The organism is Pontibacter vulgaris (assembly GCF_022758145.1).
In the GTDB taxonomy this organism is placed as follows: Bacteria; Bacteroidota; Bacteroidia; order Cytophagales; family Hymenobacteraceae; genus Pontibacter; species Pontibacter vulgaris.
In genome coordinates, this window is the sequence record NZ_JAJVDH010000007.1 from 1 (window position 1) to 57,671 (window position 57,671).

Here is a 57,671-nt window from a genome sequence, read left to right on the forward strand (position 1 = left end):
TTGCAACAAGCAAAAGCAGCTTTTTTGTGGCCCCGGGCCCTTACAAGCCCTTTTCCCAAATCCCGCTCCGGCTGAACGGGCTGCAAAAGTAGCCTTTTGTTTTCAGAAAGCAAGCCCCCGGCCCCAACTTTTCTACTCACATCAGCTAAGGCGCTGTAGGTGAAGGGAATTAATTTTTGAAAGGGCTCTACTTGTCGCCGGGAGTTGTACGGGTAAGCCCAACCCTTTCCCTCTATTATATTAAGTGTATAGGGATACATCTCTATTATATATAGTCTATTGGAAAACATACTTTATATATAATAGCGTAAGGTTCGCTTATCTATAACACCTTGACCGCCTCCACGTAATCCTGCAGGTATTTATACTTTGTAGTTAGTTCTAAACATATCTATTTGGAATAGTCTCCTCTCCTACTCTATATATAGCATATAAACACCTTAGCTTAAACTTGACATTTCTTGTTTAACACGTTTTAGAATTTCCTTCTGCTACTATTCATTGTTTCCTATTAATAACACCATTTTTATACTATTAAGTATACTATAAATATGGATCACGAACATCATCGCCATTATACTAACCCGCAAAAGCAGGCAGAGGTTATAAAAGATTCCTTATCGGATCAGTTTGCAGAGAAGGCTCAACATGGCCATGAAGATGCAATGCATAAAGACATCAGTCGCCCACCCCACGGTGAGCACGGGAAAGATCACCACCGCATGATGATCGAAGACTTTAAGAAGCGTTTTTTAGTGTCGCTGGTGCTGTCTATACCTGTTATTACCCTGAGCCCGATGGTGCAGCACATACTCGGGTTTACACTTAACGTGCCTTATAGTATATACATCGCCTTTATATTTTCTTCTTTTATTTATTTCTACGGCGGATGGCCTTTTCTGAAAGGCTTATCAGAGGAGTTAAAAAAAATGTCGCTAGGTATGATGACGCTGATCGGGGTTGCCATAACAGTTGCATACTCCTATAGTACTGCTATCGTGTTTGGTTTGAAAGGTATGGATTTCTTCTGGGAACTGGCTACGTTGATTGTAATTATGCTGCTGGGACATTGGATCGAGATGAAGTCGGTGCTGGGTGCCTCCAAGGCGCTGGAGTTATTGGTAAGTATGATGCCGTCTGAAGCCAGTCTTTTCAAAAATGGAGAAACTATAAAAGTGCGCATAGAAGACCTACAGAAGGGCGATCTTATACTTGTAAAACCCGGTGAGAAAGCACCAGCCGACGGGGTAGTGGAAGATGGTGAAAGTTACCTGAACGAAAGTATGCTGACCGGCGAGAGTAAACCTATAAAGAAGTTACAAGGCGATAAAGTGATCGGAGGCTCGATAAATGGAAATGGTGCACTGCGTGTGCTAGTGGAACACACAGGCCAGGAAAGTTACCTCAATAAAGTGATTACCCTTGTTCAGGAAGCTCAAAAAACAAAATCAGAAACACAGCGCCTCGCTGATAGAGCTGCTCGCTGGCTTACTTATATTGCTCTCTTTGCAGGAATAGGTACACTTACCGTTTGGCTTATACTTGGTAAAGAGTTCGCTTTTGCCCTGGAGCGTATGGTTACCGTTATGGTGATTTCATGCCCGCATGCACTGGGGCTGGCAGTGCCGTTGGTGGTGGCCATTTCTACAGCTGTTTCGGCCAAAAATGGTTTACTAATCCGCAACCGCACCGCTTTCGAAAACTCACGAAAGATCACCACTATCATCTTTGATAAGACCGGTACGCTCACAGTGGGCTCTCACGAAGTAGCTTCCGTTATAGTATTTGGGGATATTATTGATAAGCGCGAAATGTTACGGCTGGCTGCTGGAGTAGAGCAGAACTCAGAGCATTTCATAGCGCAGGGTATACTTCGTAAAGCAAAAGCAGAAGGTATTACGGTACCTCCATCCCAGGCTTTTAATTACCTGCCTGGAAAAGGATTAGAGGGAAATGTAGAAGGAAGAGACGTAAAGGTAGTAGGCCCAAACTACCTTAAAGATTATACTATAGAAGTGCCCGCTAATAATGCGGAGGAAGGTATAGAAACGGTTGTTTATGTGCTCGTGGACGCGCAACCAATAGGATATATTACCATGCGCGACCAGATACGAACAGAATCTGCTGGGGCCATACAGGTACTGAAAGAAAATGGAATTAAAAACCTGCTGCTAACCGGCGATAACGAGCGTGTTGCCAAGAGCGTGAGCGATAAACTGCAAATGGAGGGTTACCTGGCCAATGTGTTGCCACACCAAAAACAGGAAAAGGTAAAAGAGCTGCAGGCTAAAGGGGAATTTGTAGCCATGACCGGGGACGGTGTAAACGATGCTCCTGCCCTGGCGCAGGCCGATGTAGGCATTGCTGTAGGATCTGGTACAGATGTGGCTGCCGAAACCGCTGATATTATACTTGTAAACAGTAATCCGCAGGACATCGCTTCGCTTATACTTTTCGGAAAAGCAACTTATCGTAAAATGATCCAGAACCTGATCTGGGCCACCGGCTACAACGTAATTGCATTACCATTGGCGGCAGGTGTGCTTTATAAACAAGGTATAATGATATCGCCTGCAGTTGGTGCTGCCCTTATGAGTTTGAGCACAGTGATTGTGGCCATTAATGCACAGCTGCTGAGAAGGCAATTAAAGTAAAACGATAACTTTTTATTCCTATGAAATACATACAACCTAGACTGCGATATACTGATAACGTATATTTAAATTAAGCTTAAAAGCCTATAAATACACTTATAAACACAAGGCATAGATTGCCTGGTTTAAAATGTGGTTAACCAAACTATAATTCAAAAACTATGAAAAACATACTTAATAAAAATAGCCTGTCTTTTATTTTATGCCTATCCTGCCTCTCTTTTATGGCATGCGACCAAGGCACTAAAACTACTGAAGAAACCACCACAACTACCACCGAAGAGAGAGTCACTACCGATACAGTTTCTGAAACTGCTATGGATACTGCCATGGCCGGAGGCGGCATGATGGGCCACATGCACAAGAACATGGAGGAAATGCGCAGCATACGTAAGAAGATGACCGGCGATCCTGACCATGATTTTGCTCAGATGATGACCATGCACCACCAGGGAGCGATACGAATGGCGGATGACGAAATAGCCAATGGCACAGACAGCAAAATGAAACAGATGGCTCAGAAGACTAAAGACTCCAATCAGGCAGATATTAAAAAGCTGCAGGACTTCCTGGCCAAACATAAACCTACCAAAGGCGATACTGCTGCTACTATGGGCATGATGCATCCGATGGGAAAAATGATGGACGATATGCACAAAAACATGGGTAATATGAGCGGCATGAACACCGATCAGAACTTTGCCCAGATGATGATCCACCACCATCAAATGGGAATTGAGATGACTAAAGAATTCCTGAAACAGGGAAAAACACAGGAAATGAAACAAATGGCCCAGAAAATGATGGATCAACAGCAGAAAGAGATCAAGGAACTGGAGGACTGGCAAAAACAGAATAAGAAATAAAGCACACTCTAAATTGGGTTAGAAACAGAATCTGTTGCAACAAAACAAAAGCCACTTACTAAACTAAGTGGTTTTGTTTTGTAGATCGTTTTTATACCATATAAAGACACTACAAATTGCATTCAAGTACTTACATGACAAGTATAAATTTAAAATTAAGCAAACCTGAAAACTGGCAAGAAAAATAGCTTTTGTTTAAGCTTCTGTATTTATACTTATATTGGTATGTTTATGTAGCTACTATAAACAAGGAATATAGTGGCTACTACTCTTAACTTATACTTTAATGAATAAATGCTTTTAGCATAAGATTTATGGATCTAACAGAAACTGAAATTCCTGAAGCGCCAGCTTCTACGGGCCACCCTAAACAGCTTTACATGCTATTCTTTGCCGAGATGTGGGAACGCTTCTCTTTTTATGGTATGAAAGCATTGCTGCTGGCCTACATGGTTACGCAGCTAAAATTTGACGAACCAAAGGGCTACGCCATTCTTGGCTCGTACGCAGCGCTGGTTTATACAATGCCATTGTTTGGCGGTGTAATGGCCGACCGGTTTCTGGGCTACCGCAAAGCAGTTATGTTTGGTGGCATACTAATGAGTATCGGGCACCTGGTGCTGGCTGTTCCTGCCGACTGGAGTTTCTTTTTCGGGATGGCATTCATTATCTGTGGTAACGGCTTTTTCAAACCCAATATCTCCAGCCTTGTGGGCACTTTGTACGCCGATAACGACCCGCGCAAAGACAGTGGCTTCTCTATTTTTTACATGGGCATAAATATTGGTGCGGCTTTGGGTGGTTTGCTTTGCGGTTATGTAGGGCAACAGATAAACTGGCACTATGGCTTTGGTCTGGCCGGTATATTTATGATACTAGGGCTTGTTGTTTTTGCTATTGGCAAAAGTTCTTTAAAGGCCGGTTTGCCGCCAAACCCTGCTATACTTAAAAAACCATTTTTTGCCGGCATACCTACCGAGATCTTTATTTACGGCGCTACCTTGCTCGTTATACCGGCCATAGTTGCCTTGTTTCACCGCTACGAAGTAATGGATTACATTATGTTCGGGCTGGGGGCTATTTCATTAGGGTATATCTTATACATTGCTTTCCAGCTGGATGCTGAACCCCGCAACAAACTTTTTGCAGCCCTCATTATGATCATTTTCTCAACGCTGTTCTGGGCTTTTTATGAGCAGAATGCGGGCTCGCTGAACCTCTTTGCAATGCGCAACGTGGATATGCATGTAGGAGGCATTGAACTGCCTGCTTTATCTGTAAATAACTTTTTACCTCCGGCCTGGGTAATTGCCCTTAGTTTTCCGTTTGCGTGGTTATGGCCTGCCCTCAACCGTAAAGGCCTAGAGCCTTCCACTCCTCTTAAATTCGGGCTTTCGTTCGTGCTGCTGGGCATCGGTTTCAGCGTATTTTATGGTGCCTGCCTGTTGGGTGCCGATACCGGACTGATCTCATTACCTGCTTTTATACTTGGTTACTTCTTTATAATCAGCGGAGAGCTTTGCATTTCCCCTATCGGGCTTTCAATGGTTACCAAACTATCGCCGGCTAAAATTGTGGCCATGATGATGGGTATCTGGTTCTTTGCCAGTGCTATTGGCGAGTTCCTGGCTGGTAAAATAGGTTCTTTAATGAGTGTGCCACGAGAAGTAGTAGATAATCCGGTACTTTCACTTCCCTATTATGCCGATATTATCAGCAAGATCGGTATTTACTCGATCGGTATAGGGATACTACTTGTAGTGCTGGTGCCGCTTATTCGAAGGCTGATGGGAAATGTAAGATAGAAACCCGCGAAAGCTAACTAACATTATATTCAGGGTATCCTGACCAATCTATATTAATCTTTTTGAAGCCGCTTTATCAGTCAGATAAGGCGGCTTTTTTTATTCTTAAAATTAGCAGAAATCTTATACATCAGCACCTATCTCCGGTTTCCTTACCAGCACTGTTCCAGATCCCGCTTCGCCCTAAGTTTATACTTTATACTGCAGATCATTATTCTGTTTATACTTCGTCAACATTAGTCTTACTGCCAGCGTATTAAGTGCACGTTTATACATCTACCTGAACAAGCAATTGGTAAAACAGTAGCTTTTAAACTATGAAATTAACTATAAAAAATAATGGCTGAGATTAATATAGAACGCAAAAAGAAGCCCGTATGGCCCTGGATCTTGCTGATCCTGATTCTGGCATTACTCGGTTGGGCCATCTATGAGCTAACCAACGACCGCAACGAAGTGGAAGCAGATGATGCACCAACTACAGGTATTATTTTACCTGATACCCGACAAATACCTCTGATTTGTTAAAAAACCTGGCAAAAGTCTTACTTGAAAAAAAGCTATGAAAAATGATGAAATAAGAAATGACCGATTAATGCCGCTCAGCTCTATGAAAGAGTATAAAGTGGCGAAGGATAACCCCGATGTGTTGGGTTGGCGAGTAGTAGGCTCTGATGGTGAAAGCCTAGGTATTGTAAAAGACCTGATCGTTGATCCACAACTTATGAAAGCCCGCTACTTATCTGTTGTGGCAGACCGCAGGTTCTTTAACACCGATAACGATCAAAACCTGTTGGTACCGATTGGCGCAGCCGCCCTTGACAAAAGCGGGAAAAAAGTATTCCTGTCGTCCGTAGATTCAAAATCTGTAGCCCATTATCCTGTATTTCATAGTTGGCCAATTCCAGATGATTACGAGTATGCCGTACGCGATACTTTTCAACAGGCACACCGCGATGTAATGCCCGACACTACTGAAACCCGTACATCTGAATTTGATGAAGCAGTAAGACAAGAACCGTCAACTACCCGACATATATCGCCTGATTTTTATAACGACGAAACATTTAACGAAGATCGTTTTTATACTTCAAACCAGGAAGTATACCGCGACCGAGCCTATCCTTCTTATACAGCCGATGAATCTTACACGAAAGATGAATTGCATAAGGAAGAAAAAAGGCCTGCGTCTGTAGAAGATTCCATAGCCACCATCGAAAGATTGGAACAATTGCGCGAAAGAGGATCACTTACTGAAGAAGAATTTAGATTGCTCAAGAAAAGAGCACTGAATTTATAATCAAATCATACTAATCATCGAGCCTTCGTAATAGGTTCGATTAAACTAAAACTCCTCCTGCTGGCCATACTTCCGGCAGGAGGAGTTTTTTGTTAAGGCAATTTATACTTTACACTCACGTCAAAAGTATAACCAAGAACATTCTTCAAACACCACCTCAGCTATATTATACTTCCCCTGCCATCCCCCTAAAATAAAAGGCTTATGTAACCAATGTCACTGAACCAGGCAAACGGATTTCTGATTTTTGTAACGTTCATTAAAACACAACCATAAGTCAAAACTAGATTGGCCTGCAAACGGCTGGATAAACGATACACATACATGGAAAAGAAGTTAAACATCCTGGTTCCGGTAGATTTTACTCCGGTTTCTATTAAAGCGCTCGAATTCCTGCATTTGTTGATGCAAACAACTACGGTTACTACCCATTTGGTGCATGTTATAGAAGTCAATACCGGCGACTGGGGCGGCTCTACTGAAGCATCTGAAACGCTGGATAAAGACAGCTTCCGGGCTGAAGAACAAAAAGTCCTGAAGCAGTTTGAGGAGTTAAAGCAGCAGGCCGGTATCGACTTTACCAGCGAGATTGTGTATGGCGGCCTTACTACAGCTATCGCAAAATATGCAGCCCAGCACCAGATAGACCTGGTACTGATGGGCACAGAAGGCGCTGACGGCTGGCTGGAGAAAATTTCAGGTTCTGAGGCCCAGCATGTAGTGCGTTACACCGATGTGCCTGTTATCACCATACACCAGTTCGCTTCTATTACACCTATCCGTAACATACTTTGGATAGCTGATTTTGAAACCGAAAAACAACCGGAGCAAAGTATAATCATCATCAAAAACCTGCAACGCCTCTTTAATGCCCAACTACACCTGTTACAAATTATAGGCAAAGAAGGTGAGCAGCAAGCCCAGAAAATACAAAACAACATGCGCCGCTTTGCCGATACCTATGACTTACAGAACTATGAGCTGCACCTGCACCACAACTATAAAGTACCTGCCGGCGTGCGCAACTTTAATGAGGCTTCAGAAATGGACCTGGTATTGATCGGAACACATGCACGCAAAGGAATAAACCACCTGTTTTACGGAAGTATAGCCGAAACGCTGGTAAATCATTGCATCCGCCCGCTCATGACTTACCATTTAAAATAAAATTGATTTGAGTTTTCTATCATAAAAGTGCAGCCCGGTAGCTGCACTTTTTGTATTACAAATCATAAAATCATGACAGATATCATCCTAAAATAAACAGCTTAAACACAATTGTTTGCGTAAATATTTATCTGACCCCGTTCTGATCCGGCAACTATACCCACCTGCTCATCTGGTAAGCACCCTCTGGTTATGAAAACCTCTGCCGGAAATAGCGCATGAAGTGATAGGATAGCGAGTAAAGTATAAATCAGATTGCCATGTATACGCATTATCAGGTTCTCATTATTGGTGGCGGCACGGCCGGAATTATGTTGAGCGCCAAACTTCTCCGGGAACAGAAGAATCTTCGGGTCGCCATTATAGAGCCATCTGTTAACCATTGGTACCAACCTGCCTGGACGCTGGTTGGCGCCGGCACCTACAACTACCCCGATACCCGCCGCGACGAAGCATCTGTTATACCTAAAGGAGCTACATGGGTTCAGGACAAAGCCACTGAAATACTACCTGACCTGAATACAGTAAAAACTGAAAAAAGCGGCGATTATACTTATGATTTCCTGGTTGTGGCGCCTGGGGTAAAGTATGACCTGGATGGTATAGAGGGCCTGCGCGATGCCTTACAACAACCCAACGTGTGCAGCAACTACATAGACCCGCGAAAGACCTGGGGTGTATTGCTGAATTTTAAAGGTGGCAATGCCGTATTTACCCAACCATCTACCCCTATTAAATGTGGCGGTGCTCCACAAAAGATCATGTACCTCTCTGATGATTATTTCAGGAAAACCGGTGTGCGTGATAAAAGCAATATTCTGTTTGCCACGCCGGGCACCACTATTTTCGGGGTAAAGGAATTTCTGGGCACGTTGCAGGAAGTTGTAAAACGGAAAGACATCATTGTAAGGCTTGGTTATAACCCGGTAAAAATTGATTCGCAACGCAACGAAATTCACTTTAAACTGACGCAACCCGGTCAGCAACCTTTTACCCCTGACGATAAACTGCGCGAGCACCTGGAAGGCACAGACACTATAGTTATACCTTACGATATGCTGCACCTGCCGCCACCGCATATAGCCCCGGATGTAGTGCGCAATTCTGTACTTGCCGTGCAGGAAGGACCAATGAAAGGCTGGCTCGATGTAGACATTCATACGTTGCGGCATAAGCGTTTTGATAATATTTATGGCCTGGGTGATGTAGCTGCACTGCCAACCGGTAAAACAGGTGCAGCTATTCGTAAACAGGCGCCTGTGGTAGCAGCACATTTACTGGCCCAGTTAAACCATAACAAGCAACCCGAACTAAAGTACGAAGGCTATTCCTCCTGCCCTTTTATTACCGGTTATGGCAAAATGGTGCTGGCCGAGTTTAAGTATGACAACGTCCGCGACAGCGACCCGCTCATCTCAAAATTTGTAGATACGACCAAAGAACAATACAGCATGTGGCTGCTTAAAAAGTATGGTCTGCCCTGGATGTACTGGAACCTGATGCTGAAAGGAATTATGTAGGATTTTGGCTATGTGACAAACGTCACTGTGCCCCGTATAGCTATACTTTACCTTTGTATTAGATCCTGAGAGCAAGTATAAAACCTCAGTATTCATTCAACATAAAAACTTAAAACTGATGAAAATTAAACAGTTCAAAGACAAAGGATTAGCTCATTATTCATATGCTATTTTAAGCGAGTCAGCAAAAGAAGTAGTGTTGGTAGACCCGGCCCGTGACCCGCAGCCATACTACGACTATGCCGCAGAAAACAACGCCAGAATTGTAGGTGTAATTGAAACGCACCCGCACGCTGACTTTGTAAGCTCACACCTGGAGATCGCCAACAAAACCGGCGCTACTATTTATACCCACAGCATGGTAGGTGCCGACTATAAGCATACCGCTTTCGACGAAGGAGCTGTACTGGAGATCGGTAAGATAAAACTCAAGTCGCTGCACACACCAGGCCACTCGCCGGATAGCATCAGCATTGTACTGGAACACGAAGGCAAAGATAAAGCTGTGTTTACGGGCGACACCCTGTTTATTGGGGATGTGGGCCGCCCTGACCTGCGCGAAAGTGCCGGTAACATTACAGCCAAGCGCGAAGAACTGGCCCGCCAGATGTACCACAGCACACGCGAAAAACTAATGAAGTTGGATGACAGCGTAACGGTTTACCCAGCGCACGGTTCGGGTTCGCTTTGCGGAAAAGCCCTGAGCGATGCCAACAGCAGCACTATCGGTGCAGAGAAAATAGGTAACTACGCCTTGCAGCCAATGAGCGAAGATGCATTTGTAAAGATCCTGACCGAAGACCAGCCGTTTATACCTAAATACTTTGGCTACGATGTGGGCCTGAACAAACAAGGTGCCCCAGACTACAAGCCAAGTATAGAAGGCGTGAAAATGCTGGAGAAAAACTTTAAGCCGGAAGATAGCGCAGTAATAGTGGATGCCCGCAACGAAAAGGTTTTTAAAAAAGGACACTATAAAGGTGCGATCAACATCCAGAACGGAGGCAAGTTCGAGACCTGGCTGGGAAGTATAGTTAGCCCGGATGAGAAATACTACCTGGCAGCCGAGAGCGAGGAACAACTACAGGACCTGATCTCAAAAGCAGCCAAGATCGGATATGAATTGCTGATTAAAGGTGCTTTTGTGCTCGATAAAGTTGAAGAAGCCAAAACACCTGAGATCAACCTTGGCGAGTTCCGTGAGCAGCTGGACAACTATACTATAGTTGACATCCGCAATACTTCGGAAGTAAAGGGCGGTAAGTTCTTCGAAAAGGCGATTAACATTCCGTTGCCGGAGTTGCGCGAACGTGCCAAAGAAATTCCGGCAGATAAACCGGTGGTAGTACACTGTGCCGGCGGTTACCGCTCTGCAGCGGGTAGCAGCATTGTGGAAGCTGCCTTACCACAAACCAAGGTACTAGACCTGAGCGAAGCTGTAAATCAGTTCAAGAACGGTCAGAAATAATAGCTTACTAAAGATAGCCGGTGTATGATTCTTTATGCACCGGCTATTTATTTGTTTTTCTGCTACTTAACCTGCTATTGGTGGCTAACCGTATAGCAGTAAAAACTAAAAACTATGGAAAACAGCAATAACAAACAACAAGACCGGGTAAGACGAAGCTCTACTGATGCGGCCAACCGCGAGATAGACGAAAAGACCCTGGAAAACATAAACCGCTACGGCTACGACTCTCCTAAAAAAATAGACAAGCGCCTCAAAAAACTCAGCAAAGAATGGGACCTGGAACGTGCCCTGGAAGTGAATGCATCTACCCTTGCCTTAACCGGTTTAGTGTTAGGTGCTACCAAAGACAAACGCTGGTTTATTTTGCCAGGTATAGTTGCTTCGTTTCTGTTGCAGCATGGCCTGCAGGGCTGGTGCCCGCCACTGCCTATACTTCGCAAAATGGGCTTCAGAACCCGCAAAGAAATAGACGAAGAACGCAATGCGCTAAAAGCCCTTCGCGGTGATTACAATAAAGTTTTAGGCGCTACTACCCCAGAAGGCGTTTTACAAGTGGTGAGGTCCTGATTTATAGTTTATTTATACTTTTATACCTTTAGAAAAACCAAAACTTGCCCCACATAACCCGTTGCACATGCAGACACTACCCAAAGAACTTATACAGAAAAAATTCCCGAACCTGGAAGACCAGTTGCTGGACGAACTACTGGCACAAAGCACCTTGAGGGAAGTGGAAGAAGGCGAAGAAGTGATGCGCAGCGGACAGTACATTACATCAACCATCCTGTTGCTCCGTGGCCTTTTAAAAGTATACCGCGAAGACGATGAAGGCAATGAGTTTTTGATGTATTACCTGGAGCCGGGCAATGCCTGTGCTTTGTCAATGATGTGCACGGCCCGTACCGAGAAAAGCCAGATAATGGTGAAAGCGGTATCTGATGCTGAAGTATTGTTAGTACCCTCACACTTTTCGGAACTGTGGCTGGGTAAGTATAAAAGCTGGCACAACTTCGTGATCGCCTCTTATCGCCAACGTTTCGAGGAACTGTTGCAAACCCTGGACAGCATTGCCTTTAAAGGGCTTGATGAACGCCTTGTTTTCTACCTGAAACGCCATGTTAAAGTAAGCGGCAAACAAGTAAAACTATCGCACCAGCAGATTGCCGACGAACTGAATAGCTCCAGGGAAGTGATCTCTCGCCTCCTTAAAAAACTGGAACAAACAGGCGCCATTACCCTGCACCGCAACTACATAGAAGTGCATGACCTGAGCATAGTTTAGGAGTTAGAGAGGTATGAAGTATGAGTTAGAGAAGGAAGAGTTAGAGAGTTGGGATGTCTCCATTTTCTAACTCTTTTTTATTAGGATTTATACTTTTGAGAATGATAAAAAATAAGAGCACTTCAATGTACAACTTCACTCACACCTCATACTTCTCTAACTCTACCTTCTTTAACTCTCTAACTCCTAAACTCCCTCTGTGACTCTTGTCACTGTGCTTGCGTGTAGCTTACAGTACCTTTGTATTGTTCACTTGATAAAACAAAGAAAATGGAAATACTTGGATACATTGCTGCCATGCTTATCGGTCTATCACTTGGCCTGATCGGTGGTGGCGGTTCTATACTTACCGTGCCGGTGCTGGTTTATTTAATTGGCCTTAACCCGGTTATTTCAACGGCTTACTCGCTGTTTATAGTTGGTTTAACCAGCTTGGTCGGCTCCTGGAAGTTCTACAAAAAAGGTCTTGTTAGCCTTAAAACCGCAGTAGTATTTGGCCTGCCCTCTATAGTTGCTGTTTATGCCACGCGGCGTTACATTGTGCCGGCTATACCTGAAAACATCTTCTCGGTAGGTGATTTTATGGTTACCAAAGGTGTACTGCTGATGCTGCTCTTTGCCGCACTGATGGTATTCGCTTCTATCTCCATGATCAAAAAGAAAAAAGAAGCGCCTGCTGAGCCCGTTGATGCTGTAGATGAGAATATTGACACTGAGTTGGATGTGGAGCACACCGACAAAACAGAATCGCACCCGAAGCCTAAGTTCAACTATGGCGGCATTCTGGCCGAGGGCCTGGTAGTAGGAACACTTACCGGCCTGGTTGGTGCAGGCGGCGGTTTCCTAATTATCCCGGCACTGGTGCTTTTCAGTAAACTCGATATGAAAATGGCCGTGGGCACATCGCTGCTCATTATTGCCGCTAAGTCGCTGTTTGGCTTCATCGGCGATATTTATAACTATGAAATCAACTGGATGTTCCTGGCTATCTTCTCTACCATTTCCATTGCCGGGATCTTCATTGGCACCTTCCTGTCAACTAAGATACATGCCGATAAACTGAAGACCTCTTTTGGCTGGTTTGTGCTGGTAATGGGCGTGTATATCATCGCTAAGGAAATTTTCTTCTCTTAAGCCGTTGACGTGACCTAAGTCACTGAACAGCACCGCTAATCTTCTGAAATTTGTATTGTCATCAGGATAAAAGGTGACTTAGAGCAAAGTATAAAATCAACAATCTAACATCAACTACCATGAAAGTAGAACAGATCTATACCGGTTGCCTGGCACAGGGCGCTTACTACATCGAGAGCAACGGCGAGGCAGCTATCATCGACCCGCTTCGCGAAATAAAGCCATACTTAGAGAAAGCTGAAAAAGACAACGCCACAATAAAGTATGTACTTGAAACACACTTCCACGCCGACTTCGTGTCGGGCCACGTGGACCTGGCAAAAGCTACTGGCGCAACTATAGTTTTCGGACCTAACGCACAGCCAACTTTTAAAGCACACATTGCCACAGACGGCGAAGAACTGAAACTGGGAAATGTAACTATAAAAGTGCTGCACACACCTGGCCATACCATGGAATCTGCGACGTACCTGTTGAAAGATGAGAATGGTAAAGACTACGCTATTTTCTCCGGCGACACGCTGTTTATTGGTGACGTAGGCCGCCCGGACCTGGCTGTAAAATCAGACTTAACAGAAGAACAACTGGCAGAGCACCTGTACGATTCGCTGCGCAACAAAATTATGCCATTGGCAGATGAAGTGATCGTTTACCCGGCACACGGCGCGGGTTCTGCGTGCGGCAAGAACATGAGCAAGGAAACTACCGATCTGCTGGGCAACCAGAAGAAAACCAACTACGCCCTGCGTGCCGACATGACCAAAGAAGAGTTTGTGAAAGAAGTTACAGAAGGCTTGCTACCTCCTCCGGGCTACTTCCCGATGAACGTGAAAATGAACAAAGAAGGCTATGCCAATATTGATGAGGTAATGTCCCAGGGCTTACATGAGCTTACTCCGGAAGCATTTGAGGCAGCAGCCAATGAAACTGGTGCACTTGTACTGGATACCCGCAAACCTGAATCGTTCGCAGCCGGATTTATACCTAATTCCATCAATATCGGTATCGACGGAAACTTTGCGCCGTGGGTAGGTGCGCTTATTCCGGATGTAAAGCAGCCTATACTTTTTGTTGCCGACGATGGCCGTGAAGAAGAAGTGGTAACCCGACTTGCCCGCGTAGGCTACGACAATGCGCTTGGCTACCTGAAAGGTGGTTTTTCTTCCTGGAAAGAAGCTGGCAAAGAAACAGATACTATCGACTCTATCTCTGCCGAGGAATTTGCGAAGCGCTATGAGCAAAACAATAAGCTGAAGGTAGTAGACGTGCGCAAACCAGGCGAATACCAGGCTGAGCACGTAGAAACAGCACAATCTGCGCCATTAGATTACCTGAACGAACACCTGGCCGAGCTGCCTACAAAAGAGCAAATATACCTTCACTGTGCCGGTGGATACCGCTCCATGATCGCAGCGTCTATACTTAAGGCCCGAGGTTTTGACAATGTTGTAAACGTGGAAGGTGGCTTTAAAGCAATTGCTGAAACAGCAGTACCGAAAACAGCCTACGTTTGCCCTAGTACACTGAAATAAGTGAACTGAAGTTGTCATCCCCCTACCCCCTTCAAAGGGGGACACTCAGCAATGTGTTAAATATAAATTTGATTTACATTATCTGATAAAGTCCCCCTTTGAAGGGGGCAGGGGGATGATTAACTTTTGCTGGTACAAGTGTGTAGCTAAACTGGGCCGGAGGCCCCGCTGTACCAGGTCATGAGCGAGGACGCTCGCGCCATACTTACTCCCTGCGTGACCAAAGTCACTGAACTCCGCTACAGATCTTCCGACCTTTGTAGTGTTACTTAAAACAAACAACTAAAACTAAAATCAAAAGCCATGTTTAATATATTTAAATCCGCACCAAAGAACTACGAAGACCTGGACGGAACTACTTTCAAAACAAAGTATAACAACGCATCCAAAGCTGAATTGCTGGATGTGCGTACTGCAGGCGAATTTGCCTCAGGCACCATTCCGGGAGCTAAGAATCTGGATGTAACTTCCCCTCAGTTTCAGCAGGCGCTGCAGACACTGGATAAGGATAAAGAGTACTTCGTATTTTGCCGTAGCGGTAACCGAAGTGGCTCAGCCTGCGACCTGATGACAGCACATGGTTTTAAAGCCTATAACCTGTCGGGTGGTGTAGGAGCCTGGCCAAGATAATTTCAACTATTTTTGAGCAGGTAACGGAAGGAGTCTGTGAACGAGCTCCTTCCCTGCTCGTTTTAAAATAAATCTGTAAGTAAAGTATAAAGATATGTTAGAGCTATTAAGGCAACCATGGCCGTGGTATACGTCTGGCGCTGTGATCGCCTTTGTGATGGTACTGTTACTGTTTTTCGGAAAATCATTCGGCGTATCAGCTAACCTGCGCACCATCTGCTCTGCCTGCGGAGCGGGCAAAACCGTTAAGTTCTTCGATTTTGACTGGCGCTCCCAGACCTGGAACCTGCTCTTCCTGGTAGGTGCTATCATTGGTGGGGTTATTTCTTCGCAGTTCCTGTCTACCGGCGAAGCGGTACAGATATCTCAGGCGACGATAAAGGATCTGAGTCAGCTGGGCATTTCGGCGCCAAATGGCATACAGCCCGAAGAGCTTTTTAGCCTGGAGGCACTCTTTACCGTGAAAGGCTTCCTGATCCTGTTGCTGGGTGGTTTTGCGATCGGTTTTGGAGCGCGCTATGCAGGGGGCTGTACTTCGGGTCATGCCATTAGTGGCTTGTCTAATTTGCAGTGGCCATCGCTGGTAGCAGTTATCGGTTTCTTTATAGGTGGTTTGATCACTACCTGGGTACTGATGCCGCTCATATTTTAATGATTTATTGATAATGAGTAATGAATAATTCAGCTTTAAGTATGCTTCTGATTATTCATACATCAATAATTAATCATTACTAATTATTCATTAATCATTAGTAATCAATACGCTGTGAAAGGATTAAAATTTATAATAGCCGGCATTCTGTTCGGTATCGTGATGAGCAAGTCGGAAGCCATTTCGTGGTTCCGTATACAGGAAATGTTCCGCTTCCAGTCGTTCCATATGTATGGCATCATTGGCACGGCGGTTATACTTGGTGTGATCATCACTTACCTTATTAAAAAGTATAAACTACGCGACTACCAAGGTAACCCTATTGTGTTCACGCCTAAAGAAAAATCTATTCCGCGTTACCTGATCGGGGGTACTATCTTCGGGTTAGGCTGGGCGCTTACTGGTGCTTGCCCGGGACCGATGTTTGTAAATATTGGCTACGGCTACTGGGCTATTTTACTGGCTGTGGGCGGTGCCATTGCAGGTACTTATACTTACGGCGTCATTAAAGACAGGCTGCCGCATTAAGATACACTTTGGCTAAAAGTGAAATATGTTCTGAGGGCCATTTGCTACAGACAATGGCTTTCAGGCATATAAAAGTTAAAAAGCGTAAACTATGGAAAGCACTACAGATACCAAACTCGGTTTAAGAGAGAACGCAGGCCAATTCTGGCTGCTGGTGCTCGTGAATGGGTTTGTTGGTGCGATGGTGGGGTTGGAGCGCTCTGTGATACCTGAATTTGCTGAAACAGTTTTTGGCATAAACGGGCACACGGCGCTCCTTTCTTTTATAGTTGCTTTTGGCCTCGCCAAGTCTATGGCCAACATGCTGATGGGGCGGCTTACAGTACGGTTTACCCGCAAGCAATTGCTTTTAATAGGCTGGTTGTTTGCCCTGCCGGTACCGTGGCTGCTGCTGTATGCTACTAACTGGTGGTGGGTAATTTTTGCAAACCTGCTGTTAGGTATAAACCAGGGATTGGCATGGTCGGCAACAGTGGTAATGAAAATTGACCTGGTAGGCGAAAAGAACCGTGGCCTGGCGATGGGTATTAATGAGTTTGCAGGTTACCTGGCGGTTGGATTGGTTGCTTTCCTGGCTGGGTATATTGCTTCTGCAACTGGTAGCGTAACCTATGCATTTGTGCCTGGAATAGCCTTTTCTATAGTTGGTCTGTTGCTTACCTTGTTCTTTGTACGCGATACCCACGCCCACGTGCGAACAGAGGCCGCCCAAACTTCCATTCCGCTGTTACAAAACATCTGGAAAGACACCACCTTCCGCCACGCCAACCTGGGCTCTGTTACCTTAAATGGTTTTGTGAATAACATGAACGACGGAATACTTTGGGGGCTGCTGCCGGTGCTGTTGACTACCAAAGGCTACTCGCTTACCGAAACCGGTTTGCTGGCTGGTATTTACCCGGCTGTTTGGGGGCTTGGCCAACTGGTAACCGGAAGACTGGGCGATATACTTTGCAAAAAACAACTACTTAGTATGGGGATGATGATACAGGGCATTGCCATTGCCATGCTGTTGTTTGCTGATTACTACCCTATACTTGTAGCAGCACTGGTTATACTTGGGGCGGGCACGGCTATGGTTTACCCAAACTTTCTGGCAGTGGTGGCCGAAAATACGCACCCGGTACAGCGACCGCAAAGCCTGGGCATTTTCAGGTTCTGGCGCGACTTTGGGTATGTGGCCGGTGCAGTGGCTGCCGGTGTGTTCAGCGATCTGTTCGGGCTTGGAGCGGTTATTATCGGGACGGCTATACTTACAGTCGGGGCCGGAGTACTCTCTGAGATACGCATGTGCTGCACAAAAAAACTGCTCTGGCATAGCAAGGAGTGTAGTACCGGTTTGGTAAGCGCTGCATAATTGCCTACTTTTAGATTTAGTTATGAAGACGTACCTGCTTTTATTTCTCAGCACCATGTTCCTGCTTTTCGGCATACAGAAGAGCAGCAGCCTGCCTGGCTTTGCTGATTTTAAGCAGGGTATCGTATCGCAAAGCTGTAAGTATAGCAAGCACGGTTTTAAGAAGCCATGTGCTAAAAAATGCTTAAAACACCAGTCGCATTCCGAGCAAAAAGGCGCTGCCACTACCCTAACAGACTGCACCCAGCAAGCTTACGCTGTAGTTGCAGCACAGCAACATCATACGTTTTATACTTCCGTTATAGCTCAGTCAGCTATAGTTACAGGTATAAACAAACATCTTTCGCCTTACCTCGAAACAGAACACGCCCCTCCCCGGCTGTCTTAAAATGATTTTACTTTAGATGCTATGGCGCAGGCACAGGCTATACTTGTAGCCCATTTGCTTGCCATACTTTTACTTCTGTTTTCACTGCGAATTCAGAAGCCAATTCTTTGTGTATTCATTTTAAGACAGATCAAATGGAATTTACTCCTTTGCAAAAAATATCATTCCTGGTGCTTCGCATCATGAGCAGCCTGATCTTTATTACAGCCGGACTCAATCATTTATTTAAAACTGCCGGTGCTACAGCCAAGCTTCAGAAATCAGCTTTCGGGCACATGGCTACTGCTATCGCACCAGCCGAATCATTAATTATACTTTCGGGTATAGGGTTACTGGTGGGTGGTTTATTACTGCTTGCCGGTTATAAAACCAGGTTGGCTTCGCTGGGGCTGCTGGCTATACTTATACCTATAACATTAACGGTGCAGGTCGCTAACCCGGAAGGTTTGGGTCCGTTTTTCAAGAACATTGCTTTGATAGGCATGCTGTTCTTCTTTATCGTGAACGGTGCTGTATACTATGGCATAGACCAGGTGCTTGCACTAAAAAAGAAGGTTACTTTTAACAGAAGTCATGTAACGGTGTTAGCTGTTGGTTTGCTGCTTTTTCTTGGCTCCTGTACTTCTACAAATTCAGTTGCTCAAACAAGTACCCAGCAAGCTACTTCCAAACAGAAGTATGCTGTACTGATAAGCCAGCCAAGTCACCTGAAAGCCGCTGTAAATACGGCTGAGACAATTACAAAGGACAGCAAGTATAACAACGACGGGTTTGTGATTATGGCTTGCGGAAAATCAGTTGAAGCATTTCAGAAAGGCAGTGAGATGATTCAGTTCATTGAGCAGGGCCGCGCACTAGGCATCACGTATAAAATATGCGGCATGTCGCTGAAGCAGTTCAACATCGATAAAAGTACATTGATAGACGGCCTGGAAGTAGAACCGAATGGCCTGACCTACATGTTTGACCTGCAACTGCAGGGCTATAAAACTGTTGAATTATAAGCTATATTTAAGAAGTCAAAATACGCTCTAGCATAAAGGGCAAATCAATAAGATTTAAAAGATGAACAAGAATAAATTTTCGATAAAGAATATACCAGGGTGGGCAGTTATGCTGGCTATTTTTGGTGTGTTATACTTAACAGGATTGCATACAGAGGCCATAGGCCAGGTACAGCGCCTGTTGCTGGCTACTGGCATCAAAAACGCCGATGTGCCCGAAACCCTACAGAACCCGAATGCCAATGCTGTGGTTGATGCGGCTGCGGCAGCTAACCCTGAAATGGCAGGTGCCGGGTTCAAGATGGTTGGTCTGGATGGCAAAACCGTTAGCTTCGAAAGCCTGAAGGGCAAAGTAGTGTTTATGAACATTTGGGCGACCTGGTGCCCGCCATGTGTAGCCGAAATGCCGAACATCCAGAGCCTCTATGAAAAAGTTGGTTCAGATAAGATCGCATTTGTGATGCTTTCGGTAGACGAAGCAGGCATGGAAAAGGTGAAGAAGTTCATCGATAAGAAAGGCTTTACATTCCCGGTATACATGCCGGCCAGCCAGTTTCCGCAGGAGTTTTACTCCAATGCCATTCCTACTACGTTTATCATTTCACCGGAAGGTAAGATCGTAGCCAAACAGGAAGGTATGGCCGATTATGACACAAAGGAAGTACAGGATTTCCTGAAGAATATGGTGAAGTAACAACTATAAATAAGCTGGCTGAGATAACTACTTGGCCAGCTTATTTTTTTATACTTATACTTTGTTGATCATCGTAAAAAAAACAAGCCAGCTTACACTTTAACTTCATCGCCATGAAACTGAAACTGATCCTATTACTAGCCTTTATAGCATTTGCATCATCTGTCTCTTTTGCCCAGGTAAAACAAAAAGCCGCCAAAACAGAACAAGCCAGACAACACCGCATTGTATATGATGTAACTGCCGCAGATACTGCCCTGCACGCTGGTTTAATGCGCCAACTTAATAACCTAAAACGTGCCTGGCCCGATGCTCAGGTAGAGGTTGTAGTGTATGGCAAAGCGCTTAATTTGCTTGTTACGGAAAGCACTACCAAGGCCACTGCTATAAAAGACTTGCAAACCAAAGGCGTAGTTTTTGCAGCCTGTGAAAACACGATGCGTGCCCGGAAAATAACCAAAGAACAATTGCTGCCAAATGTTATAACCGTGCCGATAGCCGTTGGCGAACTTGTAATAAAGCAGGAAGAAGGCTGGAGTTATATTAAACTCTGAACCAACTAAAGTTGTTAAACTCGTGCATGGAAAAATACGGACACATATTTACCACCTCTTTCAGCGACTACGGCAATTACCTGTGGCACGAAATGCTTAACCCAGGCTGGGGAAATTACTTTTACTGGCTGCTGGGCATTTCGCTGTTCTTCTGGTTACTGGAAGTTATACTTCCGTGGCGCCAGCACCAGGCCAAGATCCGGCAGGATTTCTGGCTCGATGGCTTTTACATGTTCTTTAACTTCTTCCTGTTCTCGCTGGTTGGTTTTAATGCCATCTCTAATACCGGCGTAGAGGCTTTTAATGATTTCCTGGGGCTGTTCGGCATCAGTAACTTGGTTGCCTTTGAGGTGCAGTCGTGGCCGGTGTGGGCGCAGTTGTTAACGCTGTTTATAGTCCGGGATTTTATACAATGGAATGTTCATCGCCTGCTGCATCACTCCGATTATTTATGGCGATTCCATAAGGTACACCACTCGGTGCAGCAGATGGGTTTTGCCGCGCATTTGCGTTTCCATTGGGGCGAAACTATAGTTTACCGCACTTTGGAGTATATTCCGCTGGCCATGATCGGCTTTGGTATCCAGGACTTCTTTTTGGTACACATTTTTGCTACGGCCATCGGGCATTTTAACCATTCTAACTTACATGTTCCGCTGGGGCCGCTGCGCTATTTGTTTAACAACCCACAGATGCATATCTGGCACCACGCCAAACACCTGCCGAACCGCTATGGCGCCAACTATGGCATCAGTTTAAGTTTATGGGATTACCTTTTCGGTACAGCCTATATGCCCGAAGATGGACGTGACATTGAACTGGGTTTTGAGGATGTGGAACAATACCCTAAGTCATTTATACAACAGCAATGGCATCCTTTTAAAGAAAGTACTTTAGCTGAAACTACTCCGGAAGCACCCGTAGAAAAGCCTGCAAAACTAGAGAATGCCTAACCCAAGTATAACAGCTTAATAGGTATAGTTCACCACGAAACTATAGTGCGACATATCTACTTTATTAACTATAAAATTGGGTGTGTCATAGGTTTCGCCCCTGCCATTTTTGTATACATACAGTGCCTGCATACTTAGCCCATCCAGCATGCCTTTAAAGTTATAGTTTGTCATGAGCAGCAGGTGCGCGTAAGAGGGCATGGCATACTTGTTTTTCACGACATCTTTCACGTCAGGCATTTCGGCTATACTATAGCCTGCCCTGGCTTTCCATTGTTCTGTTACCTTTACATCTGTAATGACCGCAAATGAGTGAACATCGGCAACTCCTTCCAGGCGCTCGCGCGGCATAAACGTATAAAACGGCTCAATCCCCCACTCTCTCGGGAACAGAAACCTGCCCTTGTCAGAAATATGAGTATAGTTCAGGCTGGTTTCTATTCCAGGAGTTTTATAGCCAAATTTACTGCTGATAAGCCAGGTTTCAGGCCCTTTGGGTATGTATGCTTTTAGCTGGTCTGTATTGCCGCCATTTCCACTAGTAGTTTGGTAACCGGCCTGTAAGCCTAATACTATACTTTGCTGCTTGCTTTGAGTAACCGGAATAGCAACATCGGTCTGTGAGAAAGTGAGGTTGTACAGGTTATCGGTGTAATAATGCCAGATGCTGGTTTTAAGATTCTTTGAAGGCTGATAAGTAATACCTCCTACGGCTATACCTGCACTGCTAATGTTGCCCTTAAACTGCGATGACCCTCCGAAAACACTCCTGCCAACAGGCACAGAACCTATACTTTCTTCCACGCTAAACCAGTCCTGTGTAGAGCGCGGCCCCATCCCGAAAATCCAGCCACCCTGGAACGTTAGTTTTTCCAGTTCCTTACTTTCCAGCCAAAGGGCATTTACCAGCGTCGGGCGCATACGGCCATCCTGCGGGTTAATAAACGGTGTGGTTATTTTCTGACGGCCAATTGTGGCAACTGATTTTCTATAGTTGTAACGCAGGTATAACGTTTCCAGTCGGCCCAGATCGCGCTTATCATCAGGGTTAAGTGCGTCAAACAAGCCAATCTCGTAGCGGCTGCTTAAACCTGTTTCCGGGTTCGTTCCTAATGCATTAGACCATAGATTAAAAATGAAAAAGCCACTAACCCCGAGCTGGAAACCATGGAAATCTGCCGACTCATAGCCCAAGCCTGTGCCCCATGCCAGCGCATGATAATCGGGGTAATCTGCGGTGTTGTCAGTGGCCATAAAATAGCTGCGCACATGCCCGCTGAACTTCCCTTTTTGCAGGTAATCTTTTATACTTTTATACTTTGCAGTATCTCCGGAAACCACCCTGTTAACCTGAGCTTTTTGTTGAAGAGTATCCTGCTGAAGTATAAATTCTACACTTTCTCTGGTTGTTTTACTGGAGTCTGGTTGCTGCCCCATAACTACCCTGGTATTAGCAAGTATGGCACATACTATAGCTGCCCCAATTATAACTCTTCCTTTCCTGATCAGTTTGCGCATTGCTATACTTTTTATTTCCTTACCCTGTAAATAAATGATGCCGGCAAGTTGGCTATACTTTCAGATAATTCTTGTGATAAATGTCACATGCCATTAAAATCAGTGTAGTTGGGATCTGAATTATTTCCTGATTTATACTTTAGTACACTCTTACCACTTAGCACCAGAATTACGCTTTAAAGAATATGGATTCGTATAAATAAAATAAAGAATCCATTTTAAAGAATACCAGTATAATACCCCGATTTTAAATCCAGAATCTGCACCGATTTACCTAATGTGATAAATGTTACAGATATTGGAAAACTGGATATATAACTTGCTACAACTTAAAAAATTTACCTTAGCTCATCCCTATGAAACCGAATCAGGAACAAGACTTTGGCGACATTCTCGTTAAAATCACCCGAATCGTAAGCCTCAGCATTCTGGCAATTATACTTTTACTTGGTGTCATCATTCTGATAGTTGTAAATCCGGCAGCTTTCAAACCATCTCCGGAAATTGCTGAAACAGCCAGTAAAGTGGCACCTGCTTCTGCGCCAGCCAAGGTTGCCAAAGCTACCAAAACTCCTGCCAATGATATGTGGCGCCCCGCTGACCTTGACGCCTTGCCTAACGGTTCTGAAAAAGAGCAATTGGCCTACGGACGCGAACTGATTGCTCACACAGCCAAATACCTGGGACCGAAAGGGAGTGTTTTACAGATATCCAATGGCATGAACTGCCAGAACTGCCACCTGGATGCCGGCACCAAACCGTTCGGTAACAACTACTCGCTGGTGGCCTCCACTTACCCAAAGTTCAGGGCCAGGTCTGGTACCAAAGAAGATATTTATAAACGCGTAAACGATTGCATCGAGCGCAGCCTAAATGGCAAACCACTTACAAAAGACTCCAAAGAAATGCAGGCCATGATGGCTTATATTAACTGGGTGGGCAAAGATGTGAAGAAAGGAGAAAAACCTAAAGGGGCAGGCCTGAAAGACATTGAATTGCTGGACCGAGCCGCCAGCCCCGAAAAAGGCAAAGTGTTGTATGTGCAGAAATGCCAGGTGTGCCATGGTAAGGAAGGCGAAGGTATGAAACCGGACGGCAGTGCAGAATACCAGTTCCCGCCGCTGTGGGGCAAAAACAGCTATAACGATGGTGCAGGCCTTTACCGCATTTCCAATTTTGCTAAGTATGCAAAAGCTAATATGCCACTGGGCGTTACGTATGAAAGTCCACAGTTAAGCGATGAGGAAGCATGGGATGTAGCGGCCTTTGTAAACTCGATGCCGCGCCCTAAAAAAGACCTGAGCAAAGACTGGCCGGATATTTCAGGTAAACCATTCGATCATCCGTTTGGTCCGTACGCAGATAAGTTTGATGAAAAGCAGCACAAATATGGCCCGTTCAAACAGATTATTGCTGCGAAAGAAAAAACAAAATCATAAGAGGCTGTTGTTGCCTATACTTGCAGCTTAAGTATAAACTGAATAAGTATAAAAAAGCCCGGGCTATTTTGTTGCCCGGGCTTTTTTATGCTGATAAATTGCAACCGAAAAGGTGCAGAAGCGCTGTTCAGGCTTCAAATAAAAAATTACCTGCTACCAACCGATTCGTTAGTTACACCTGCCATAAGTTTCAGATCAATGGTAAAGGTATCGTAGATAATTTTATCAGCAGCAGTTCCAACTAGCCCAGATCGATACTTAATATCATACTTTGTGCGGTCAACTTCAATTAAAGCAGTTGCCTCTGCCGTTTTTCCGGCAATTTTTACAGTAGCCGGGAAGGTGATGGAATTGGTTATTCCTTTAATAGTGAGGTTGCCTGTTATAGTATAGTTTGCCTCGCCAGCTTTAGCTTTTGCCTTAGGTACAACTTTTGTAATTCTGAAAGTAGAGGTCGGGTGCTTCTCTACTGAAAAAAAATCATCCGACTTTAGATGGTCTGTCAGGCGTTTGTTCGATTCGGGACGTGTAATATCAGTATCTACAATAGTGGTCATGTCTATCGTAAAATTACCGCCTGTCAGTTTATTGCCTTTAACCTCTAATGCACCATCGGCTAATTTTATAGTTCCTGTATGCTCACCTCCTACTTTTTTGGCAGTCCAGGTCATGGTGCTGCTTTCTGTATTAACCCGTAAGCTATTGCTTGCAGATACCGTGGAGCTAACTATTGTAGCAGGGTTAGTTGCGGCCGATAAACTGGTAGTGTTCAGTAATGCAGCCAGCGCCAGAGCGCTTAAAAGTAAAGGATTAGATTTCATAGAATTTCAGTTTTATTTAGAAAGTAGTAGTATAAAGCTAACATAATTCATTTTAATTTACTATCTGTATATCAGCTACTTTTGATTGTAATAATTTACCCTAAAAGCGAAAGTCCTATTTACATAAAAGCTGTGCTGAAGTATAAATGCTTCAATTCATTTAAATTCCCGGCATCACAAAATACAGGCTATACCTGTGCCATTCGCATAATGGGAACTGGCCAGCTAAAAAATATTTAAAATAAATAATGCCTTTAAACCGCTTAAACAGCATTATCACTTAAATTATGTAAATTTTAAAAAAATTAATGAACAATTATACTTACATTTATGTCATTAGTGCATAATAACATATCATAATGAACAAAGGAACAGTAAAATTCTTTAATGACACAAAAGGTTTTGGGTTTATTAAAGAGACAGATTCAAATCAGGAGTATTTCGTACACGTATCTGGTTTAATGAGTGAAATCAGAGAAAATGACGAAGTTACTTTTGACCTTCAGGAAGGAAGAAAGGGACTAAACGCCATTAATGTGAAGCTGGCTTAGTCTAAGCTATAACGACATCCAAAAAGCCTTACATACCCTGTAAGGCTTTTTTATTTGTTTGCTCGGGTTGGTGTATTTCAGCAGCAAAGCGGCAGGCAAAATATGAGTAAGTAACAAAGACTAAAGTAGAAAAGATGAACAGAAAATACATAGTTGACAACACAACGCGTGAATACCTCTGTGTAGCATTACAAAAAGGACGTGAGTGGGAACCTAGCAACCAGGATACCTTAACCGAATTTATGGACTCGCGCGAGAACAAGGACTCACCAGAGTTTGAATTACTTTCAGGGGAGTATAATGACAACGCTTTCTTTGAAAAGTGGATACGTAACGGCACAAATTACTTATTTCGTTACTAGCCAGGTAGCGGAAATGGTTTAAAAGCCGTATAAAACAGAATACAGAAGATAACAGATTAAAACAAAGCATGGGCAGATCACAAGAGACATTTAGTAAAAAAGAAAAAGAGAAGAAAAAATTAAAGAAGAGACAGGACAAGGAGCAGAAGAAAGAAGAACGTAAAGCCACCTCTGTTAAAGGCAAAGGCATCGACGACATGATTGCCTACGTTGATGATTATGGCAATATCACTTCTACCCCACCAGATCCGACTCAGAAAAGAAAAGAAATCAACCAGGAGGATATCTCTATTGGTATTTCTAAACAGGAACCTATGGATCCGGCTGATCTGATCAGAAAAGGAACCGTTGCTTTCTTTAATACCTCCAAAGGCTATGGTTTTATCAAAGACCAGCAGACCCAGGAAAGCATATTTGTTCACTTAAACGGCCTTGTAAACCCAATCAAGGAAAACGATAAAGTGACTTTTGAAGTTGAGATGGGACAAAAAGGCCCGACAGCTATAAATGTAAAAATTGCCAGCTAAGAGCATTTAATATACAGTTTCCGGATACTACTACCGGACAGCAGCCTTGCAGCGTATACATATACTGCAAGGCTTTTTTATTTATACCCTGTCAGCTTTTACAAATCCGGTTTTTATACTTTAGCTAATCTTCAGCTACATTTTACCCAATAGGAAAGTACAGTTTTTATACTGCAATCTGCCGCCTGGTAAAGCTTATTCGCCAGATCATCAAAATAGCTGTTACCATTCCCATGCTTCCACGTATTACAGTTTGTTTTAATAAAAAATGTATCTGAACTGGTAATATAAAATTACTGTAAATGGCCTACAGCATACTTGCTTTACTTACCTGTTTTCTGGTGCTCGTAACGGTTTTACCGCTGTGGCGCCACGAGGCTTGGTGGGTACGAGGGCTTGATTTTCCGAGGCTCCAGTTTATCATTTTCGCGATATTACTGCTCGCATCCGATGGCATGCTTCTGAATTTTTCCGATTACGATACCTGGGCTTTAACCGGCACTGCTGCCATCTGTTTTGTGTACCATGGTGGCTGGATTTTACCTTACACCCGCCTTTACCCTACCGAGGTTAAATGGGCACGCCCTAAAAACAGAGCCAACAAAATAAGCATTCTTACGGCCAATGTGCTTACTCCAAACCGCAATACAGATGCCTTAATTGGTCTAGTAGAAAACTATAAACCCGATGTGCTGGTAACACTGGAAACAGATGCCTGGTGGCAGGAAAAACTGGCTGTTCTGGAAAGCAACTATACTTATAGTATAAAATGCCCACAGGATAACCTGTACGGCATGCACGTTTATTCAAAGCTCCCACTCGAAGATTCCGCTATTCAGTACCTGGTTGAGCCTGATGTGCCTTCTATTCATAGTTTGGTTGTATTACCTTCCGGCATAAAAGTACGCATGCACTTTCTGCACCCTGCCCCGCCCAGCCCAACTGAAAACCCGGAATCTACGGAGCGCGACGCCGAACTGCTGGTAGTGGCCAAAAGTGTTGCCAACGAAGCCATACCCATTATTGTAACAGGAGATTTAAATGATGTGGCCTGGTCAGAGACAACCCGCCTGTTCAGGAAAATAAGCGGACTGCTGGACCCACGTGTTGGACGCGGCATGTTTAACACCTTTCATGCTAACTACCCTTTTGCCCGCTGGCCACTCGATCACCTTTTTCATAGCGACCATTTCACACTGTGTAAAATTAAAAGACTGCCATACTTTGGCTCCGATCATTTTCCGGTTTTCGTAGAGCTGGCTTACGATGCATTTCATGGAGCAGATCAGGAAGGTATAGAAGCCGATACGGAAGACCATGAATGGGCAGAAGAAAAACTGGAAGCGAAAGCAGTTGACGAATCGGATGTGCACGAGCCGGGCAAGTAACAGGTAAAGTATAAATTACCAGCTTACTTAGTGTGGTTTCTGAAGCACTGTTAAGTATAAATGCATCAGCTATTGATCATCAATTTATAGTTAGCTTACTTACTTCATTAGCCCCATTCCGTAAACCTGTAAACTATAAATTAATCTATACTTCGCTATGAATCAGGACCAGGCATTACGCGATCAGCTTATAAAACTTATGCAGGGCGGACAGGCATTCAGGCCAGTTAACGAAGTGCTGCAGGGCATAACAGTTGAAGATGCAGGAAAAACGGTACAAAACCTGCCCTATTCCATATGGCAACTAATAGATCACATGCGCTTTTCGCTGCACGACATCCTAGAATTTACCCGCAACCCTGATTATAAAGAGCCTACCTGGCCCGATGATTACTGGCCTAAGGAAGCTGCGCCTGCAAACCAGTCAGCTCTCGATGCAAGTATAAAAGCTATTGAAACCGGTCTGGAGGAAATGGTACAACTGGTACAAGACCCTGCTAACGATTTGTACAAACCTTTCCCACACGGGAACGGCCAAAACCTATTGCGCGAAGCCATGTTGGTAGCAGAACACAATGCCTACCACCTTGGGGAGATTGTAGTGTTGCGGAGGCTACTTGGAAACTGGGAGTAACTGAGCCATAGTTTATACTTTGTATGGAAATGAAAGTGAATCTATGAGTTAGCTTGGTCAAGCTATCCGAACGCACTTCCATTTGAGGAGGCAGCATAAGAAGAATATAGAATAGCTCACCGTACAGGTAAACTATAACCTGGTACCATAGTATAACAAACGGACTGATAATTTACCTACTCTGGTTGTTAGCCCGATATTTTATGGCTGTTACATTTTAAAGAATGCAACAACAGCATCAAACTACCTGAATAAAATTAACTATACGATGGATAATACTGACGATATACTGGAAGAAACCGGCACTGTTTTACCTGACCCGAAAACCATTTTACCCGAAACTTTAAACGAAAAGCATGTGCTTTTTATGGGTCCGGTACAAAATGGTTACTTCATGCCGGTAGCCGATAAACTAAATTCCCCGCCAAGATGGGAACAGGGCACCTATAGCTTAACAGCCGGAAAATGGCCATCTCCCAACCTCACCGCCGACCTCATGGACCTAAGCCCCTACAACGGCAATTCCATTATGGTAATAGCAACAACCTGGAACAAAGAAGTTATCAGCCAAGCCAAGATTTTTGGGGTGTTAAATAACGTTGCCTGCGATGTAATCCAGAAATTTGTGTTTGAAAAACTCCAGGAAAAGGAAGAAGAGATAGCCGTTTATATTTCGGGAATAGGGAATTAGGGGATGCACAGCTGCAGGCGATAAACTTTATAAAACATTATTAGTTGTTTATACTTCTCTATCAGAATACTTAGATCTCGTAGCATGCGCATCTCCTACAAGTACATGACTTACAGTTTCATAGTTAGCATGGTATCACAATCCCTAATGCTTCTCCCGGGTCAAGTAGGGATCCGAGACTTGCCTAAAGTGGGGAATTTTCTGCTATTCTTCTCAAGTTACTAGAGAGTTTAATGATTTGAGCAATGGGTTTAGATGTCTAATAAGGATATCTTTTTTGCTACGGCTCCAGTTTTTCAGTTGCTTCTCACGGGCAATGGCTTCATCCGGAGACGAGAAGCGCTCATAGTAAATCAAAGTATAGCAGTAGTAACGGCCTGCAAATGTCTTTTTATCTCCACTGTTTTGAAAATGCTCATGCAATCGGCGAGCCAGATCATTTGTCACGCCTATGTAATAGGTAGAACGGCTGGTATTTGAAGTGATATACACAAAGTAGTTGCTATTGAACATAAGCATCGGTTTAGAGCCAAGGTAACTTTGCAGATTCTACTTGAGTTCAATTTCCTTAACCTTTGTGACTAAAGATTAACTATACATCTATAGTTGTCATCCCGAGCGCAGCCGAGGGATCTTATACAGCAGTTTATTGAGGTCAAATTTGTTGTGTTTGATTTAACAGGGATATTACTCGTTTAACATAGTTTAAATAGTGGACACATAAGATCCCTCGGCTGCGCTCGGGATGACGCACAACAATCACCATGACTTGCCAAACTATAAACTCCCCCTCCCGTTTTTAGGAGGGGGTTGAGGGAGGTCACCTCTCCCACATAACCTCCGGAAACACCACCTCCAACTGCCGTTTGATAACCCTGTAATTCCCTTTCCAGAAACTTGCCAGGTCCGACACTTTCGTTATATACTTCAGCTCCGGGGTTAGCAGGTGAAGCTCCACCGTCATCTCGCCTTCATCTACTTTCGGGCTTTCCTCCCAGCCCAACACATCCTGCAATCTTATCTCCAGCTTCGGCTGTGAGCCATCGGGTTTATACTCCAATTCTATAGTTGAACCATCCGGCAGCGTTAAAAAAGCAGGTGCTAAAATATCCAGCCGTTCGCGTTGTGAATCATCCAAATACTTCTTCTCCAGTATCGGCAACAGCTCCAGTTCCATCAGCTCATCGGGGTGCTCGATGTCGTAGAGATAGGGCTTCAGCCACTCTGCATTTGTCATGAGCAGGGTACTGGTGCTCACGTCGGGCCAGAACTCGGAGGGGCGCCATTTGCGGAGGCTCATCACGCGGTTCTGCCATTGCGTTACGTCGTGGTTGAAGTCCAGCAGGTGCTCGCCTTCAGCTTTGATGGCTTCGGACATGGCGGGTACGCGGTGCTTCTCGTCGGGAGGTGGCAGCGGCTTGCTTTGCAGAACTATACTTCCGATTCTGGTGTCCAAAGAGGCGGTGAGTTCGCCGTCGTTCACGTCCCAGTGGTATACTTCCTGCTGCTTTACGAGCGGAGCAAGATCTTTCGGGTTGAGCGGTGAAGCCAGGAAAATGCGGCCCGGATTATCACCCGTACCTGCGTGCAGGTGCGCGATGGCAAGCCAGGGCTCATAAGCCAGGTCATCTCTATGACCGGCAGAGGCATACTGGCCGCTGGCCAGCTGGAACTGCGCGTTGTTGCCGGGGCGTGCGTAGGCGATGCGCTCGGGATAGCAATGCGCCAGCAGCACACCGGTTTCGTACTCGTCAAAAGTGCCGTTATTAGGCTCCACCTCAAACAGCTGGCGGTACGAGCGGGCGATCTTCTCGATCCTGGCAAAACGCTTGCCCTGCCCCTGCTCTTTTCTATACCTGCGGAGGGCTTCCACTCTTAAGTTAATGTCGATGCCGGCGTTGCGGTCCAGCGGATCGCGCTCTTCCAGTACGGCGGCAATATCGGAAGCCAGCGGCACCTGGCCGGTTTCTTCGGCTTTGAGTAGCATGTGCGCGATGCGCGGGTGGCAGGGAAGCGTGTGCATGCGCTTGCCGTGCTCCGTAATGCGGCCATGCTCCAGCGCCTGCAGCTGGTGCAGCATGTCGGTGGCCGAGGCCAGGGCAGCGCGCGGCGGCGGGTTCAGCCAGGTAAGGCCCCGGATATCGGTAACGCCCCACTGCGCCATGTCCAGCACCAGGTTCGACAGGTCTGCTTCCATGATCTCGGGGGTGCGGTGCGGGGCCATGCGCTCCTGTGTGGTTTTGCTCCACATGCGGTAGGCGGTTCCGGGGCCCAGACGTCCGGCGCGACCGGCACGCTGGTCGGCGGCGTCTTTGGAGATGCGCACCGTTTCGAGGCGCGACAAACCGGACTTCGGATCGAAGCGGGAGGTTTTGCCGAAGCCCGTATCCACCACCACCGAAACGCCTTCTATGGTTAAGCTGGTCTCGGCTATACTTGTGGCCAGCACCACTTTGCGCCTGCCCTGGCGGTCGGGCATAATGGCGGCGTACTGCTTGCCAAAGGGCAGCATACCGAACAGCGGGTGTATCTGCACCCCGCGCAACTGCTTACGCAGTATAATTTCTACTTTCCGGATGTCGTTTTCGCCGGGCAGGAACACGAGGATATCGCCTTCCTGCTCCTGCGCTGCCTGCTGCACCACTTTGGCCGTCATTTCGGGCAGCATGCGGTCGTCGGCGTCGCCGGTATAAATGGTTTCAATGGGGTATTGCCGCCCCATGCTTTGCGCCACCGGGGCCTTGAGCAGGCTCGTGAGCTGGGGCATATCCAGGGTGGCCGACATCACCATAATGCGCAGGTCCGGGCGAAGCGTGTGCTGCGCCTCCCGGCTCAGGGCCATGGCGACATCGGCATGGATGCTGCGCTCATGAAACTCATCGAAGATCACGATGCCGATGCCTGTCAGCGAGCGGTCGCTGTGAATCATGCGGGTGAGAATGCCTTCGGTCACGACCTCGATGCGGGTAGCAGCGGAGGTGCGGTTCTCGAAACGTATGCGGTAACCGACGGTCTGACCTACCTCCTCGCCCAGCAGCTGCGCCAGGCGCTCGGCAATGGTTTTGGCCGCCAGGCGCCGGGGCTCCAACATCACGATCTTTTGGCCTTCGAGCCAGGACTCGTCCAGCAAAGCCAGCGGCAGCAAAGTGCTTTTACCGGCTCCGGGAGGGGCGTTTACGATCAGCGTGTTCTGCGCCGCCAGGTGCTCCCTAACAGCAGGTATAATTTCCCGAACGGGTAAGTCTATGGTAAATGGGTTGAAATTCAAGTTAAGAGTTAAGAGTTAAAAGTGAGGCGAAGATATGTGCATTCATGGCGCGAGCGTCCTCGCTCGTGACTTGCTATAGAGGAGCCTCTGGCCCATGTGATCTGACTAGTTGAGTTTTTCTTCAGCTTAACTGGCCAGAGTCCCGACTATAATAGACACGAGCGAGGAACCCTCGAATCAAGTCCAGGATCTTCAACTCGCGCCATCATCGATGCAAATTTAACGCTTATAATGATACCGGCACTGGGCGACTTCGCATACTTGGTTTATATCTTTGTCGCCATACACGCGGTAGACCAGTCGGTGCTCGTCTGTGATGCGGCGCGACCAGAATCCTTTCAATCCATGCTTCAGGGCTTCTGGCTTGCCTATCCCTTCAAATGGTGCACGGCGAATAACATTCAGTAAAGCATTGATTTTAAAAACGACTGCAGGGTCCACACTCTGCCAATACAGGTATTCTTCCCAGGCCTGCTCCGAGAAAGTTATGTTCATATGCGCTTACTTATCCAGATCATCTATTGGGAAAGCAACTGTTTTGCCCGCATTCAGCTGGGCTATGGACTTTTCCAGCATGGAGCGATTTGCTTCTGTAGAGAGCAGGTACTCGGTTTCTTTCAGGGCATTGTACTCGCGTAGCGACATGAGCACCACGGCGTCGTCGTTGGAGTTATTGCGCGGTACAATGATGGTCTCGCCCGATTGAATGATCTCGTCGAGATAAGCTTTGATGCGACTTCTTAGGCTGGTGATGGTAACGGCTTTCATGAAGGTGATTTTACACAAATGTACATTATCTTGTACAGATATTTGTACATTTTTGTTCAATTCATTTTAAGGAGAATTGTAGGCGAATACAATCCGCAATAGCAAGCTCTGATTAGGAAATTTTGGTGTAAGTCATGAAAAACTGGTAAGAAATGGACTTGGTCAGGAAAAATAATTAACAATTTTCACTGATTAGGACCTGTCAACCAGGCGCCGGGGCTCCGGCATCACGATCACCTGCGGCTACGCCCCATCCGGCGAAAGCCAGCTGCAGTGCGAGGGGAAGCGTGAGCGCATCCTACAACGATAAAAACTTCTATCTAATATCTTAAATATTACATAATTTAGCATATCACATTATCCAAGCTATATGAACAAACATTTACGCACTTTTTTTCTCCTGCTTTTCACTTTTACCCTTTCCACTGCAAGCGCTCAATGGACCTGGCTAAACCCGAAACCCTCTGGTAACACAGGTAAAAGTATCACATTTGTCAATGAGCAAACCGGCTTTATTGTTAACGGGTCTCAGTTGCTTCAAACAAAAGATGCCGGCGCAACCTGGGATGTGAAGCAAAGTATTACAAGCGGAAATGAAATCAGGTTCAGAGGTGAGATCGGTTTTATTGCAGGCGATTTTGGGAATGTATACAGATCTGTTGATAAAGGCGAATCCTGGCAGAAGTTAACCGTAAATACACAGGAAAACTTGAATACTGTCAATATCCTGCACCCTGATACCATTTATATTACCAGTGACAAAAGCCTAATAAAAACTACAGACGGCGGTAAAACCTGGAGCACGAAAGGTATAGAACCTCCTCAAACTGATCCCTATTATCCCAACCAGTCATCTGTCACAAAATCTTTCTTTATCAACTCCAAAGTAGGTCATGCGGCTTGCAAAGGGGGTAAAATTCTGAAAACAATCGACGGTGGAGAATCCTGGTATATAACAGAAAGTGTTAACTCCATCCCGTCTGACTATTTCACTATTCACTTTGTGAACAGCAAAGTTGGTTTTGCTTCCAAGCAACATAATACAATTGTAAAAACGACCGACGGTGGGGAAACGTGGACTCCCCTATCCAACAGATTGGTACCCGACGCTGCTTACTCCCTTTACTTTTTAAATGAAAATGTCGGCTTTTTTGCGGGAGATAACGGTGCTATTCATAAAACCACCGACGGTGGGCATACCTGGCAATGGATTAGTTTCCAGAACGCACGTATTGACGCAACCTCTATCTATGGTATACATTTTATCAATGTAAATGTGGGGTATGCAACTGGTGCAAGAGGCAGAATAGTAAAGACGACAGATGGTGGTATAACATGGACTGAATACGCATTTACCTACAATAACATCGGGGATATGGCATTTCCTTCCAGTACTACCGGGTATGCGCTTGGGTCGGAACTATACAAGACAACTGACAAAGGCGCAACCTGGAAAACTGTTAATACGGGACTGGATGAGTCAATGAACTACTATAGATTAGCACAGTTTTTTTCTGCTGACACAGGATACGTAGTAGCGCATGAAGGATTTTACAGCAACAGCATAGACCAGTTGTTTAGGACGAACGATGGAGGAAACACCTGGACGAAGCTATCCTTACATACCTATGGGATTAGAATTAGTTCTATTTATTTTCTTAATAACAGGATCGGCTATGTCTGTACTGATTCGTACTCCGGGAATGGCTTCTTAAAAACTGTTGACGGAGGCAAGACTTGGCAGCGTATTTCCAGCTTCACCGGCGCAACCAAAATGCATTTCATAGACGTTAACAACGGCTTTGCCATTCTAAATGGTGATCTGTACAGAACCACCAATGGAGGCCTTAACTGGACAAAGATCTATGAAGTATATGGCTCATTTACTGCCTTCAGCTTTGTAAATGATAAGGTAGGTTATATTTCAGCAGAGTATGGTGTGGTACTGAAAACGAAAGATGGTGGCGCAACCTGGGAGGAGCTCAAAACAGAATACGATCACTTGAAGGCCATTGCTTTCTACAGCGAGAATGTAGGATATGTGACGGGCGAGTACGGGAAAAACTTCCGTACATCAGATGGCGGGTATACCTGGGAGTCGGTCAGCATGCCTTCCCTGATTACAAAACTGGTTATTACAGAAGACAAAGAATTGTTTGCTGCCGGAAATTACGGCAGAATACTGAAGAGTGCCGTCACCTATGATGAGTATTCTCTAAAGGCTCTGCCGGCAAGTGATGTGACTGCTGACGGTGCTGTATTGACAGGCGTTATAGCTTCAAACAACGAGGAGATCGCCAATATCCGGATTGAGTATGGCAAAGGCATGTTCTTCGACAAAAGAATCGACCTAACTCCTGCCCGGGTCCAGGCAAATTCTGCCGAAAAGTATACCCACACTTTAAAAGACCTGGAACCTGATACAGAGTATTTTTTCAGGATCAGGGCAACTTACAAGGGGACAGAACGCTCCAGCCAGTTTATACAGTTCAAAACCCGTCCTGCTTTCTCACTAAACTACGGTATGGCCTATAATGTAACAACAAACAGCGCTGAGCTAAGTTGGCATGTAGCCTCTAACCTGGGCGAAATAACCAACATACAGTTTGAATATGCTACCGATAATAGCTTTACCAACCCTTCAAGTATAGCAGCCTCTCCGGGTACCGTACCAGGTAATGGTTCAGCTTCCGTTGTGGCGTCTTTGCAGCAATTGAAACCAGGCACCCGTTATTATGGACGTTTAAAGATCACTTATAAATCAAAAGAATATTATGGCATTCCTTTCAGCTTTAATACCAGACACAAGTATCTAATTTCAATCCAGCCGCCTGTGGTCACTGAAACTGCAGTAAGGTGGGGTGCAAGGGTTGAGACCAATCATGGCGATGTCACAAAACTAATGTTTGAGTATGGTAAGAGCCGTGATTTTGGCCAGGAAGCGGTTGTTTCCCCTGATGTGGTTCCGAACAATGCCTGGAGAAACGTACAGGCCAGCCTAACGGATCTGGAGCCGGAGACTGTATACTATTACAGGTTAAAAGCCCTGCAGGGAGACAAGGCAATCTATAGCACCACGCATATGTTCCGGGCAAGCGGGGGCGTGCTGATTGAGGCCGATAAAGCGGAGCAGGTAACCGGCACCAGCGCCATTCTCACCGGCTTTATTGCTCCGCAAGGCAGTATAGTTAGCAATATCCAGATCGAGTACGGCGAAACCCAAGCCCTGGGTAAAACGGTAGCCGCAACACCAAACTTCCTATATACTGGCACAGGCACTGTGCAGGCAGAAGTACAGGATCTGGTGGCCAACACTGTGTACTATTTCAGAATTAAAGGTACAGTTAACGGTGCTGAGCTTTATAGTGTAAACGCCTCATTCGCAACAGCGGCCCCGACCGGCATATCCGACGAAGAAGATCGAAAGCTAAGGGTATACCCGAACCCGACACGGGACAGGCTTACCTTCTCGCACCAGGAGATAATAGAGCGCATCGAGGTATACGACCATATAGGCAAGCGGGTGCTTACCGCGCTACCTAGTGCAGCGCATTACGTGCTCGACCTTTCGAGGCAGGTTCCGGGAGTTTACCACATCCGGGTATACCACAAGGCCAATGTGCATATCCGTAAAGTAATAAAGCTCTAGAAGCCCGATCTGCCTCAAACAAAACGACAATAAAAAAGCACAGGCTGCAGCCTGTGCTTTTTTATTGCCGGTGTACCGTCCTGAAATAAGTTGACACAACTTAGACTTATGAAAGGAAAAGAAGCTAGCTGCGCCAGGCGTTCTGCAATGGTTTTGGCCGCCAGGCGCCGGGGCTCCAGCATCACGATCTTCTGGCCCTCGAGCCAGGCCTCGTCCAGCAAAGCCAGCGGCAGCAAGGTGCTTTTACCGGCTCCGGGAGGGGCGTTTACGATCAGCGTGTTCTGCGCCGCCAGGTGCTCCCTAACGGCAGGTATAATTTCCCGAACGGGTAAGTCTATGGTAAATGGGTTGAAAGGCAAGGGATTTAAGTAGTTAACACAAAGGCATACCCGCTACACAAGAGAATAAGCTCTTTAAAGTGATTGAATAAAGAAGCAAAATATACATAAGTAATTTTTCACTTTAAATTTTATATTTAATATTACTACTTAAAAATAAATTACTGTAATAAACTTAATGGATAAAGTTATAATTCCTCTTCTTGCCGCTGCTATTACGAGTTCTTTCGCAGTACTAGCTGTAGTATTAAAAATTTGGTTTGATAATCAGGTTGAAAGTGTGAAAATTGATTATCAAAAGCAATTAGAGAATCTAAAAGCAGACTTAAAGGAAACTAAGGATATAAAAATAAATAAAGTTAATGCTATTAATTCTAAACGAATTGAGACACAATCTGCTCTATTTAAGAGCTTAGATGCTTTATCGATTATTGATATATTTGATTCTAACGAACTATTAGCAAAAGTGCAAGAAGTTGAAAGCTATAGCAGAGCTAATAAAATTTATATAGAGAAGCCTGTTCTTAAAATTACTGAAGAACTATTAGATTATTATAAAACTGTTATAAGTTCACCCTCTAATAAAAAATTTGAAACGGAAACTAAGTTACTAGATGAGTACATTAATATATTTATTCAATAAAAAGATTACCCCACCTAAATATTTCACCGTAACATCAATAATAAACTTCATAAATGATTCCGACAAAGTATTTTCGTTAGCTGGGAAGAAGGCTAAAGGATTTAAACTCGAACTAAGCCGTATAAAGTCTGCTTCACTACTTGGGGTTCTTGTTGTATATAAGTTTATTGAATATACTTCAAAGTCTGGCTGCTTCCTTAATCCACGAATATCAATAAATGATGTTATGGAAAAGGAATTTGAGAAATATGGCTTTGCAAACTTAATTAATGCTTTTATTAAAGGGCGTGATAAAGATGATAAAGAAATAAAGAGTAATGAAGAAGATTTAAATGAAAAAGAAAGAGAATACAAGCGACTAAAAGTTTCTATCGGTGATAATTTTATAATTGCTCCGCAAGCTCTCTTAAGGCATGATCAATACAGTAAAGATAAATTAAATAAAGAGTATCTACCTCAAATACAAAGGTATTATCGATATGATGAAAGAATCGTAAAAATGATTTTTTTAGTTTTTTCAGAAGTTCTTTTAAACTTCTGGGAGCATGCCGTAGAAGATTCAAACTCAGTAATTGTAGCAAATGGTAACAAACAATTTATAGAAATTGCATGTGCTGACTCTGGTAATGGAATAGTTGATACTTTAAAAAGTGTATTAACTAACCAAACTTCTGATCCAGAAGTTATTCTTCAAGAAGCTGTTAAAAGAGGAGTTACTTCTAAAAAGAATACAAATCACATGGGTTATGGTTTGTGGATATTAAATGAAATTGTTACTAGATGCGGTGGACGTATGCATATATATTCTCAGGGGGGATATTATTATAATAATGAAGGCAAGAAAAGGAGTGGCAAATGTGGTTATTGGCAAGGAAGTATTGTTTATATTGCGCTGCCACTTCACAAGCCTATTACTTTAGCAGACATACTAGCAGAAGATATTAATAAAATGGATTTAAAGATTAATTGGGTATGAAAACTATCAACCTCAATAGGTATAGTCCTATAATAAGTGATAAAATAGCTGGAGATGAAATCTATTCTACTATAATCAATGAGCTGTCACGGAATGATGCTGTATCTATAGATTTAGATGGAATCAAATCAATGGCAACATTTTGCGCAAAACAAATTTTCGGGAAATTATATCTAGAATTAGGCCCTAATACATTTTTTCAAAAAATAGCGTTAAGAAACGCTAGTAATGATGTTAAAACTATCATAAAAATAGGTATTCAGAATGCATTAGAAGATGCTTAAAATTAAAATTTTGAAAAGCACGAGCACATCGCTCGTGCTTTTTTACCCCCAACTGACGCGAGCTTGTAGCTCGTGCCTTTTCTTTTCCACGCAGCTATACCATCAGCTAAAGTAACAGTACGAGCTACAAGCTCGCACTAGCATTAGTTCTCACTAGCGTAATACTTTCCTAACCCAAAAACCCGGACGCATCTGTTATAAGTATAAGCAGGAACATGAGCCGGAAGTATAAATTTAATAACAAGGAGGGGCTATACTTTGTAAGCTTTGCCGTGGTGTACTGGATAGACGTGTTTACGCGGGAAGAGTACTTTGCCTTACTTACCGAGAGCCTGGACTAAGCCGCAAAAACAAAGGCATGGAAATCTATGCCTGGTGCATCATGCCCAGTCACGTGCACCTCATCTTCCGGGCCAAGGCCAACAACCCGAGCGTGCTGCCGAAGGAACTGAAAACCTATACTTCCAAGCAAAACAGAAAGCCATTGCCGAGCACAACCAGGAGAGCCGGTGAAATTATAAACCCACCCCTGCCCCTCCCGGGAGGGGAATTCTACAAAAGGAATTTATTCCCCTCCTCGGAAGGGTTAGGGGTGGGTAAACTTATTGTATCAACTTATGCTTTTAGTTTCTGTGCTATTACTAAATCAAAGTGCATTATTAGCCGCAGGCTTTGTGTCGGAGCCGGAGAATTGGAAGTATAGCAGCGCGGTGGATTTTAGCGGCGGAAAGGTTTATTGGAGATTGACGTTGCCTGATTAGTGGAGGCACGAACTGCAAGCTCGCGCCAGCGATGATACAGCGGTAAGTACAAGCTCTCACAAAAGACAATGAACTAGCCCTATAAACTATAAAAGCGGGGCGCTAACGTTATGTAGCAGCCCCGCTTTTATGTATGCAATTAAAATGATTGCTGTTCTGCAACTTACAGACCTTAAGCCTCCTGTTTCTGAGCGGCTAGTAAGGTATCAAGGTTTTCCATTGCCATGGTCAGGCCTTCTTTAAAGCCCATCTGGATGGTGGTTTCGAGTTGTGCCAGGTCATCGAATGTGATCAGGTTCTCTACTAAGGTAACTTCCTCTTTGGGTGTAAAGCTTACCTCCCACTTCGATTGCGGCATTTCTGTATTTACCACTCCTTCGGCATCTGCAAAACCATCCAGCGCGGTAAAGCGTTTTTTAGGGTCAATGGTCTTGTAATTGGCCAATGCCCAGTGCTCTTCACCTTCGGGGCCCACCATGGCATAGTGCCAGTAGCCACCTTCTCTGAAATCCATGGTTTTGGTGCGGGCTTTCCAGGGTTTAGGCGCCCACCATTGGTCCAGTATCTCGCTTTTGGTGTAAGCATCCCACACCAGCGGGAGCTCTGCTGCAAACTCTCTTTTTACGGTGATCGTTTTGTTTTCCTTGTTCACGGAGAACTCAAATGCAAGGTCGTGTTTCATGGCTTATTTTGTTTTAGGTTTGATAATACATTGTCAAGTTCGCTGAAACGGTCTTCCCAGATTTTCCTGAACTGGTCCAGCCATTTGTCTATTTCTTTCATTTTAGCTACTTCCAGCTGATAGTAAATTTCCCGCCCCTGCTGCTCCTGTTTCACAAGCTGGCACTCCGTCAGGATCTGCAGGTGCTTTGAAATAGCTTGCCTGCTGGTGTCAAAATGTTCGGCTATCGCATTCGGCGTCATGGCCTGCAGGGCAATCAAACCAATAATGGCTCTTCGGGTAGGGTCAGCTATCGCCTGGAAAACGTCTCTTCTCATCTGTCAATTAAAATATGCAACCGTTTGTTTGCTAATATACGTGCAATTAATCGGTTGCGCAATTAATTTTTTATTTATTTTTTACTTAACCTATTGATTTAGAATTGTCTGGATCAGATTTTCGGTTTGATATTTTATTGCCACACAGCTATATTCAGAACTGCTGCAAGCTCGCAATAGTGGTTAGTTGCTTCGTAGCTGCAGTGGTCCAACCACCCCCAACCCCTCCTTGTCTAAGGCGGGGAGCTTTTCTTTACTTACTACTTGAACTTTCTGGCTTTTGGTTGACTTTCTTACAGATGTATAGATCAAAGTATAGTTACCATGATGCTGCATAATGTAAAGTACCTGAAAGAAAATAGAAGAGGCCTGCGGAACAATCTAACTCCTGCGGAAGCTGAGTTGTGGAAGCACCTGAAATCCACCCAACTATACGGTCGCAAATTCAGACGCCAGCACAGTATCGGCAACTACATATTAGATTTCTACTGCCCCTCTGAGCAGTTAGCCATAGAGCTTGACGGTCAAATACATTTCCATTCCGCAGCAGAACAAGACGATATAGTACGAGACCAAACTCTTCAGGAAGCAGGTATAACCGTTCTCCGCTTTGAAAACAAGGATGTGTTTGATAACCTTGAGGCAGTACTACAGGAAATCAGCAGCAACTTTAGTAAGTAAGTAAGTAAGTAAGTACAGGGCAAGGTGAGTTGGTAGGTAAAGAAAAAGCTCCCCGCCTTAGCTAAGGAGGGGTTGGGGGTGGTTGGACCACTGCAGCTACAAAGCAACTAACCACTATTGCGAGTTTACAACTGGTATTTTCCTTAACTGTACCCTCCCCAGCTGGCCCGGGCTTTCAGCTTTTCTTATCCTCTTAACTACCTTCAGTTTATGGTACCATAACAAACGCCATGGTTAAGGAGTAAAAACAACTAACCATCGCCTGTTACCCCATGGATCCACTGCACAACCCTGAGAAGATCAATTCATACTTTATCGAACAGATAAAGGATTATGCCATTTTCGCGATGGATACCGAGGGCATTATCGTGACCTGGAACCAGGGTGTGGAGCAACTGAAAGGGTACAAAGAGGATGAGTTTGTAGGCCAGTTTTACGGGATGCTCTTCCCGGAGGAATACCAGCAGGCCGGCAAACCCGAAGAAGAACTGAAGAAGGCACTGGAAGAAAACGTGTATGAGGGAAGAGACTGGCGCAGAAAAAAAGACGGTACTCTGTTCTGGGCCAATATTAAACTTACACCTATTTATGCAGAAGGGAAGCACATTGGCTACACCAAGATAACCGGCGACATGACCGAGCAGAAAAAGCTGCAGGACCAGCTGGCCGAACGACAACAAAGCGCCCTCGAAAACAAGAACACCGAGCTGCAGCGGATCAACCTCGACCTGGATACTTTTATTTACACAGCCTCTCATGATCTTCGCTCCCCTATCATGAATATTGAAGGGCTGATGGACATTCTGAAAAAGGAACTGGAAGCCGCTAGCGCGCTTAACAGTACCACAGAAGAAATTGTGATGCGGGTGGTAGACTCTGTTGACCGGTTTAAACGCACCATTTCAGACCTGACCGAGATCAGCAGAATGCAGAAAGGCTTTAGCGAAAATCCTTCGGATGATGTGATCAACATTAAGGAAGTATACGACGAGATTGTAGCAGACCTGAACAAACCGGTCAACCTGAAGGACTGCTTTATACATACTGACCTGCAGGTGTACCAGCTTAAGTTCTCACGTAAAAACTTCAGGAGCATCTTATACAACCTGATCAGTAACGCTATCAAGTTTCAGTCGCCGGAACGGGAGTGCCTCATTACTATAAGTTCGCGCCTGGAAGAACCTTGTGTGGTACTATGTATAAAAGACAACGGCCTGGGTCTGAACGATCGCCAGCAACAGCAATTGTTTACGATGTTCAAGCGATTTCATGACCACGTGGAAGGCACCGGAGTCGGGCTGTACATGGTAAAACGCATACTGGAAAATGCCGGAGGCAAAATAACAGTGAAAAGCGAAGAAGATACCGGCACAGAATTCAGGCTATACTTTCCGGCAGCTGTTTAAAGTATCCTCCTTTCATACGTTACAAGCATGCGGCTGCAGGTTAACGATACGCTAATCTTATTCTGTTTTGGTTGGTAATAGGCTGGCCAGGTCATACACGGCTACTTCCAAAGTGCCTTGTGCCAGCAACCGCAACGAAAGCCCCTCAGGCTTCGCATCAATGTTTTGCACTGTCACAGCCTCTACAGCGCCTTTCAGTTTCAGGCCTTTCAGCTCCATTCCTTCGGCAAGTTGGCTGTTTACTTTTTCCAGCTCTTTCGCTATAATTGGTTTCAGATCAATCCGGGCTTTTTCGATGATCTGGTTATAGGCTACTTTATTTACCAGTACTTCCAGGGCTGTATTATAAAAACCACTCGAGGTAGCCGACTCCATCGAAAACTGCTGCACGTATACCTGCTGTGTGGCATTGTCGTAGGCCAGGGAAGCTGAAGCGTAGAGTTCTACCTTATCCCGTTTCAGCACGGTACGCAGAATGCTGAGTCGCACCCGCAGCCGCACATTATAGGCTCCTGCCCTGCTACCTGTAATACCTACATCCAGCACCTGCGCATAAGGGTTGTCGGTTATACCATCTTCGGGCCTTGGAATATACATACCCACGAGTTGTTTTCGCAGCACGCCTTCCAGCGCAGAATAAGAAACAGTAAGAGGTATATTCAGTTGTACAGGTTTATCCATAAGGTAGTGTTCAGGAGGAAGATAGCACACAGCAGCTTTTCTTGTTACCGTTATAAGTAACTGCTGTTAGTTTCGAAGTCTTTTGGTAGTACGTGGTATAAAGGTAAGCATAGATGAGTGGCAGGGCAAATTATACTTGCAATGTCCTCATAGCTTCCCAGTAGGCATTCGGGGCAAGTCTCAGCTCCCACGGACGGCTGCTATTTTATAGTTGTGGTTTATACCTGCTTTATGCCTCAGGTAATACATTATGTATAAATTACTATAATCCCACCAGAAAGCTTGAGTGCAGTTACTCTTTCTCCTTTAAGGACTCTGACGAAGTCTTTTGTGCCTGGCTAGTTTTCTTTCCTTCATCAGGCTGGTAGTAACCTGCCCCTACAATATAGGTCTTATTGCCGTGCTGTACTTTGCGCACATAAGTATGTTTTTGGGTAGGTGTATTATCTCCGGGTTTGTACCAGTAATAGTTTACCCAGGCGCTGCCATTTTTAAGGGAGGCTTCTGTATACTCCCGCACAAAGGACTTGCCTTTCACGTCTTTCTCATTTATCATATTCTTTCCCTCTATACTAGGCTGGGCGGGGTTTACCAGAATCTTACCTTTGCTGTCTTCTACAAAAATATAGGTATCCATAAAGTAAAAAGGGCCTTTCTTATCACGAAGCTGGTTAAAGGAGGCTTCGCCCTTATCCTGCACCAGCGAGGCGGCATGGTTCACCAGATCTTCGATAAAAGCTTTGTCCATCTGCATATTATAGATACCGCTGCCTACCAGGTACTGCCTGCCATCCGGGAATTTCACCCGCTTTACGAAGCTGGACTTCCATGCAGGAAAAATGTCGCCGGGCTCCGGGAACATATAATGCACCCAGCCTTCACCTTTCCTACTATTAGCTGCCTCCAGAAACATTTTGCCATAAGGCCTCCCATGTGCATCCGTTGTGCCATCAATCTTCTTGCCTTCCATTAAGGAATCTGCCGCATGAAATACACGGGTTCCATCCAATGACCAGACAAAAAGATAGGTATCGTTGCGGAACCACCTCGATCCCTTCTTCCGGAAATCAGGGAAGGCTTTCGTACCGCGTTTTTCCAGGTCAGCGGCTGCATCGCGCACGAGTGCCATCAACTCAGGTGCCGTCAGCTTTTTAGTTTTTTCTACTGCTTTAGGGGCATCGGCCAGGTATATACCGCATCCCACACCAAAGGTCTCCCCATTGAATGTTGCTTTGCGCACATAAGCAGACTTCTGAGTAGGAATGCTCTCGCCCGGTTTGGGCCACATGTAGTTTACCCAGCCTGAGTCACTGGTCTGCACCGTTTTGATGATTTCTCGGACAAGGTATTTGCCCTGCGCATCTTTCATGTCGAAATTGTTATTCCCTTCCACAGTCGGGAAAGCCGGGTTGACGATCTCGACGCCATCCATCGTGAAGACGAAAATGTAGGCATCTTTTGCAAGAAAAGGCCCTGCCGGATCGTGGAAGGATTTGAAGGCGCCCCTGCCGTGCTTTTCTATTTCGGCCTGGGCATTTTTCACCAGATCTACCACAAACTCCTTCTCCATACGGTCGTTGTACATGCCGCTGCCCACGATGTAGCTTTTACCCGAAGGAGCTTTAACCAATTGCACGAAGCTGCTTTTCCAGCGAGGCAATAAACCACCAGGCACAGGCCATTCGTAATGGTACCAGCCTTCGGGTTTATTAGGTACCGCCGTGGCAGCTTTGATGAGGCCGCGGACAATGAGCTTGCCGTTGACATCCTTCAGATCAAGTTGATTCTTGTTTTCCATTTCAGGATCAGCGTGCACCAGCATATTGCCTTGTGGGTCCAGCACGAAAATGTAAGTTTCTCCCTGCCGCCAACGGCTACCGGAAGAACGAAACTCGGTAAAGGCTTTTTCTCCTTTTTTGCTTACCAACGCAGACGCGTCGTTTACCAAAGCGACGAGTTGCCGTGTTGAGAGCTGTTTACCGGATTGAAAAGAACCAGGAGATTCTGTCTTTGAAATCGTGTTGACCAGCCTGTGGCCGTTTAATTGTTGCCCATACGCATTATTTAAAATATAAATTGCAATGAATGCAAGCAACAGACTGAAGGATACTTTCATGATAATAGCCTGATAAGAAGAATTATACATGCATTAACACCACGAACATAGATTTCATGTTTTCCTGCGACAAACCGGGGTGATTTGCCCTGCTGCAGACCTCGCCTGTACTTAACAACAAGAACATGTCGCACTAACTCTGGGCGTTGCGAAGAAGTGTTTAAACAAAGTTTGGATAATCCTGGCTGGTAATTTCCTAACCATACACATAAATTAAATTCCTATTATACTTTTTAACGCTATTTAAAACAGACTGATGGCAAACTGTTCCTTCTGGATAAACTATAAATGGCTAACTGTTGCATTCAATTGGCAGATATTGCCGGTTAACTGGTAAAGCCTCCGGTAAATTAAGAGAAGATCCTGGTTTGGTTTTTCAAATGGATATTCTGCTAAGTGATCGTGTAAAGCATTGTGATTTCATGAAGTATTGCTCATGTATACTTCGGCAAGTATAGCCAGAAACAAATTGCTTTTGCCTGGATTAAATCAACGAATTCTGCAACTAACACTTGAACAGCGTGAGTATTTCATATTTGCCTTTATATCCGGTTTACCAGGCCAGACTTCTTAATTTAAGAACTAACAGAAGATAAATGGCTAAGTATATTTGCAACAAAAAAGAGCCTCTCAAATTAAAATTTAAGAGGCTCTTTTTTACAAACCGAAAAGCGTTTTAACACTATTATTTATTGCAGCCGCACTGCCACGTAAAGCCGTTATATTCTACTGTAACCTGCGCTACGGTTGTGCCTTTTTGGTATTTAGATAACTTAGGAGCTTTGCTTTTCATCGGACCGGAAAGCCATGTGATCACGCCCGTTTTAGCGTTGTAGCTATACTTACCTGTTCCTCCGTCATCGAGCCAACGGTAGGTGCCATCCTTTTTAAGCGCAAAATACCCTTTGTACTCATTTCGGTAGGCAGGGCTAACATTCGGGCCATTCCATACAGACTGGTCGCAGACATAGTTGCCGAATACCAACGCACCGCCATACGTTACCTTTGCGGCAGGTGTGGTCTTTACTGCTTTAGCAGCCTGCAGTTTATTCCATTTTGCTTTGCTCGAAGCCACATCTCCGGCATAGCGTGCTTGCAGTGATTTGTCGCCGGCTATGGCTTTCTGGTAAAAGGGCTTTGCCGCAGCTTCGTTTCCCTGGGCAGCTAGCGAAACCGCTTTCAGGTAGTTTACATAAGGGTTTTCAGCATCCACCGCCAGCGAAAGACTGAACCTTGTTTCGGCACTGCTGAATTCGCCCTTCTCATAATATAGTATACCCTGTATAGCTTCCTGACCTGGAGCAAACATCTGTGTTTCCTTGCCGCCGGTAGCATCCGAATGTTTTAGCTGCGCTATGTATGCATCAAGGCCTGTAGCTTCAGTTTTGGCTTTTGCAGGATTGCCTTTGTCGGGGTCAGTGGCATTGGCATGTGTAGCTGACTCTTTAGGCTCGGCAGCAACCGGGGCAGGCACGTCTTTGGCGTAGCTTGCTTTAAGCGACGGATTTAGCGCAATAGCCTTCTGGAAAGACTCCTGTGCAAGCTTTGCTTTTTCAGGATTCTTCTGCTTAATAAGTGAAATAGCATACTGGTAATTGGCATAAGCATGGTCGGGATGAGCGCGTAGTATATTTGCAAAACTATACTCGGCAGATGCATAGTTTCCGGCTTCTAAATATTCCTGCGCATACATAAAATCTGACCCGACCGTCAGAAAAGCGGTTTCGCTCCCACCTGTTGCCGACGAATGTTTCAGACGTTTGATGTAAGTGTCAAGATCATTGTTCGTATCCTGCGCATAAAGCGGTGATATGCAGAGCATCAGCGTGCACACCAGGATCATTTGTAGTTTATAGCCCATCTTATTCAAGTATAAGTTATTGAACTATAAATGTATAATTATTCCCAATAAATATATAGTTGTTGAAAGATATTAATTGTGCTGCTTCATGTTTTTCGCTAGAATTTTTCCTGTTAGCTCCTGTTTCAAAACTGTAAGCAGTTAGTACTCTAGCGCACGAAGTCTCATATAAAATAAGAAATCAGTCTTAAATTCTGGCCTGGTAAGTATAAAGTTGGTAATACCTGCCCTGCATTGCCAGCAGCTCCTCGTGGCGGCCTTGCTCCACTATGTGGCCTTGTTCTATTACCAAAATCTGGTCGGCCTGGCGGATGGTGCTTAGGCGGTGAGCTATGACGAAAGTGGTGCGGCCCTCCATCAGGGTTTTAAGGCTGGCCTGTATCAGGCTTTCACTCTCGGTGTCGAGGTTGGAGGTAGCTTCATCCAGTATGAGTATGCGCGGATCGGCAAGTATGGCCCGGGCAATAGCGATGCGCTGCCGCTGCCCACCCGAAAGCTTCACGCCTCGCTCGCCTATCAGGGTGTCCAGGCCGTCAGCAAAACGGTCGGTAAATTCCTGCACGTGTGCGGCGTGTACAGCCTGCTGCAGTTGGTCTTCGGTAGCATTCGGACGCGGGAAAAGTATATTCTGGCGTATGGTGCCTTCAAACAGGAAATCGTCTTGCAGCACAACGCCCAGCTGGCTGCGGTAACTTTGCAGGCTTATAGTTTGCAGGTCGTGCCCGTCCACTGTAATAATGCCGCTGTCAGGGTTCAGAAACGAAGCAGCCAGCCCGGCTATAGTTGTCTTACCAGAACCTGAAGTGCCTACCAACGCTGTAACCGAACCGGCAGGTGCTTTAAAGCTTATCTCTTTCACCACATCCTTCCCAGATTCATAGGCAAAGGCTACTTTGTCGAAAACAATATCGCCGTGTATATTATCTAGCTTCAAATTTCGGATTCCATGTTCGTCTTCCAGAGGCGTGTTCAGAATTTCCTGTGTGCGGTCGAGGCCGGCAAAAGCCTCGGTAAACTGGCTCCCGATGTTGCTCATCTGAAGTATAGGCGCGATCATAAAACCTAAGTATAATGTAAAGGCCAGGAAATCGCCGAAGGTCAACTCACCCTTCATGATCAGGTAACCACCAATACCCATGATGCCCGCCGAGGCAAAACCCAGTAACAAGGTTGCGGCACTGGTCACCATACTGGTAGTAGTCAAACTCTGCTTTACGTTCAGGAAAAGTCGGGTTACGCCATCTTCAAATGTTTTGATCTCCTGCTCTTCTGCATTAAATCCTTTTATCACTCGCACGCCACCCAGCGTTTCGGTAAGCCGGCCGGTTACCTGGGCATTTATCACGCCACGCTCCCTGAAAATTGGCCTGATCTTACCAAAAGCCTTCAATGAGATCACCCCGAAAATAGCTACCGGTATCAATACAAAACCTGTCATGAGCGGGCTGATGTAAATGAGCAGCCCCAGGCAGATGATTGAGGTTAAAACGCCGCCGATCATCTGGGCAAAGCCGGTACCTACCAGGTTTCGCACCCCTTCCACGTCCGTCATGATGCGCGACACCAGTTCGCCTGTTTTGGTATTATCGAAAAAGCGGATGGGTAACTGCATGATATGCCGTTGAACTTTAGCCCGCAGCTGCGAAATAAGATGCTGCGCCTCTACACTTAGTATCTGTGTAAGCGCAAAGGATGTAACGGATTGAATAACTATAGCTGTTAACACCGCCCCGATCAGCCATTTCAGCATAGTGCTGTCGCCGTTCGGAATCACATCATCTATCAGGTACTTACTTGCTCCAGGTAACACCAAGCCAGCCAGGCGACTGATAATGATAAGTACCAATCCTATACCGAGGTATTTTTTGCGTGGCCAGATAATGGTTCTGAAAACTTCAGCTATGGTAACGTTCTTGAGTTTTTTGGATTTGGACATGGTTGTGTTGTATGCAGCGGTAAAGGTACAAGTTTTTTGACCTCGTTTGCACGAGATGCAAGTATATGCTGAACTCTATCAATCGGTAATATCCTGTCTTTGGGATCGGTTTGTAATCCGATTGGGCCGGAAGCCCAACTATAGTTCGTCACGAGCGATGACGCCCTCGTCATAAACATGGTATTTATAAGTTTGATCGTACTATCACGTGTAGACTTTTATTGAACGTATACTTCTGGTTAGATTTTATACTTTGTTTTAGATAGAATGTGTGAAAGAATAGATTGCTATCTTGCTTCCTTAACTTTAAAAATTCAACCAAACACCTTGCGTTATTTTTTCCATATCGGTTATAAGGGTACTAACTATAAGGGCTGGCAGCGGCATCCGTATGGAGTTGGTGTGCAGGAAGTAATGGAAGGTTGCCTTTCGAAAATCCTGAAAAAGCCGGTGGCTATAGTTGGTTGCGGACGAACGGATGCGGGCGTACATGCGAGTCAGTTCTTCTTTCATTTGGATGTTACTGAGCCCTGGGAATTTGATATGCTTTTCAGGTTAAACAAAGTACTGCCGGAGGATATTGCCGTGTTCGACATCATACCAATGGAAGGTTTGCCACACTCCCGTTTCGATGCCTGCCAACGAAGCTACGACTACTTTATCCATACCTATAAAGACCCTTTCCTGAGTGATGTAAGTTCGCTATACTTAGTAAAAGACCTGCACCTGGATGCCATGAAGGCAGCTACTGCCCTGCTCCCACTTTATAATGACTACCGGAATTTGTGTCTTACCCCAGCCGACCAGGACAGCACCATTTGCCACATAACAGAAGCCGAGTGGTTATTGGATAAAACAGGCAACAAGTTACGCTTCCGGATCTCGGCGAACAGGTACCTGGGCCGCATGATACGAATTATAGTGGGGCAATTGCTGAAAGTAGGAACAGGAAAACTTAGCGTAGAGGAGTTTGAAAGTTACCTGGCCTTAGAAAATGCACCGAAGCATTTAACACCGGCTTATCCGCAGGGGCTATACTTGTCTAAAGTTACGTATCCTTACCTTGATCTGCCGGTGCGAAATTCTTTTTCTAAACTGCACAACATGCCTGAAGAAAGTTGGAGTTTATAAAAAAACCTTCATGTCTAAGTATAAACAAAGCACATTTTCCATTGTATGAACCGTTTTTTACCCAAATATAAAGCTGCCGAGCTGCTTCATAATATTCTGGCTAAAGGTATACCAACGGCATACGATCCTGAAAAACACCGGCTGATTATATTTGATAACACCGGAAACGAGCAGCTATACTTCCGGTTACCAATTACACTTGATTACTCAGGCACTAGCCAGCATGCTGAAAGTGAAAAAGTAAATTATGTGGTCCTGCTTATACAATCGGGTAGTTGTGCGGTGGGTTATTTTGAGAATGGCAAAAACCTGAACCATAAAGTTTTCCGGTCCTACATGGTGCGAAAAAAACAAGGGAAAAGCCAGATCAAATACCTGAAAACAAAAGGCAAATCCAGGGCTGGGTCCCGAGTACGTTTAGGCGAGACAGTAGAGTTTTTCGAGAATATAAATGGTCGTTTGCAAGAGTATTTTGAAGACCATGAAATACACCGCATTGCCATCAGCTGTTCCAAAACACTTATTCCTTACCTTTTTAACTCAAAAGTTTCAACCCCATTCGATAAAAACGACCCTCGGCTTTTTAAAATACCCAAGCACATTCATACACCTGTTTATGAGATTCTGCTTGATGCTAACAGGTTTCTTCTCCGGGGAGAGCTTATCTATGATGAGGCCCAGCAGAGCTTAGTTGATGAGTTGCTTGGGAAGGATTCCGGTTTACCAGATAATGAAGATGAGCCCTGGTATGAAGCGCATGAACCGGATGAATTGGAAGAAGAAGAAATAGACGAAGATGAAGACGAATATTACCTGGATTAAAAAGCAGGTAAACGTCTGCTATACTTTATCAATTCACTTCACATCAAAACCCAGACCGGTTTACTGGCCCCCCACTATACTTTTCGCTACTCATACTTTCCTTTGTTAAAATTGCTCTAAAGCACAAAATATTAATAATCAGCATTACAATTGTCACACTAAACGTATACTATAAATACCCAGGTAAACAATTGATAATAAATACATTACTTAATATTTACAGCTATGAACAGGAAGAAGTATACTTGCTATTTTTTATTGTGTTCAGGTATAAGCCTTTTTACGCAATGTTCTGAAGCCCCAACCAACCAGATTACCCAGCAAGCAGGCCTGGGTCTCCCCTTACAAGCAACAACACAGCAGAACAAATATGGCGGATTTAATAGCCAGATAGAGTATGGTAAACACCTTGTATTTATTGGCGGCTGCCACGATTGCCACTCCCCTAAAAAAATGACAGAAAAAGGAATGGAAATAGATGAAACGATGCTGTTATCAGGCCATCCCGCAAAAATGCCTGGACCCGATATTGATCGTTCAGAAATTGAGAAAAAAGGGTTAATTGTAACCCAAACCCTGACAGCATGGGCCGGACCATGGGGCGTATCTTATGCGGCCAATTTAACATCTGATAAAACAGGTATAGGCAACTGGCAGGAAAAAAACTTTATAAAGGCTATAAGGGAAGGCAAATCTAAAGGTATGGACAACGGCCGCCCGCTGTTGCCGCCAATGCCTTGGGAAATGTATAAAAACATGACCGATGATGAGCTAAAAGCTATTTTTGCTTACCTCAAATCTACCAAACCAATCAGCAATGTAGTGCCGGCACCAAAACCGCCGGTAACAGCACCAAAAGGTAAATAATTTATACTTGTAAATAGCTATCAGCAAAGCTGCAACGGGTAATGTTGCAGCTGAAGGAATTGGTTTATACTATATCAGCCTGGCAAAACTGTAACTTAAAGTATAGCCTTACAGCTGCCCTGCAATGCTAAAATTGTTTAAGATCCTTGTAAAAATTGCGGAGCTTATCAGGTAGCCGGCGGCAGGTATTTCTGTTTAATAAAGAAGCAAAACCCGCATTAATTACGCTCATTTAAGCATTTCTGGTTGTAAGCAAGTATAGTTTAATGCTAATACGATACAATTACATAGTTCAAGTAAAAATTCATTACCTTTAGATAATAATTTCAAACATTTTCCTGCTTTACCTGTTTGAAAGCAGGCTTTTTTCTGATACATAATAAACCCGGTCTTTCAATTATTCCCAGAAAAGAGGTAGGTTAGAACAAGTCTGAAGTATGGTTCATCAAAACTATTACACCAAAAGGCAGCTCTACTTACAAGTATAAACAGCGCTCTTAAACAGAAAAACCTACCCAGGCATATCTGTAGGATTTAAAACATCAAATGACATACACTACTTCTCTTTCGCCTGAACTGCTGGCCGTATTTGAAACTGTGCCGGATCTGTACCTGATACTGGATACCGACCTGAATATTCTGACAGCCAGTAATAATTACCTGCAGGCTGCATACAGGGAACGTGAAAAAATAAAGGGTAAAAACGTATTCGAAGTGTTTCCGGATAATCCCGCATTTCCTGAATCTGAATCAACTATAAATCTGAGTAAATCGCTGAACTGGGTTCTCGAGCATAAAAAGCCGCATCAGATGCCCCTCATACGCTACGATGTCTCCCGCAATGGCTCAACTGGTGATTTCGAAGAAAAATACTGGCAAACGGTTAATACTCCTGTGCTAGACCAGCAAGGTAACATCTTATATATTATACATAGAGTAACAGATGTTACGGCCCAGGTAGATGCCGAAAAACAAATACAACAACTTAAAACTGTAAACCACAAACAATTACAAGACACCAAGGATATTGAGTTAAAAGCAGAGGCAGCGGTTAAGCATCAGCGCGACCTGCTGCAGGCTCTGCTGGATCAGGCCCCCGTAGCGATGAGCCTTTACAGAGGCACAGAACTGGAGATAGCAACAGCTAACCCCGCTATGTGCCAACTTTGGGGCCGCACGCAGGAGCAGGTAATCGGCAAACCCTTAATGCAGGTACTTCCTGAGTTAGAAGGGCAGGGTTTTGATCAGAAGCTGAGGGAAATTTATACTACAGGAGTGCCTTTTATAGGTAAAGAAGCTCCTGCTTCTATGCTTCGCAACGGCGAGATTCAAACCAACTATTTTAACTACGTTTATCATCCTCTTTACAATGAACAAGGAAGCTTATTAGGAGTATTTAATGTAGCTGTAGAAGTTACCGAACTAGTTATAGCCCGCAAGAAAGTAGAAGAAAGCGAAAGAAAATTAAGAGTACTGAACAGCGAGCTGGAAGCTGCTAATAGTGAGATAATTGCCTCAAACAAAGAGTTACAAACGGCTAACAAAGAATTGCTTCTGACACAGCAGGCACTTCAGAAACTAAACCGTGAGCTTGAGGACAGGGTAGCCTACAGAACCAGTGAACTACAGCTAGCTAAGGCCGAAGCCGAGTCAGAACGTAACCGCTTACAGGATTTATTTATGCAGGCAGCCACTCCTATCAGTATCCTGAGGGGAGAAGATTTAGTGTATGAGCTAGTTAACCCGGCCTATCAGCAATTGCTGCCAGGCCGCCAGCTCCTGGGTAATTCCATGCTAAAAGTAGCGCTGTCAGAACTGGAGTCGCACCCCTTTGCGAATAATCTTCGAGAAGTTTACCGAACCGGAAAAACTTTCGTGAGCCAGGAAGACCTCGTTCCCTTAGCCCGTTATGAAGGCGGCCCGATGGAAAACCGCTACTTTAGTTATACCCTCCAGCCCAGACGCAACGAACAGGGCGAGGTAAATGGCATATTTATTTTTGTATCCGAAGTAACAGAGCAGGTAGAAGCCCGGAGAACGGTGGAAAACAGTGCAGAACGTTTACAGCTTATAACGGATGCTCTTCCGGTATTAATAGGCTACCTCGATAAAGAAGAAAAGTACCAGTTTGCGAATAAGGCTTATGAAGCCTGGTTTAATATAAAGCCTGAAGATCTGATAGGCAGGCCTGTACGTGAGGTAGTTGGAGATGCAGCTTACCAGGGCGTAAAAAAATATATTGACAGAGCACTTGCCGGCGAACGCCTTGATTTTGAATCGAGAATGCCATACCGCGAGGATTTTGTAAAATACATTTCTACAAATTATGTTCCTGATATCCGAAACGGAGAGGTTGTAGGGTTTTATACGCTTGTTACGGATATAACCTCGCAGGTAGAAGCTATAAAAGCAATAGAAGAAGGTGAGCGCCAAGCCAAAACAATGGCCGAGGAGCTACGCATCACCAATGAGCAGCTTATTCTCATTAACGTAGACCTCGATAATTTTATTTACACAGCTTCCCATGACCTTAAGGCGCCTATCGCAAACATCGAGGGCCTGATTAGGATCCTGATAGAATCCCTTCCTGCCAGCATGCTTAAATCCGAAGGATTAGAAGGAGTTATGGATATGATTGAAGGCTCTATTAAGCGATTTAAGCGAACCATAGACCACCTGACGGAAGTAGTTAAATTACAAAAGGAAAATAACCAGGATGCTGTATTAGTTGATCTCCCTGAAGTAATACAGGAGATAACAATGGATCTTTCTCCACAAATTAAGGAAGCTGGTGCAAAACTGGAAATAGAAATTGAGGATTGCCTGGGTATAAACTTTTCAGCAAAGAACCTGCGCTCCGTAATCTATAACCTTATTTCCAACGCCGTAAAGTATAGGTCTCCGGAACGTGATCTGAAAATTCAGGTCAATTGCCATACTGAAGCGGAGTACATCCTGTTTACAGTACAGGATAACGGTCTGGGTATGGATTTAGATGGTAATCAAAAATTATTTACAATGTTCGGCCGTCTGCACGATCATGTCGAAGGCTCAGGCATCGGCCTCTATATGGTGAAAAAGATTATCGAAAATGCCGGTGGCCGAATCGAGGTAGAAAGCAAGGTTGGCAAAGGCACCACCTTCAGAGTTTACTTCAGAAACAGTAACAATTAAGCTTTTATTAATTTTCAATGCCGGTTTACTAGTTACGGAAACAAAGGTCTCCTTAAGTAGCAAATCGGCATTTTGATTTTAAAGCGACTAAGATCAGAGCTCAAATCGCAGGTCTATTCCAACAGGTGCATCAATTTCGCAAACTATAAAATTGGCAAAACTGCCAGAGGCGCAGCTAGGCAGCTGAATCTCGCTTATAGGCCTGCCTTTGTAATACCCCTTATGCAATAACACCTGAACAGTTGGGTCATAGCAGAGATTCTTTTGCAGATTTTCAGGTGAATTTGCCAACGCCAGACAAACCCAGAAATTTGGATGGTGAAATTCGGATTGTAGAATTAGTGCATACTTCATAGCCAGACAAGTATAAAATTGATGAGTTTATACTTGTACGTGCCTCGCCATAAATTGTATTATACTTATTAGTAATATGTTTTAAAAAGTTAAATAGAAGGCGTTTGTCACTGCTGCTCTCTTAGCCACGTACATCAGCCTTATCTGTCAGCCATACTAAGAACTAGAGTTTAGTTTTATACTTGAGATGGCAATTTAATACGCATCTTTGCGCTCTTATTTTACCTAAATGCAGTTAATCAATCAGCAGCGTATTTCGCTAAGTTTATTCTTCTTCCTTTCCGGCTTTAATTTTTCAAGCTGGGCGTCCAGAATTCCAACTATAAAATCGGCGCTGCACCTGAACGAGGCCGAACTGGGAACCATACTTTTAACTATGCCGGTAAGCTCGCTGGTTGGGCTACCCTTATCGGGCTGGCTGGTGGCAAAACTGGAAACCCGGGTTCCGTTAACCGTTGCCTTCCTGCTGAACTCTATCTGCCTTTCGTTTATAGGCCTGGCTACCACTCCTTTTACACTGGTTATTGCCTTGTTCCTGTTCTCGCTGAGCATGCGCATTTTTAATATATCCGTGAACACGCAGGCCATTACGCTGCAAAAACAATACGATCGCAAAATAAATGGCTCTTTCCACGGGCTCTGGAGCACGGGTGGTATTATTGGAGTTGGATTTACAACTTTACTGGTTTCGCTGGATGTGCCTATAGTGCCACACCTGGTATCAGTGTCGGTTATTTCGGTTCTTACTGCTTTATTTTCTTATAATTATCTGCTGCGCAACGACAGATCTACTTCGGGCAATAAACTGGCTTTAGGCAAACCTGACCCTTACATTTTATACTTAGGGTTACTGGTGTTTTTTGCGGCAGTGTGCGAGGGCGGCATGTTCGACTGGAGTGGCATATACTTTCAGCAGGTAGTAAAAGAAGATGTGTTTACGGCCGGTTACCTCATTTTTATGTCTTTTATGGCGTTATCCAGGTTTATCTCAGACCGCATTATCGTAAAGTTGGGTATGGCCAATACCTATGTACTGAGCGCATCGCTGATATTTGCAGGAATTACCTTATCTATACTTTTCCCGAGTTTCTGGCCTGCCATGGTTGGCTTCTCGCTCGTTGGCTTTGGTACGGCTGCCGTTATCCCAATGACTTATACCCTTGCTGGTGCTTCAACTAAGTATTCCCCGGGTTTAGCTATCTCACTTATCGCCACTTTTGGTATAGTTGGTATGCTGATTGGTCCGCCCATGATCGGTTACCTGGCGCATGCTTTTAACCTGAAAGTATCGTTCATCGCTTTTGCTTTTGCGGGTATCATGCTCATTCCAATTTCGAGGTCGTTTTTTAAGTTGGAGAAAGCTTTATAAAATCAGCTGTTTGTTTGTACTTAAATAGTCTATTTATACTTTCCCTAAAACTTAATCCCATGTAGCCAGTAAAAACCCAGAATACAGGCACCCTAAGCCTGCCCGGGTTATGGCAAAAGATACTGACAAGACTTCAGCGAAAGAATTTACCGGCTTTGTAAACGT

General features: G+C 44.7%; 56 protein-coding genes (1 of these 56 running past the window's edge). 42 read left to right on the forward strand and 14 right to left on the reverse strand.

Annotated features, from left to right (window positions below; all coding sequences use genetic code 11):
* Window positions 1-290 (reverse strand): hypothetical protein (locus LWP20_RS15765; RefSeq protein WP_242929136.1); only part of this gene is annotated, 290 nt, incomplete at its 3' end.
* A gap of 261 nt (window positions 291-551) precedes the next feature.
* Here LWP20_RS15765 and LWP20_RS15770 point away from each other — a divergent pair.
* From LWP20_RS15770 to LWP20_RS15870, 21 genes are all read left to right on the forward strand, one after another.
* Window positions 552-2,654 (forward strand): copper-translocating P-type ATPase, encoded by a 2,103-nt coding sequence (locus LWP20_RS15770; protein ID WP_242929137.1) that lies wholly within the window; start codon window positions 552-554, stop codon window positions 2,652-2,654.
* 161 nt (window positions 2,655-2,815) lie between these two features.
* Complete coding sequence (locus LWP20_RS15775) at window positions 2,816-3,520, forward strand: DUF305 domain-containing protein (RefSeq protein WP_242929138.1); 705 nt, start codon at window positions 2,816-2,818, stop codon at window positions 3,518-3,520.
* A gap of 314 nt (window positions 3,521-3,834) precedes the next feature.
* Entirely contained in the window at window positions 3,835-5,325 is a 1,491-nt protein-coding gene (locus LWP20_RS15780; protein ID WP_242929139.1) for a peptide MFS transporter, read from the forward strand.
* A gap of 339 nt (window positions 5,326-5,664) precedes the next feature.
* The gene (locus LWP20_RS15785; protein ID WP_242929140.1) at window positions 5,665-5,853 is read left to right on the forward strand and encodes a hypothetical protein; all 189 of its coding nucleotides are present in this window, start codon (window positions 5,665-5,667) and stop codon (window positions 5,851-5,853) included.
* Between the two features lie 34 nt (window positions 5,854-5,887).
* Window positions 5,888-6,625: a PRC-barrel domain-containing protein gene (locus tag LWP20_RS15790; RefSeq protein ID WP_242929141.1), complete on the forward strand. Its 738-nt coding sequence runs from the start codon at window positions 5,888-5,890 to the stop codon at window positions 6,623-6,625.
* Window positions 6,626-6,949: 324 nt separating this feature from the next.
* Entirely contained in the window at window positions 6,950-7,792 is an 843-nt protein-coding gene (locus LWP20_RS15795; RefSeq protein WP_242929142.1) for a universal stress protein, read from the forward strand.
* Window positions 7,793-8,052: 260 nt separating this feature from the next.
* Window positions 8,053-9,312: an NAD(P)/FAD-dependent oxidoreductase gene (locus tag LWP20_RS15800; RefSeq protein WP_242929143.1), complete on the forward strand. Its 1,260-nt coding sequence runs from the start codon at window positions 8,053-8,055 to the stop codon at window positions 9,310-9,312.
* Between the two features lie 118 nt (window positions 9,313-9,430).
* Window positions 9,431-10,780, forward strand: a complete 1,350-nt coding sequence (locus LWP20_RS15805) for an MBL fold metallo-hydrolase (protein ID WP_242929144.1) — start codon at window positions 9,431-9,433, stop codon at window positions 10,778-10,780.
* A gap of 114 nt (window positions 10,781-10,894) precedes the next feature.
* Window positions 10,895-11,350, forward strand: coding sequence for a DUF2892 domain-containing protein (locus LWP20_RS15810; protein ID WP_242929145.1), 456 nt, complete (start codon window positions 10,895-10,897; stop codon window positions 11,348-11,350).
* Window positions 11,351-11,417: 67 nt separating this feature from the next.
* Window positions 11,418-12,065: a Crp/Fnr family transcriptional regulator gene (locus tag LWP20_RS15815; protein WP_242929146.1), complete on the forward strand. Its 648-nt coding sequence runs from the start codon at window positions 11,418-11,420 to the stop codon at window positions 12,063-12,065.
* A gap of 270 nt (window positions 12,066-12,335) precedes the next feature.
* Entirely contained in the window at window positions 12,336-13,199 is an 864-nt protein-coding gene (locus tag LWP20_RS15820; RefSeq protein ID WP_242929147.1) for a sulfite exporter TauE/SafE family protein, read from the forward strand.
* Between the two features lie 119 nt (window positions 13,200-13,318).
* On the forward strand, window positions 13,319-14,731 hold the full coding sequence (locus LWP20_RS15825) for an MBL fold metallo-hydrolase (RefSeq protein ID WP_242929148.1): 1,413 nt from the start codon (window positions 13,319-13,321) through the stop codon (window positions 14,729-14,731).
* 303 nt (window positions 14,732-15,034) lie between these two features.
* On the forward strand, window positions 15,035-15,361 hold the full coding sequence (locus LWP20_RS15830; RefSeq protein WP_242929149.1) for a rhodanese-like domain-containing protein: 327 nt from the start codon (window positions 15,035-15,037) through the stop codon (window positions 15,359-15,361).
* A gap of 94 nt (window positions 15,362-15,455) precedes the next feature.
* Window positions 15,456-16,013 carry a YeeE/YedE family protein gene (locus LWP20_RS15835; RefSeq protein WP_242929150.1) on the forward strand — a complete coding sequence of 186 codons (558 nt, stop codon included), beginning with the start codon at window positions 15,456-15,458 and terminating at the stop codon, window positions 16,011-16,013.
* Between the two features lie 114 nt (window positions 16,014-16,127).
* Window positions 16,128-16,541, forward strand: coding sequence for a YeeE/YedE family protein (locus LWP20_RS15840; RefSeq protein ID WP_242929151.1), 414 nt, complete (start codon window positions 16,128-16,130; stop codon window positions 16,539-16,541).
* Window positions 16,542-16,632: 91 nt separating this feature from the next.
* Window positions 16,633-17,898, forward strand: a complete 1,266-nt coding sequence (locus LWP20_RS15845) for an MFS transporter (RefSeq protein ID WP_242929152.1) — start codon at window positions 16,633-16,635, stop codon at window positions 17,896-17,898.
* Between the two features lie 22 nt (window positions 17,899-17,920).
* The gene (locus LWP20_RS15850; RefSeq protein WP_242929153.1) at window positions 17,921-18,286 is read left to right on the forward strand and encodes a hypothetical protein; all 366 of its coding nucleotides are present in this window, start codon (window positions 17,921-17,923) and stop codon (window positions 18,284-18,286) included.
* A 134-nt stretch (window positions 18,287-18,420) separates the two neighbouring features.
* On the forward strand, window positions 18,421-19,290 hold the full coding sequence (locus LWP20_RS15855; RefSeq protein ID WP_242929154.1) for a DoxX family membrane protein: 870 nt from the start codon (window positions 18,421-18,423) through the stop codon (window positions 19,288-19,290).
* Between the two features lie 61 nt (window positions 19,291-19,351).
* Window positions 19,352-19,984 carry a TlpA disulfide reductase family protein gene (locus LWP20_RS15860; protein ID WP_242929155.1) on the forward strand — a complete coding sequence of 211 codons (633 nt, stop codon included), beginning with the start codon at window positions 19,352-19,354 and terminating at the stop codon, window positions 19,982-19,984.
* Between the two features lie 113 nt (window positions 19,985-20,097).
* Window positions 20,098-20,538, forward strand: coding sequence for a DsrE family protein (locus tag LWP20_RS15865; RefSeq protein WP_242929156.1), 441 nt, complete (start codon window positions 20,098-20,100; stop codon window positions 20,536-20,538).
* A 26-nt stretch (window positions 20,539-20,564) separates the two neighbouring features.
* The gene (locus tag LWP20_RS15870; RefSeq protein ID WP_242929157.1) at window positions 20,565-21,491 is read left to right on the forward strand and encodes a sterol desaturase family protein; all 927 of its coding nucleotides are present in this window, start codon (window positions 20,565-20,567) and stop codon (window positions 21,489-21,491) included.
* A 15-nt stretch (window positions 21,492-21,506) separates the two neighbouring features.
* Here LWP20_RS15870 and LWP20_RS15875 read toward each other — a convergent pair whose 3' ends face one another.
* Window positions 21,507-23,009 carry an OprD family outer membrane porin gene (locus LWP20_RS15875; protein ID WP_242929158.1) on the reverse strand — a complete coding sequence of 501 codons (1,503 nt, stop codon included), beginning with the start codon at window positions 23,007-23,009 and terminating at the stop codon, window positions 21,507-21,509.
* A 356-nt stretch (window positions 23,010-23,365) separates the two neighbouring features.
* On the opposite strand from LWP20_RS15875, the gene LWP20_RS15880 reads away from it, so the two are divergent.
* The gene (locus tag LWP20_RS15880) at window positions 23,366-24,448 is read left to right on the forward strand and encodes a c-type cytochrome (protein WP_242929159.1); all 1,083 of its coding nucleotides are present in this window, start codon (window positions 23,366-23,368) and stop codon (window positions 24,446-24,448) included.
* Between the two features lie 146 nt (window positions 24,449-24,594).
* Here the strand turns inward: LWP20_RS15880 and LWP20_RS15885 are convergent, their stop codons facing one another.
* Window positions 24,595-25,269, reverse strand: coding sequence for a YceI family protein (locus tag LWP20_RS15885; RefSeq protein WP_242929160.1), 675 nt, complete (start codon window positions 25,267-25,269; stop codon window positions 24,595-24,597).
* 359 nt (window positions 25,270-25,628) lie between these two features.
* Between LWP20_RS15885 and LWP20_RS15890 the strand changes: the two genes are divergently transcribed.
* The 6 genes from LWP20_RS15890 (at window position 25,629) to LWP20_RS15915 (ending at window position 29,422) form a co-directional block, all read left to right on the forward strand.
* Window positions 25,629-25,820 (forward strand): cold-shock protein, encoded by a 192-nt coding sequence (locus LWP20_RS15890; RefSeq protein ID WP_242929161.1) that lies wholly within the window; start codon window positions 25,629-25,631, stop codon window positions 25,818-25,820.
* A gap of 134 nt (window positions 25,821-25,954) precedes the next feature.
* Window positions 25,955-26,182 (forward strand): hypothetical protein, encoded by a 228-nt coding sequence (locus LWP20_RS15895; RefSeq protein ID WP_242929162.1) that lies wholly within the window; start codon window positions 25,955-25,957, stop codon window positions 26,180-26,182.
* Between the two features lie 68 nt (window positions 26,183-26,250).
* Window positions 26,251-26,709: a cold-shock protein gene (locus tag LWP20_RS15900; RefSeq protein WP_242929163.1), complete on the forward strand. Its 459-nt coding sequence runs from the start codon at window positions 26,251-26,253 to the stop codon at window positions 26,707-26,709.
* Window positions 26,710-27,011: 302 nt separating this feature from the next.
* Window positions 27,012-28,097, forward strand: a complete 1,086-nt coding sequence (locus tag LWP20_RS15905; protein WP_242929164.1) for an endonuclease/exonuclease/phosphatase family protein — start codon at window positions 27,012-27,014, stop codon at window positions 28,095-28,097.
* A 157-nt stretch (window positions 28,098-28,254) separates the two neighbouring features.
* Window positions 28,255-28,731, forward strand: coding sequence for a DinB family protein (locus LWP20_RS15910; protein ID WP_242929165.1), 477 nt, complete (start codon window positions 28,255-28,257; stop codon window positions 28,729-28,731).
* A 268-nt stretch (window positions 28,732-28,999) separates the two neighbouring features.
* Window positions 29,000-29,422: a hypothetical protein gene (locus tag LWP20_RS15915; RefSeq protein ID WP_242929166.1), complete on the forward strand. Its 423-nt coding sequence runs from the start codon at window positions 29,000-29,002 to the stop codon at window positions 29,420-29,422.
* Between the two features lie 213 nt (window positions 29,423-29,635).
* Here the strand turns inward: LWP20_RS15915 and LWP20_RS15920 are convergent, their stop codons facing one another.
* The 4 genes from LWP20_RS15920 to LWP20_RS15935 all read right to left on the reverse strand — a co-directional run bounded on the left by LWP20_RS15920 (window position 29,636) and on the right by LWP20_RS15935 (window position 33,458).
* Window positions 29,636-29,935 (reverse strand): GIY-YIG nuclease family protein, encoded by a 300-nt coding sequence (locus LWP20_RS15920; RefSeq protein ID WP_242929167.1) that lies wholly within the window; start codon window positions 29,933-29,935, stop codon window positions 29,636-29,638.
* A 307-nt stretch (window positions 29,936-30,242) separates the two neighbouring features.
* Complete coding sequence (hrpB, locus tag LWP20_RS15925) at window positions 30,243-32,690, reverse strand: ATP-dependent helicase HrpB (RefSeq protein ID WP_242929168.1); 2,448 nt, start codon at window positions 32,688-32,690, stop codon at window positions 30,243-30,245.
* Window positions 32,691-32,909: 219 nt separating this feature from the next.
* Window positions 32,910-33,185 (reverse strand): Txe/YoeB family addiction module toxin, encoded by a 276-nt coding sequence (locus tag LWP20_RS15930; protein ID WP_242929169.1) that lies wholly within the window; start codon window positions 33,183-33,185, stop codon window positions 32,910-32,912.
* Between the two features lie 6 nt (window positions 33,186-33,191).
* Entirely contained in the window at window positions 33,192-33,458 is a 267-nt protein-coding gene (locus LWP20_RS15935; protein ID WP_242929170.1) for a type II toxin-antitoxin system Phd/YefM family antitoxin, read from the reverse strand.
* A 370-nt stretch (window positions 33,459-33,828) separates the two neighbouring features.
* On the opposite strand from LWP20_RS15935, the gene LWP20_RS15940 reads away from it, so the two are divergent.
* Entirely contained in the window at window positions 33,829-37,107 is a 3,279-nt protein-coding gene (locus LWP20_RS15940) for a YCF48-related protein (RefSeq protein WP_242929171.1), read from the forward strand.
* A 14-nt stretch (window positions 37,108-37,121) separates the two neighbouring features.
* Here the strand turns inward: LWP20_RS15940 and LWP20_RS15945 are convergent, their stop codons facing one another.
* The gene (locus tag LWP20_RS15945; RefSeq protein ID WP_242929172.1) at window positions 37,122-37,466 is read right to left on the reverse strand and encodes a DEAD/DEAH box helicase; all 345 of its coding nucleotides are present in this window, start codon (window positions 37,464-37,466) and stop codon (window positions 37,122-37,124) included.
* Between the two features lie 157 nt (window positions 37,467-37,623).
* Between LWP20_RS15945 and LWP20_RS15950 the strand changes: the two genes are divergently transcribed.
* The 5 genes from LWP20_RS15950 to LWP20_RS15965 all read left to right on the forward strand — a co-directional run bounded on the left by LWP20_RS15950 (window position 37,624) and on the right by LWP20_RS15965 (window position 40,051).
* Window positions 37,624-38,088, forward strand: coding sequence for a hypothetical protein (locus LWP20_RS15950; protein WP_242929173.1), 465 nt, complete (start codon window positions 37,624-37,626; stop codon window positions 38,086-38,088).
* The gene (locus tag LWP20_RS15955) at window positions 38,060-39,064 is read left to right on the forward strand and encodes an ATP-binding protein (protein ID WP_242929174.1); all 1,005 of its coding nucleotides are present in this window, start codon (window positions 38,060-38,062) and stop codon (window positions 39,062-39,064) included. The genes LWP20_RS15950 and LWP20_RS15955 overlap by 29 nt, the downstream gene beginning before the upstream one ends.
* Window positions 39,061-39,348, forward strand: a complete 288-nt coding sequence (locus LWP20_RS15960) for an STAS-like domain-containing protein (protein WP_242929175.1) — start codon at window positions 39,061-39,063, stop codon at window positions 39,346-39,348. The genes LWP20_RS15955 and LWP20_RS15960 overlap by 4 nt, the downstream gene beginning before the upstream one ends.
* A 215-nt stretch (window positions 39,349-39,563) precedes the next feature.
* Entirely contained in the window at window positions 39,564-39,689 is a 126-nt protein-coding gene (locus tag LWP20_RS18290; protein ID WP_262914627.1) for a hypothetical protein, read from the forward strand.
* A gap of 41 nt (window positions 39,690-39,730) precedes the next feature.
* Entirely contained in the window at window positions 39,731-40,051 is a 321-nt protein-coding gene (locus tag LWP20_RS15965; RefSeq protein ID WP_242929176.1) for a hypothetical protein, read from the forward strand.
* Window positions 40,052-40,281: 230 nt separating this feature from the next.
* On the opposite strand, the gene LWP20_RS15970 is transcribed toward LWP20_RS15965, so the two are convergent.
* On the reverse strand, window positions 40,282-40,791 hold the full coding sequence (locus LWP20_RS15970; RefSeq protein WP_242929177.1) for an SRPBCC family protein: 510 nt from the start codon (window positions 40,789-40,791) through the stop codon (window positions 40,282-40,284).
* On the reverse strand, window positions 40,788-41,108 hold the full coding sequence (locus LWP20_RS15975) for an ArsR/SmtB family transcription factor (protein ID WP_242929178.1): 321 nt from the start codon (window positions 41,106-41,108) through the stop codon (window positions 40,788-40,790). The genes LWP20_RS15970 and LWP20_RS15975 overlap by 4 nt, the downstream gene beginning before the upstream one ends.
* Window positions 41,109-41,432: 324 nt before the next feature.
* Between LWP20_RS15975 and LWP20_RS15980 the strand changes: the two genes are divergently transcribed.
* Both LWP20_RS15980 and LWP20_RS15985 read left to right on the forward strand, forming a co-directional pair.
* On the forward strand, window positions 41,433-41,789 hold the full coding sequence (locus tag LWP20_RS15980; RefSeq protein ID WP_242929179.1) for an endonuclease domain-containing protein: 357 nt from the start codon (window positions 41,433-41,435) through the stop codon (window positions 41,787-41,789).
* A gap of 272 nt (window positions 41,790-42,061) precedes the next feature.
* Complete coding sequence (locus LWP20_RS15985) at window positions 42,062-43,195, forward strand: sensor histidine kinase (protein ID WP_242929180.1); 1,134 nt, start codon at window positions 42,062-42,064, stop codon at window positions 43,193-43,195.
* 57 nt (window positions 43,196-43,252) lie between these two features.
* Here LWP20_RS15985 and LWP20_RS15990 read toward each other — a convergent pair whose 3' ends face one another.
* From LWP20_RS15990 to LWP20_RS16005, 4 genes are all read right to left on the reverse strand, one after another.
* A complete protein-coding gene (locus LWP20_RS15990; RefSeq protein ID WP_242929181.1) occupies window positions 43,253-43,876 on the reverse strand; it encodes a DUF4403 family protein in 624 nt (207 codons plus the stop codon).
* Window positions 43,877-44,168: 292 nt separating this feature from the next.
* The gene (locus LWP20_RS15995; RefSeq protein WP_242929182.1) at window positions 44,169-45,992 is read right to left on the reverse strand and encodes a cache domain-containing protein; all 1,824 of its coding nucleotides are present in this window, start codon (window positions 45,990-45,992) and stop codon (window positions 44,169-44,171) included.
* A 685-nt stretch (window positions 45,993-46,677) separates the two neighbouring features.
* Window positions 46,678-47,853: a tetratricopeptide repeat protein gene (locus tag LWP20_RS16000; protein WP_242929183.1), complete on the reverse strand. Its 1,176-nt coding sequence runs from the start codon at window positions 47,851-47,853 to the stop codon at window positions 46,678-46,680.
* Window positions 47,854-48,040: 187 nt separating this feature from the next.
* Entirely contained in the window at window positions 48,041-49,789 is a 1,749-nt protein-coding gene (locus tag LWP20_RS16005; RefSeq protein ID WP_242929184.1) for an ABC transporter ATP-binding protein, read from the reverse strand.
* A gap of 327 nt (window positions 49,790-50,116) precedes the next feature.
* On the opposite strand from LWP20_RS16005, the gene LWP20_RS16010 reads away from it, so the two are divergent.
* The 6 genes from LWP20_RS16010 to uvrA all read left to right on the forward strand — a co-directional run.
* A complete protein-coding gene (locus LWP20_RS16010) occupies window positions 50,117-50,920 on the forward strand; it encodes a tRNA pseudouridine synthase A (protein WP_242929185.1) in 804 nt (267 codons plus the stop codon).
* Window positions 50,921-50,965: 45 nt separating this feature from the next.
* On the forward strand, window positions 50,966-51,742 hold the full coding sequence (locus LWP20_RS16015) for a hypothetical protein (RefSeq protein WP_242929186.1): 777 nt from the start codon (window positions 50,966-50,968) through the stop codon (window positions 51,740-51,742).
* A 225-nt stretch (window positions 51,743-51,967) separates the two neighbouring features.
* A complete protein-coding gene (locus LWP20_RS16020; RefSeq protein ID WP_242929187.1) occupies window positions 51,968-52,609 on the forward strand; it encodes a c-type cytochrome in 642 nt (213 codons plus the stop codon).
* Window positions 52,610-53,155: 546 nt separating this feature from the next.
* Complete coding sequence (locus LWP20_RS16025; protein ID WP_242929188.1) at window positions 53,156-55,783, forward strand: PAS domain-containing protein; 2,628 nt, start codon at window positions 53,156-53,158, stop codon at window positions 55,781-55,783.
* 583 nt (window positions 55,784-56,366) lie between these two features.
* Complete coding sequence (locus LWP20_RS16030; protein ID WP_242929189.1) at window positions 56,367-57,506, forward strand: MFS transporter; 1,140 nt, start codon at window positions 56,367-56,369, stop codon at window positions 57,504-57,506.
* Between the two features lie 109 nt (window positions 57,507-57,615).
* Window positions 57,616-57,671: the 5' end (the start) of an excinuclease ABC subunit UvrA gene (uvrA, locus tag LWP20_RS16035; RefSeq protein WP_242929190.1), read on the forward strand. Its footprint extends 2,479 nt past the window's final position; the window shows 56 of its 2,535 coding nt (coding positions 1-56); it begins with the start codon at window positions 57,616-57,618; its stop codon lies beyond the right edge, outside the window.

Excerpts from the sequence above, each read along its gene's own strand:
- LWP20_RS15980 (WP_242929179.1), top strand. The coding sequence starts at position 41,433 with ATGATGCTGCATAATGTAAAGTACCTGAAAGAAAATAGAAGAGGCCTG.
- LWP20_RS15995 (WP_242929182.1), bottom strand. The coding sequence starts at position 45,992 with ATGAAAGTATCCTTCAGTCTGTTGCTTGCATTCATTGCAATTTATATT.
- LWP20_RS15990 (WP_242929181.1), bottom strand. The coding sequence starts at position 43,876 with ATGGATAAACCTGTACAACTGAATATACCTCTTACTGTTTCTTATTCT.
- LWP20_RS15850 (WP_242929153.1), top strand. The coding sequence starts at position 17,921 with ATGAAGACGTACCTGCTTTTATTTCTCAGCACCATGTTCCTGCTTTTC.
- LWP20_RS15935 (WP_242929170.1), bottom strand. The coding sequence starts at position 33,458 with ATGAAAGCCGTTACCATCACCAGCCTAAGAAGTCGCATCAAAGCTTAT.
- LWP20_RS15865 (WP_242929156.1), top strand. The coding sequence starts at position 20,098 with ATGAAACTGAAACTGATCCTATTACTAGCCTTTATAGCATTTGCATCA.
- LWP20_RS16005 (WP_242929184.1), bottom strand. The coding sequence starts at position 49,789 with ATGTCCAAATCCAAAAAACTCAAGAACGTTACCATAGCTGAAGTTTTC.
- LWP20_RS15860 (WP_242929155.1), top strand. The coding sequence starts at position 19,352 with ATGAACAAGAATAAATTTTCGATAAAGAATATACCAGGGTGGGCAGTT.
- LWP20_RS15800 (WP_242929143.1), top strand. The coding sequence starts at position 8,053 with ATGTATACGCATTATCAGGTTCTCATTATTGGTGGCGGCACGGCCGGA.
- LWP20_RS15975 (WP_242929178.1), bottom strand. The coding sequence starts at position 41,108 with ATGAGAAGAGACGTTTTCCAGGCGATAGCTGACCCTACCCGAAGAGCC.
- LWP20_RS15875 (WP_242929158.1), bottom strand. The coding sequence starts at position 23,009 with ATGCGCAAACTGATCAGGAAAGGAAGAGTTATAATTGGGGCAGCTATA.
- LWP20_RS15905 (WP_242929164.1), top strand. The coding sequence starts at position 27,012 with ATGGCCTACAGCATACTTGCTTTACTTACCTGTTTTCTGGTGCTCGTA.
- LWP20_RS15895 (WP_242929162.1), top strand. The coding sequence starts at position 25,955 with ATGAACAGAAAATACATAGTTGACAACACAACGCGTGAATACCTCTGT.
- LWP20_RS15835 (WP_242929150.1), top strand. The coding sequence starts at position 15,456 with ATGTTAGAGCTATTAAGGCAACCATGGCCGTGGTATACGTCTGGCGCT.
- LWP20_RS15870 (WP_242929157.1), top strand. The coding sequence starts at position 20,565 with ATGGAAAAATACGGACACATATTTACCACCTCTTTCAGCGACTACGGC.
- LWP20_RS15780 (WP_242929139.1), top strand. The coding sequence starts at position 3,835 with ATGGATCTAACAGAAACTGAAATTCCTGAAGCGCCAGCTTCTACGGGC.
- LWP20_RS15845 (WP_242929152.1), top strand. The coding sequence starts at position 16,633 with ATGGAAAGCACTACAGATACCAAACTCGGTTTAAGAGAGAACGCAGGC.
- LWP20_RS15855 (WP_242929154.1), top strand. The coding sequence starts at position 18,421 with ATGGAATTTACTCCTTTGCAAAAAATATCATTCCTGGTGCTTCGCATC.
- LWP20_RS15985 (WP_242929180.1), top strand. The coding sequence starts at position 42,062 with ATGGATCCACTGCACAACCCTGAGAAGATCAATTCATACTTTATCGAA.
- LWP20_RS16030 (WP_242929189.1), top strand. The coding sequence starts at position 56,367 with ATGCAGTTAATCAATCAGCAGCGTATTTCGCTAAGTTTATTCTTCTTC.
- LWP20_RS15900 (WP_242929163.1), top strand. The coding sequence starts at position 26,251 with ATGGGCAGATCACAAGAGACATTTAGTAAAAAAGAAAAAGAGAAGAAA.
- LWP20_RS15890 (WP_242929161.1), top strand. The coding sequence starts at position 25,629 with ATGAACAAAGGAACAGTAAAATTCTTTAATGACACAAAAGGTTTTGGG.
- LWP20_RS15940 (WP_242929171.1), top strand. The coding sequence starts at position 33,829 with ATGAACAAACATTTACGCACTTTTTTTCTCCTGCTTTTCACTTTTACC.
- LWP20_RS16000 (WP_242929183.1), bottom strand. The coding sequence starts at position 47,853 with ATGGGCTATAAACTACAAATGATCCTGGTGTGCACGCTGATGCTCTGC.
- LWP20_RS15955 (WP_242929174.1), top strand. The coding sequence starts at position 38,060 with ATGAGTACATTAATATATTTATTCAATAAAAAGATTACCCCACCTAAA.
- LWP20_RS15775 (WP_242929138.1), top strand. The coding sequence starts at position 2,816 with ATGAAAAACATACTTAATAAAAATAGCCTGTCTTTTATTTTATGCCTA.
- LWP20_RS16025 (WP_242929188.1), top strand. The coding sequence starts at position 53,156 with ATGACATACACTACTTCTCTTTCGCCTGAACTGCTGGCCGTATTTGAA.
- LWP20_RS15930 (WP_242929169.1), bottom strand. The coding sequence starts at position 33,185 with ATGAACATAACTTTCTCGGAGCAGGCCTGGGAAGAATACCTGTATTGG.
- LWP20_RS15815 (WP_242929146.1), top strand. The coding sequence starts at position 11,418 with ATGCAGACACTACCCAAAGAACTTATACAGAAAAAATTCCCGAACCTG.
- LWP20_RS15960 (WP_242929175.1), top strand. The coding sequence starts at position 39,061 with ATGAAAACTATCAACCTCAATAGGTATAGTCCTATAATAAGTGATAAA.
- LWP20_RS15950 (WP_242929173.1), top strand. The coding sequence starts at position 37,624 with ATGGATAAAGTTATAATTCCTCTTCTTGCCGCTGCTATTACGAGTTCT.
- LWP20_RS15910 (WP_242929165.1), top strand. The coding sequence starts at position 28,255 with ATGAATCAGGACCAGGCATTACGCGATCAGCTTATAAAACTTATGCAG.
- LWP20_RS15820 (WP_242929147.1), top strand. The coding sequence starts at position 12,336 with ATGGAAATACTTGGATACATTGCTGCCATGCTTATCGGTCTATCACTT.
- LWP20_RS15810 (WP_242929145.1), top strand. The coding sequence starts at position 10,895 with ATGGAAAACAGCAATAACAAACAACAAGACCGGGTAAGACGAAGCTCT.
- LWP20_RS15785 (WP_242929140.1), top strand. The coding sequence starts at position 5,665 with ATGGCTGAGATTAATATAGAACGCAAAAAGAAGCCCGTATGGCCCTGG.
- LWP20_RS15920 (WP_242929167.1), bottom strand. The coding sequence starts at position 29,935 with ATGTTCAATAGCAACTACTTTGTGTATATCACTTCAAATACCAGCCGT.
- LWP20_RS15965 (WP_242929176.1), top strand. The coding sequence starts at position 39,731 with ATGCCCAGTCACGTGCACCTCATCTTCCGGGCCAAGGCCAACAACCCG.
- LWP20_RS16020 (WP_242929187.1), top strand. The coding sequence starts at position 51,968 with ATGAACAGGAAGAAGTATACTTGCTATTTTTTATTGTGTTCAGGTATA.
- LWP20_RS15915 (WP_242929166.1), top strand. The coding sequence starts at position 29,000 with ATGGATAATACTGACGATATACTGGAAGAAACCGGCACTGTTTTACCT.
- LWP20_RS15770 (WP_242929137.1), top strand. The coding sequence starts at position 552 with ATGGATCACGAACATCATCGCCATTATACTAACCCGCAAAAGCAGGCA.
- LWP20_RS15970 (WP_242929177.1), bottom strand. The coding sequence starts at position 40,791 with ATGAAACACGACCTTGCATTTGAGTTCTCCGTGAACAAGGAAAACAAA.
- LWP20_RS18290 (WP_262914627.1), top strand. The coding sequence starts at position 39,564 with ATGAGCCGGAAGTATAAATTTAATAACAAGGAGGGGCTATACTTTGTA.
- LWP20_RS15795 (WP_242929142.1), top strand. The coding sequence starts at position 6,950 with ATGGAAAAGAAGTTAAACATCCTGGTTCCGGTAGATTTTACTCCGGTT.
- LWP20_RS15830 (WP_242929149.1), top strand. The coding sequence starts at position 15,035 with ATGTTTAATATATTTAAATCCGCACCAAAGAACTACGAAGACCTGGAC.
- LWP20_RS15880 (WP_242929159.1), top strand. The coding sequence starts at position 23,366 with ATGAAACCGAATCAGGAACAAGACTTTGGCGACATTCTCGTTAAAATC.
- LWP20_RS15885 (WP_242929160.1), bottom strand. The coding sequence starts at position 25,269 with ATGAAATCTAATCCTTTACTTTTAAGCGCTCTGGCGCTGGCTGCATTA.
- LWP20_RS15805 (WP_242929144.1), top strand. The coding sequence starts at position 9,431 with ATGAAAATTAAACAGTTCAAAGACAAAGGATTAGCTCATTATTCATAT.
- LWP20_RS15825 (WP_242929148.1), top strand. The coding sequence starts at position 13,319 with ATGAAAGTAGAACAGATCTATACCGGTTGCCTGGCACAGGGCGCTTAC.
- LWP20_RS16015 (WP_242929186.1), top strand. The coding sequence starts at position 50,966 with ATGAACCGTTTTTTACCCAAATATAAAGCTGCCGAGCTGCTTCATAAT.
- LWP20_RS15790 (WP_242929141.1), top strand. The coding sequence starts at position 5,888 with ATGAAAAATGATGAAATAAGAAATGACCGATTAATGCCGCTCAGCTCT.